The organism is Rhizobium sp. SAFR-030 (assembly GCF_059415005.1).
This window is the reverse complement of record NZ_JBPFDO010000005.1, coordinates 389,592-445,198: the sequence shown is the minus strand read 5'-3', so window position 1 is coordinate 445,198 and position 55,607 is coordinate 389,592. Positions and strand designations below refer to the sequence as shown.

General features: G+C 64.3%; 53 protein-coding genes, 2 tRNA genes and 1 riboswitch. Of the genes, 29 read left to right on the top strand and 26 right to left on the bottom strand.

All coding sequences use genetic code 11. The annotated features are described in order from the left end of the window. Positions 1 to 13: 13 nt before the first annotated feature. Positions 14 to 949, bottom strand: a complete 936-nt coding sequence (locus ACR65N_RS17950) for a class I SAM-dependent DNA methyltransferase (RefSeq protein ID WP_440458102.1) — start codon at positions 947 to 949, stop codon at positions 14 to 16. 152 nt (positions 950 to 1,101) lie between these two features. Here ACR65N_RS17950 and ACR65N_RS17945 point away from each other — a divergent pair, with 152 nt between their 5' ends. The 3 genes from ACR65N_RS17945 to ACR65N_RS17935 are packed head-to-tail and all read left to right on the top strand — an operon-like array spanning position 1,102 to position 3,249. Then, positions 1,102 to 1,356: a DUF6460 domain-containing protein gene (locus tag ACR65N_RS17945; protein ID WP_430306026.1), complete on the top strand. Its 255-nt coding sequence runs from the start codon at positions 1,102 to 1,104 to the stop codon at positions 1,354 to 1,356. Next, a complete protein-coding gene (locus tag ACR65N_RS17940; protein WP_440458101.1) occupies positions 1,356 to 1,850 on the top strand; it encodes a CAP domain-containing protein in 495 nt (164 codons plus the stop codon). The genes ACR65N_RS17945 and ACR65N_RS17940 overlap by 1 nt, the downstream gene beginning before the upstream one ends. A 49-nt stretch (positions 1,851 to 1,899) precedes the next feature. Further along, on the top strand, positions 1,900 to 3,249 hold the full coding sequence (locus ACR65N_RS17935) for an MATE family efflux transporter (protein WP_440458100.1): 1,350 nt from the start codon (positions 1,900 to 1,902) through the stop codon (positions 3,247 to 3,249). Between the two features lie 239 nt (positions 3,250 to 3,488). Here the strand turns inward: ACR65N_RS17935 and ACR65N_RS17930 are convergent, their stop codons facing one another. After that, complete coding sequence (locus ACR65N_RS17930) at positions 3,489 to 4,571, bottom strand: quinone-dependent dihydroorotate dehydrogenase (RefSeq protein ID WP_440458099.1); 1,083 nt, start codon at positions 4,569 to 4,571, stop codon at positions 3,489 to 3,491. After that, positions 4,571 to 4,915: a DUF952 domain-containing protein gene (locus ACR65N_RS17925; protein WP_440458098.1), complete on the bottom strand. Its 345-nt coding sequence runs from the start codon at positions 4,913 to 4,915 to the stop codon at positions 4,571 to 4,573. Before ACR65N_RS17925 ends, ACR65N_RS17930 begins: the two co-directional genes overlap by 1 nt. A 112-nt stretch (positions 4,916 to 5,027) precedes the next feature. Here ACR65N_RS17925 and ACR65N_RS17920 point away from each other — a divergent pair, with 112 nt between their 5' ends. The 3 genes from ACR65N_RS17920 (at position 5,028) to ACR65N_RS17910 (ending at position 7,122) form a co-directional block, all read left to right on the top strand. Continuing rightward, positions 5,028 to 5,450, top strand: a complete 423-nt coding sequence (locus ACR65N_RS17920; RefSeq protein ID WP_440458097.1) for a hypothetical protein — start codon at positions 5,028 to 5,030, stop codon at positions 5,448 to 5,450. Positions 5,451 to 5,554: 104 nt separating this feature from the next. After that, positions 5,555 to 6,202, top strand: coding sequence for a response regulator transcription factor (locus tag ACR65N_RS17915; protein ID WP_440458096.1), 648 nt, complete (start codon positions 5,555 to 5,557; stop codon positions 6,200 to 6,202). A gap of 218 nt (positions 6,203 to 6,420) precedes the next feature. Beyond that, positions 6,421 to 7,122, top strand: coding sequence for a S24 family peptidase (locus tag ACR65N_RS17910; protein ID WP_430306033.1), 702 nt, complete (start codon positions 6,421 to 6,423; stop codon positions 7,120 to 7,122). Between the two features lie 18 nt (positions 7,123 to 7,140). Here ACR65N_RS17910 and ACR65N_RS17905 read toward each other — a convergent pair whose 3' ends face one another. Continuing rightward, on the bottom strand, positions 7,141 to 8,022 hold the full coding sequence (locus ACR65N_RS17905) for a transporter substrate-binding domain-containing protein (protein ID WP_440458095.1): 882 nt from the start codon (positions 8,020 to 8,022) through the stop codon (positions 7,141 to 7,143). 132 nt (positions 8,023 to 8,154) lie between these two features. Here ACR65N_RS17905 and ACR65N_RS17900 point away from each other — a divergent pair, with 132 nt between their 5' ends. Continuing rightward, complete coding sequence (locus ACR65N_RS17900; RefSeq protein ID WP_440458094.1) at positions 8,155 to 10,074, top strand: glycosyltransferase family 2 protein; 1,920 nt, start codon at positions 8,155 to 8,157, stop codon at positions 10,072 to 10,074. Positions 10,075 to 10,099: 25 nt separating this feature from the next. On the opposite strand, the gene ACR65N_RS17895 is transcribed toward ACR65N_RS17900, so the two are convergent. Further along, positions 10,100 to 10,173, bottom strand: a tRNA-Gly gene (locus ACR65N_RS17895). 123 nt (positions 10,174 to 10,296) lie between these two features. Then, positions 10,297 to 11,391 carry a 2'-deoxycytidine 5'-triphosphate deaminase gene (locus ACR65N_RS17890; protein ID WP_440458093.1) on the bottom strand — a complete coding sequence of 365 codons (1,095 nt, stop codon included), beginning with the start codon at positions 11,389 to 11,391 and terminating at the stop codon, positions 10,297 to 10,299. Positions 11,392 to 11,460: 69 nt separating this feature from the next. Then, positions 11,461 to 11,539, top strand: a riboswitch (SAM riboswitch). A gap of 40 nt (positions 11,540 to 11,579) precedes the next feature. Between ACR65N_RS17890 and ACR65N_RS17885 the strand changes: the two genes are divergently transcribed. Both ACR65N_RS17885 and apaG read left to right on the top strand, forming a co-directional pair. Then, positions 11,580 to 12,764, top strand: coding sequence for an O-succinylhomoserine sulfhydrylase (locus ACR65N_RS17885; RefSeq protein WP_440458092.1), 1,185 nt, complete (start codon positions 11,580 to 11,582; stop codon positions 12,762 to 12,764). Positions 12,765 to 12,894: 130 nt separating this feature from the next. Further along, the gene (gene apaG, locus ACR65N_RS17880; protein ID WP_430306039.1) at positions 12,895 to 13,287 is read left to right on the top strand and encodes a Co2+/Mg2+ efflux facilitator ApaG/CorD; all 393 of its coding nucleotides are present in this window, start codon (positions 12,895 to 12,897) and stop codon (positions 13,285 to 13,287) included. 83 nt (positions 13,288 to 13,370) lie between these two features. On the opposite strand, the gene ACR65N_RS17875 is transcribed toward apaG, so the two are convergent. From ACR65N_RS17875 to ACR65N_RS17865, 3 genes are all read right to left on the bottom strand, one after another. Continuing rightward, positions 13,371 to 14,360 carry an Hsp33 family molecular chaperone gene (locus ACR65N_RS17875; RefSeq protein ID WP_440458091.1) on the bottom strand — a complete coding sequence of 330 codons (990 nt, stop codon included), beginning with the start codon at positions 14,358 to 14,360 and terminating at the stop codon, positions 13,371 to 13,373. Between the two features lie 201 nt (positions 14,361 to 14,561). Continuing rightward, positions 14,562 to 15,479, bottom strand: a complete 918-nt coding sequence (gene argF / locus ACR65N_RS17870; protein ID WP_430306042.1) for an ornithine carbamoyltransferase — start codon at positions 15,477 to 15,479, stop codon at positions 14,562 to 14,564. Positions 15,480 to 15,533: 54 nt separating this feature from the next. After that, the gene (locus ACR65N_RS17865) at positions 15,534 to 16,730 is read right to left on the bottom strand and encodes an aspartate aminotransferase family protein (RefSeq protein WP_440458090.1); all 1,197 of its coding nucleotides are present in this window, start codon (positions 16,728 to 16,730) and stop codon (positions 15,534 to 15,536) included. 416 nt (positions 16,731 to 17,146) lie between these two features. Between ACR65N_RS17865 and ACR65N_RS17860 the strand changes: the two genes are divergently transcribed. Next, the gene (locus tag ACR65N_RS17860) at positions 17,147 to 17,686 is read left to right on the top strand and encodes a GcrA family cell cycle regulator (protein WP_440458089.1); all 540 of its coding nucleotides are present in this window, start codon (positions 17,147 to 17,149) and stop codon (positions 17,684 to 17,686) included. Positions 17,687 to 17,837: 151 nt separating this feature from the next. On the opposite strand, the gene phoB is transcribed toward ACR65N_RS17860, so the two are convergent. From phoB to phoR, 7 genes are all read right to left on the bottom strand, one after another. Continuing rightward, positions 17,838 to 18,521, bottom strand: coding sequence for a phosphate regulon transcriptional regulator PhoB (phoB, locus tag ACR65N_RS17855; protein WP_430306045.1), 684 nt, complete (start codon positions 18,519 to 18,521; stop codon positions 17,838 to 17,840). Positions 18,522 to 18,549: 28 nt separating this feature from the next. Further along, a complete protein-coding gene (gene phoU / locus ACR65N_RS17850) occupies positions 18,550 to 19,260 on the bottom strand; it encodes a phosphate signaling complex protein PhoU (RefSeq protein WP_430306046.1) in 711 nt (236 codons plus the stop codon). 48 nt (positions 19,261 to 19,308) lie between these two features. After that, entirely contained in the window at positions 19,309 to 20,124 is an 816-nt protein-coding gene (gene pstB, locus ACR65N_RS17845; RefSeq protein WP_430306048.1) for a phosphate ABC transporter ATP-binding protein PstB, read from the bottom strand. A 13-nt stretch (positions 20,125 to 20,137) separates the two neighbouring features. Continuing rightward, positions 20,138 to 21,454: a phosphate ABC transporter permease PstA gene (gene pstA, locus ACR65N_RS17840; protein ID WP_430306049.1), complete on the bottom strand. Its 1,317-nt coding sequence runs from the start codon at positions 21,452 to 21,454 to the stop codon at positions 20,138 to 20,140. Beyond that, entirely contained in the window at positions 21,451 to 22,935 is a 1,485-nt protein-coding gene (gene pstC, locus ACR65N_RS17835) for a phosphate ABC transporter permease subunit PstC (protein WP_440458088.1), read from the bottom strand. The genes pstA and pstC overlap by 4 nt, the downstream gene beginning before the upstream one ends. Before the next feature lie 179 nt (positions 22,936 to 23,114). Beyond that, positions 23,115 to 24,149 carry a substrate-binding domain-containing protein gene (locus ACR65N_RS17830; protein ID WP_440458087.1) on the bottom strand — a complete coding sequence of 345 codons (1,035 nt, stop codon included), beginning with the start codon at positions 24,147 to 24,149 and terminating at the stop codon, positions 23,115 to 23,117. Positions 24,150 to 24,342: 193 nt separating this feature from the next. Further along, the gene (gene phoR / locus ACR65N_RS17825; protein WP_440458135.1) at positions 24,343 to 25,581 is read right to left on the bottom strand and encodes a phosphate regulon sensor histidine kinase PhoR; all 1,239 of its coding nucleotides are present in this window, start codon (positions 25,579 to 25,581) and stop codon (positions 24,343 to 24,345) included. Positions 25,582 to 25,812: 231 nt separating this feature from the next. On the opposite strand from phoR, the gene ppk2 reads away from it, so the two are divergent. After that, the gene (gene ppk2 / locus ACR65N_RS17820; protein ID WP_440458086.1) at positions 25,813 to 26,694 is read left to right on the top strand and encodes a polyphosphate kinase 2; all 882 of its coding nucleotides are present in this window, start codon (positions 25,813 to 25,815) and stop codon (positions 26,692 to 26,694) included. Between the two features lie 24 nt (positions 26,695 to 26,718). Here ppk2 and ACR65N_RS17815 read toward each other — a convergent pair whose 3' ends face one another. Beyond that, on the bottom strand, positions 26,719 to 28,065 hold the full coding sequence (locus ACR65N_RS17815) for a hypothetical protein (RefSeq protein ID WP_440458085.1): 1,347 nt from the start codon (positions 28,063 to 28,065) through the stop codon (positions 26,719 to 26,721). Between the two features lie 254 nt (positions 28,066 to 28,319). Between ACR65N_RS17815 and ACR65N_RS17810 the strand changes: the two genes are divergently transcribed. Next, positions 28,320 to 28,395: transfer RNA gene (locus tag ACR65N_RS17810), tRNA-Thr, on the top strand. Positions 28,396 to 28,512: 117 nt separating this feature from the next. Next, positions 28,513 to 28,827, top strand: a complete 315-nt coding sequence (locus ACR65N_RS17805; RefSeq protein WP_440458084.1) for a hypothetical protein — start codon at positions 28,513 to 28,515, stop codon at positions 28,825 to 28,827. A gap of 30 nt (positions 28,828 to 28,857) precedes the next feature. On the opposite strand, the gene ACR65N_RS17800 is transcribed toward ACR65N_RS17805, so the two are convergent. Further along, complete coding sequence (locus ACR65N_RS17800) at positions 28,858 to 29,856, bottom strand: SDR family oxidoreductase (protein ID WP_440458083.1); 999 nt, start codon at positions 29,854 to 29,856, stop codon at positions 28,858 to 28,860. A 184-nt stretch (positions 29,857 to 30,040) separates the two neighbouring features. Between ACR65N_RS17800 and ACR65N_RS17795 the strand changes: the two genes are divergently transcribed. From ACR65N_RS17795 to nadE, 5 genes are all read left to right on the top strand, one after another. Further along, the gene (locus ACR65N_RS17795) at positions 30,041 to 30,223 is read left to right on the top strand and encodes a hypothetical protein (RefSeq protein ID WP_430306057.1); all 183 of its coding nucleotides are present in this window, start codon (positions 30,041 to 30,043) and stop codon (positions 30,221 to 30,223) included. A gap of 104 nt (positions 30,224 to 30,327) precedes the next feature. Then, positions 30,328 to 32,568 carry a heavy metal translocating P-type ATPase gene (locus ACR65N_RS17790; RefSeq protein ID WP_440458081.1) on the top strand — a complete coding sequence of 747 codons (2,241 nt, stop codon included), beginning with the start codon at positions 30,328 to 30,330 and terminating at the stop codon, positions 32,566 to 32,568. A 190-nt stretch (positions 32,569 to 32,758) separates the two neighbouring features. Next, a complete protein-coding gene (locus ACR65N_RS17785) occupies positions 32,759 to 33,013 on the top strand; it encodes an acyl carrier protein (RefSeq protein ID WP_440458080.1) in 255 nt (84 codons plus the stop codon). 20 nt (positions 33,014 to 33,033) lie between these two features. Beyond that, a complete protein-coding gene (locus tag ACR65N_RS17780; RefSeq protein ID WP_440458079.1) occupies positions 33,034 to 34,584 on the top strand; it encodes a class I adenylate-forming enzyme family protein in 1,551 nt (516 codons plus the stop codon). Further along, positions 34,581 to 35,576, top strand: a complete 996-nt coding sequence (nadE, locus tag ACR65N_RS17775) for an NAD(+) synthase (protein WP_440458078.1) — start codon at positions 34,581 to 34,583, stop codon at positions 35,574 to 35,576. The genes ACR65N_RS17780 and nadE overlap by 4 nt, the downstream gene beginning before the upstream one ends. Positions 35,577 to 35,604: 28 nt before the next feature. Here nadE and ACR65N_RS17770 read toward each other — a convergent pair whose 3' ends face one another. Beyond that, positions 35,605 to 36,741, bottom strand: a complete 1,137-nt coding sequence (locus tag ACR65N_RS17770; protein ID WP_440458077.1) for a hypothetical protein — start codon at positions 36,739 to 36,741, stop codon at positions 35,605 to 35,607. 122 nt (positions 36,742 to 36,863) lie between these two features. Continuing rightward, the gene (locus tag ACR65N_RS17765; protein ID WP_430306062.1) at positions 36,864 to 37,256 is read right to left on the bottom strand and encodes a PRC-barrel domain-containing protein; all 393 of its coding nucleotides are present in this window, start codon (positions 37,254 to 37,256) and stop codon (positions 36,864 to 36,866) included. A 211-nt stretch (positions 37,257 to 37,467) separates the two neighbouring features. Between ACR65N_RS17765 and ACR65N_RS17760 the strand changes: the two genes are divergently transcribed. The 4 genes from ACR65N_RS17760 (at position 37,468) to ACR65N_RS17745 (ending at position 42,661) form a co-directional block, all read left to right on the top strand. Further along, on the top strand, positions 37,468 to 39,171 hold the full coding sequence (locus tag ACR65N_RS17760; protein ID WP_440458076.1) for a long-chain fatty acid--CoA ligase: 1,704 nt from the start codon (positions 37,468 to 37,470) through the stop codon (positions 39,169 to 39,171). Positions 39,172 to 39,339: 168 nt separating this feature from the next. Then, positions 39,340 to 40,536: an alpha/beta hydrolase gene (locus ACR65N_RS17755; RefSeq protein ID WP_440458134.1), complete on the top strand. Its 1,197-nt coding sequence runs from the start codon at positions 39,340 to 39,342 to the stop codon at positions 40,534 to 40,536. Positions 40,537 to 40,647: 111 nt separating this feature from the next. Then, positions 40,648 to 42,264, top strand: a complete 1,617-nt coding sequence (gene pgi, locus ACR65N_RS17750) for a glucose-6-phosphate isomerase (RefSeq protein ID WP_440458075.1) — start codon at positions 40,648 to 40,650, stop codon at positions 42,262 to 42,264. A 232-nt stretch (positions 42,265 to 42,496) separates the two neighbouring features. Then, positions 42,497 to 42,661, top strand: a complete 165-nt coding sequence (locus tag ACR65N_RS17745) for a DUF3096 domain-containing protein (protein WP_440458074.1) — start codon at positions 42,497 to 42,499, stop codon at positions 42,659 to 42,661. Positions 42,662 to 42,722: 61 nt separating this feature from the next. Here the strand turns inward: ACR65N_RS17745 and ACR65N_RS17740 are convergent, their stop codons facing one another. The 4 genes from ACR65N_RS17740 to pyrC all read right to left on the bottom strand — a co-directional run bounded on the left by ACR65N_RS17740 (position 42,723) and on the right by pyrC (position 46,884). Next, positions 42,723 to 43,649, bottom strand: coding sequence for a carbohydrate kinase family protein (locus tag ACR65N_RS17740; protein ID WP_440458073.1), 927 nt, complete (start codon positions 43,647 to 43,649; stop codon positions 42,723 to 42,725). Between the two features lie 68 nt (positions 43,650 to 43,717). Next, positions 43,718 to 44,416 carry an orotate phosphoribosyltransferase gene (locus ACR65N_RS17735; protein WP_440458072.1) on the bottom strand — a complete coding sequence of 233 codons (699 nt, stop codon included), beginning with the start codon at positions 44,414 to 44,416 and terminating at the stop codon, positions 43,718 to 43,720. A 148-nt stretch (positions 44,417 to 44,564) separates the two neighbouring features. Next, positions 44,565 to 45,740: a GGDEF domain-containing protein gene (locus ACR65N_RS17730; protein WP_440458071.1), complete on the bottom strand. Its 1,176-nt coding sequence runs from the start codon at positions 45,738 to 45,740 to the stop codon at positions 44,565 to 44,567. 106 nt (positions 45,741 to 45,846) lie between these two features. Continuing rightward, positions 45,847 to 46,884 (bottom strand): dihydroorotase, encoded by a 1,038-nt coding sequence (pyrC, locus tag ACR65N_RS17725; protein ID WP_440458070.1) that lies wholly within the window; start codon positions 46,882 to 46,884, stop codon positions 45,847 to 45,849. 213 nt (positions 46,885 to 47,097) lie between these two features. Here pyrC and ACR65N_RS17720 point away from each other — a divergent pair, with 213 nt between their 5' ends. Further along, complete coding sequence (locus ACR65N_RS17720; protein WP_430306070.1) at positions 47,098 to 48,024, top strand: tetratricopeptide repeat protein; 927 nt, start codon at positions 47,098 to 47,100, stop codon at positions 48,022 to 48,024. 46 nt (positions 48,025 to 48,070) lie between these two features. Here the strand turns inward: ACR65N_RS17720 and ACR65N_RS17715 are convergent, their stop codons facing one another. Then, positions 48,071 to 49,111, bottom strand: a complete 1,041-nt coding sequence (locus ACR65N_RS17715) for a proline racemase family protein (RefSeq protein ID WP_440458069.1) — start codon at positions 49,109 to 49,111, stop codon at positions 48,071 to 48,073. A gap of 169 nt (positions 49,112 to 49,280) precedes the next feature. On the opposite strand from ACR65N_RS17715, the gene cysQ reads away from it, so the two are divergent. Continuing rightward, positions 49,281 to 50,057, top strand: coding sequence for a 3'(2'),5'-bisphosphate nucleotidase CysQ (cysQ, locus tag ACR65N_RS17710; protein ID WP_440458068.1), 777 nt, complete (start codon positions 49,281 to 49,283; stop codon positions 50,055 to 50,057). Between the two features lie 27 nt (positions 50,058 to 50,084). Here the strand turns inward: cysQ and hemN are convergent, their stop codons facing one another. Beyond that, complete coding sequence (hemN, locus tag ACR65N_RS17705; protein WP_440458067.1) at positions 50,085 to 51,431, bottom strand: oxygen-independent coproporphyrinogen III oxidase; 1,347 nt, start codon at positions 51,429 to 51,431, stop codon at positions 50,085 to 50,087. Between the two features lie 275 nt (positions 51,432 to 51,706). Between hemN and rutA the strand changes: the two genes are divergently transcribed. The 5 genes from rutA to ACR65N_RS17680 all read left to right on the top strand — a co-directional run bounded on the left by rutA (position 51,707) and on the right by ACR65N_RS17680 (position 55,504). After that, a complete protein-coding gene (gene rutA / locus ACR65N_RS17700) occupies positions 51,707 to 52,798 on the top strand; it encodes a pyrimidine utilization protein A (RefSeq protein WP_440458133.1) in 1,092 nt (363 codons plus the stop codon). Further along, positions 52,795 to 53,553: a pyrimidine utilization protein B gene (gene rutB / locus ACR65N_RS17695; RefSeq protein WP_440458066.1), complete on the top strand. Its 759-nt coding sequence runs from the start codon at positions 52,795 to 52,797 to the stop codon at positions 53,551 to 53,553. Before rutA ends, rutB begins: the two co-directional genes overlap by 4 nt. Positions 53,554 to 53,578: 25 nt before the next feature. Further along, the gene (rutC, locus tag ACR65N_RS17690; RefSeq protein ID WP_430306075.1) at positions 53,579 to 53,968 is read left to right on the top strand and encodes a pyrimidine utilization protein C; all 390 of its coding nucleotides are present in this window, start codon (positions 53,579 to 53,581) and stop codon (positions 53,966 to 53,968) included. Between the two features lie 159 nt (positions 53,969 to 54,127). Then, positions 54,128 to 54,913, top strand: coding sequence for a pyrimidine utilization protein D (gene rutD, locus ACR65N_RS17685; protein ID WP_440458132.1), 786 nt, complete (start codon positions 54,128 to 54,130; stop codon positions 54,911 to 54,913). Positions 54,914 to 54,997: 84 nt separating this feature from the next. Further along, positions 54,998 to 55,504 carry a flavin reductase gene (locus tag ACR65N_RS17680; protein ID WP_440458065.1) on the top strand — a complete coding sequence of 169 codons (507 nt, stop codon included), beginning with the start codon at positions 54,998 to 55,000 and terminating at the stop codon, positions 55,502 to 55,504. Positions 55,505 to 55,607 lie beyond the last annotated feature (103 nt).

The following is a 55,607-nucleotide window of genomic DNA, read 5'->3' as shown; positions in this document are numbered from 1 at the left end:
AGAAAGCGTCGATTCAGCCCGTAAGGCGGGCAAGAAACAGAATGCCGAACACCGGCTTTCCGGCATCCATGCGAATGTCCGTCCGCCGCGTTTCCAGCGTCTCGAAGCCGAACGTCGCCAGACGCTCGCGCACATACCGCTCCGAATGCGCGTAACGCAGCGAACCCTGCAGGCGGAAACCGGTCTCGACCTCGCCGGCATCCTCGACGGAGAAGGCGAACAGGCCGCCCGGCGACAGCAGGTCGCGGGCGAGCGCGAAGGGCGCATCCAGGCTCCCGAGATACATCAGGACGTCAGCCGCCGAGACGAGATCCGCGCGGCCGCGCGGCAGATCCTCGCCGAACAGGCCTGATGCGTCTGCCGGCTCCGACAGGTCGGCCTGCGCCAGGTGATGGTAGATCCGCTTCTCTTCGGCCTTGGCAAGCATGTTCGTGGAAAGGTCGAATCCTTCCAGGCGCGCGGTGGCGGACGCCACCTCGGCACCGAAAAGACCGGTGCCGCAGCCGAGATCGACCGTCACGCGGAAAGGCGCCAGCGGCTGCACCAGCGCAAACAGCTTCTGCGGCACGGTGTAGTTGAGCTTTTCAACGAGGGCAGTCTCGAAGCGATCGGCATAGTCGTCGAACAGACCTTCGACATAGGCCGACGGCGGATGCGCCGGGGTCGGCGCGGCACCAAGCAATGCAAGCTTCAACGGCGCACCGAACAGGCCGGTCGTATCCAGCCGCGCCACCGTCTCGAAGGCTTCGATGGCGCCCTCCGCCTGCCCGGCCTTGTTACGCGCCTCGCCGAGCATGACCCAGCCGGCCGTCCATCCGGGCACCAGCTCCAGCGCCTGCTCGAAGAGTTCTACGGCAGCCGCATAATCGCCGGCCTCAGACAGCATGCGCGCATAATCGGCGCGGCGGTCGGCGATGGCGTCCCCGGAGGAGAACTGGGTGGTGATCATTGAAGTCTGGTTCCAGCGATGCGCGCTTCTGGCCGAAGCCACAAAAAAACTCAAGTTCTATCGGAGCAAGCGGCACGTTTGCTTGCGGGACTGTCGCCCAGGACCTATCTCAGGCGCGCAAGGCAAACGAACAAGGGGCACGCATGGCCGACATGAGCAGATTCCTGGGCGACAGCCCGGCACGCACGATCGTCAAGCTGATCGTCGTGTCGCTGATCGTCGGCTTCGTGATGGCGATGTTCGACGTGCGCCCCTTCGACATCTTCTACGGCATCCGCGATTTTGCCCAGGATCTCTGGCACCGGGGCTTCAACGCTCTGGGTGCCGTCGGAGATTACCTGTTGCTCGGCGCGACGATCGTCATCCCCGCCTTCATCCTCCTGCGCATTGTGAACTATCGACGCTGATGACACCAAGCTCCCGTATCGAAGCCCGGCGCGGCTTCCTCCTCCTGTCCGGTGGCGCCCTGCTGGCGCTTGCCGGATGTTCGACGATGCGTGCACCCGTCTCGCTTGCCGGGGCGACCGACGAGACCCGTGGCGCCCTGCCGCTGGTCAACGCGCTGCGCGCAAGACAAGGCCTTTCGGCGCTGTCTTCGAGCGGACCGACCGGACGCGCGGCTGCCGAACAGGCGGTCCGGATGGCCAAGGCCGGCGAGATGAAGCACCTGATCGGCCTCGGCGACAGTTTTGGCGATCGCATGAAGCGCAGCAGCGTGCCGCTGCCGGCGGCGGAAAACATCGCCAGCGGCCAGGCGGGTGTCGGCGCCGCCGTTCAGGCCTGGATCGATTCCCGCAAGCACCTGGAAAACATGCTTGGTGACTACCGGTCGGTTGGCGTCGCGGTGGCGCGCTCGCCCTCGACAGGCCGCTCCTATTGGGCAATGGTCCTGTCGGCCTGAGCCGGTTCGACATGACGACACCCCTCGGGCGAGTTCCGGGGAGACGTGCATGCAAGAGGCCAAGGGCGACAATCCGTACGCGTTCGAGGTAACGCATCGGCTGGTGCTGTCGATCGCCGTGCCGATGACGCTCGGCTATCTGACGACGCCGTTGCTGGGGCTCACCGACACCGCGGTCGTCGGACAGCTCGGCGATCCGGCGGCGCTGGCGGGGCTGGCGATCGGCGCCATCCTTTTCGACCTTCTCTATGGCAGCCTCAGTTTTCTGAGGACGTCGACCACCGGCCTCGTGGCGCAGGCGTTCGGCCGTCGGGATCGCTTCGAACAGCAGGCGGTGCTGCTCAGGGCGCTGCTGGGTGCGGTTGGACTCGGGGCGCTGATGCTGCTTCTGGCACCGGTGATCTGGCGCTACGCGCCGGGCCTGATGAGCGAGGACCCCGCTGTGATCGCGGCAACCCGCAGCTATTTTGCCATCCGCGTCCTCACCAGTCCGGCGACCTTCGCCAACTTCGTCATCCTCGGCTTCGTGCTTGGGCGGGGCGAAGGCATGCTCGGGCTGAAGCTGCAGATCCTGCTGAACGGCACCAACATCCTGTGCACCCTCCTCTTCGGCCTCTGGCTGGGCTGGGGCATCCCCGGCGTCGCCATCGGCACCGCGATCGCCGAGGTGGTGGCGATGCTCGCCGGACTGACGATCATCTTCCGCCGGCTGCGCGGCGTCACGCGACCGGGCCGCGCGGCGCTCTTCGACCGGCAGCAACTCTCACGACTGTTCCGGCTGAACGGCGACATCCTCATCCGCTCGCTGGTGCTCAACACCGCCTTTGCCCTGATGACGCGGCTTGGATCCAGTGCCGGCGCGGTGACGCTTGCCGCCAATGCCGTGCTGATGAACATCTTCCTGCTAGTGTCGTTCTTTCTCGATGGGCTTGCCGGCGCCGCGGAGCAACTGTCCGGCCGCGCCGTCGGCGCATCGCACCTGCCGAGCTTTCGGCGGGCACTGTGGCTGACCGGCGGCTGGTCGATCGCGCTCGGCCTCGTGCTCGCCGGCCTGTTCCTCGCCATCGGCACGCCGCTGATTGCGCTCCTGAGCACGTCCGAAGACGTCCGACGGATGGCTGGGATCTATCTGTCCTGGGCGGCTGCGACCGGGGTCACCGGCGCGCTCGCCTTCCATATGGACGGGATCTTCATCGGCGCGACCTGGTCGCGCGAGATGCGCAACATGATGCTGGCATCGCTTGCCTGCTACTGCGTCGCGCTCGCTCTCCTGGTGCCATCTTTCGGCAATCACGGTCTATGGGCCAGCCTCAACCTGTTTCTGCTGATGCGGGGCTTGTTTCTGGTGTGCAACCTGCCGCGCAAGAGACGCGACAGCTTTGCCAGCGCTGCCGACTAGATCCCCGGCGCGACTGCCCAGATCGCCAGACGCAGCGCCAGGGCGCCGGCCAGAAGGCCACCGATCGTCAGACCGGGCAGGCTCAGATGTTCTTTCAGCATGAGAGCAACCTCATCGAATGTTACCTGATGTAACATATGGTGAGGACTATGGCAAAATGAGATAAGAGCGACGCAACTTCTCGTGATCCGGGATGGCGATCCGCACCTCGTTTCCGCTAGACGCCCAGCAGCCGGAGTTCAAAGCGCTTCGGCGGCCCAACGCTCGGTCTCGATGCCGCGCAAGTCGCTGATCGACGCGACGCCCAGCCGATCGAGGCTGCGCGCCAGGCCTTTGACGATCTCGCCCGGCAGGCCCGGCCCGCCATAGACCATCGAGGAATACAGCTGCACCAGATCGGCGCCGGCTCGGATTTTTTCCAGTGCCGTTTCCGCCGATGAGATGCCGCCGACACCGATGATCGGCAGGGCGGTGCCGATGCGCTTGCGCATGCGTGCGAGAACGGCCGTCGAGCGGCGGAAGAGCGGCTTGCCGGAGAGGCCGCCCGCTTCGTTTGCCTGCTGCCGGTCGGTGAGCCCGTCGCGCGCCAGCGTGGTGTTGGAGACGATCAGTCCGTCCAGGCGATGCGAGAGGATCTCGGCGGCGATGTCGTCCATGCCTTCCTCAGTCAGGTCCGGAGCGATCTTCAGGAAGACCGGCACGCCGCGGCCGTGACGCAGAGCTTCTTCGTCGCGCGCGCCAAGCGTGGCAGACAGCAGTGCGGCCAGGCTGTCGCGGGCCTGCAGGTCGCGCAGGCCCGGCGTGTTGGGCGAGGAGATGTTGACGGTGAAGTAGCTCGCGAGCCCGGCAAAACGGCGGATTCCGGCGACATAGTCGCCGATGCGGTCGACAGTGTCCTTGTTGGCGCCGATGTTGACGCCGACGATACCCTCGCCCCGCGGCGCGCTCAGACGCCGTAGCGCCGCCTCATGCCCCTCATTGTTGAAGCCGAGCCGGTTGATGACGGCCTCATCCTCGACAAGCCGGAAGATGCGCGGGCGCGGATTGCCGGCCTGCGGCTTCGGCGTCAGGGTGCCGACTTCGGTAAAACCGAAGCCCAGCCTCAGGATCGCCTGGGGCACCTCGGCATTCTTGTCGTAACCGGCGGCCAGCCCCAGCGGATTGGGAAAGCGCAGACCGGCAACCGTGACAGCCAACCGCGGGTCATTATCCATCCGACAGGCAGGTACCAGACCCGATTTCAAGGCGGCAATCGAGGCCCCATGCGCAGTTTCCGGCTCAAGCATGAACAGCGCGCGGCGGGCGATATCGAACACGGGCATCAGAGTGTCTCCGGAAATTGGTGGACGCCTCCGGCGCCGAGCGGCAGGGGATTTTCCCAGATCACTGCATCAAGGTTCAGCGGTCCATAAAGATGCGGGAAGAGATCGCCGCCCCGCGACGGTTCGAAAACCAGGGCCTCGCCAAGCCGGTCGGCATCGATCGCGACCAGCAGCAGGTCGGCCTGGCCGCCAAAATGACGGGCGGCAGTCTCGCGCAGCTGGGATGCCGTGGAGAAATGCAGGAAGCCATCGGCGAGATCCACCGCTGCGCCGAGAAAAACACCGGCGTTTCGGGCCTGTTGCCACAGTTCTTCCGGCACGATCTTGTATATAGTTCCGCTCATCCTCAGGTTCCGGTCTCGTGGAGATGAGGAGGCTTTGCCGCAAAGTGGTCCGGTTGTCCATGCCGGAGCCGGCGGACGAGCGCAGTTCGCCGGTCGAACAGGAGGTATGGTCATGACGCATGCAGGCTTGGCAATGATTGCCGCTCTGATCCTTTCAGCGATCCCCGCAATGGCGCAGACGCCACCCGCGCCAACGGCCGACAACCGCTATCGTCTGGAGAAGACGGAGACGGGCTTCGTACGGCTGGACCAGCAGACGGGCGCGGTGAGCTTCTGCCGCGAGGAAGCCGGCGGCCTGACCTGCCGGATGGCAGCCGACGAGCGGATGGCCTTCGAGCAGGAGCTCGACATGCTCGCCAGGCGGGTCGAGGCGCTGGAGAAGAAGGCGGATGCTTCCGTAGGCCGGCCTGCCGGTCCGCCAAGCGAAGCCGAGATCGAACAGTCGCTTTCGATCATGGAGCGTTTCATGCGTCGCTTCATGGGCCTCATTGAAGAATTTCGAGAAGAAGGCCGCCCGTTACCCGACCGTACGTGACGCGCGGTTGCAGCCGCTAAACTTACGCTTGTCTCGAACAGTCGCGAGGATTAAGACTAACGGCGGGTAAGACGCGGACTATGCTCTTGGGAGGGGGTGTGGACATGCAAGCGATCACGATCATCATTGCCGACGATCATCCGCTGTTCCGCGGCGCATTGCGCCAGGCGGTCAACGACATCTCGACGCGGACGGAGATCATCGAGGCAGGCACATTCGAGGATGCCCGCCGGGCAGCCGGCGCCTGCTCGGAGGCCGATCTGATCCTGCTCGATCTGGCGATGCCCGGCGTCAGCGGCTTTTCCGGCCTGATGTCGCTGCGCGCCGAATTCGCAAACCTGCCGATCGTCATCGTCTCGGCGAGCGACGATACGTCCACCGTGCGCCGGGCGCTCGATCTTGGTGCGTCCGGCTTCATCTCCAAGTCCTCCGGCCTCAACGAGATCCGCAGCGCCATCGAGACGGTGCTGGAGGGTGGCCTCTGGGTGCCCGCGTGTGTCGAACGGGAAGGCCAGGAGGATCCGGTGGTTCTGGAGCTGATGGGACGGCTGAGAACGCTGACGCCGCAGCAGAGTCGCGTCCTGTCGATGCTGGCGGAAGGCCTGCTGAACAAGCAGATCGCCTATGAGCTCGGCGTTTCGGAGGCGACCATCAAGGCGCATGTTTCGGCCATCCTGCTGAAGCTGGACGTCGACAGCCGCACGCAGGCGGTCATCAAATTGGGCAAGGTCAATATGGCCATGGTCGCCTGATCACGGCCAAGAGGATTTTATTCCTTTTTTTCTTTACTCCAGCTGTGTGTTTCAGTACAGCTACACCACAATCCGCTACAATCGGATGCCACTTCTGAAGCCTTTGAAGGCCTTCCGCCTGCCTGCTTTCGAGGGGGCGCACGACGTTGGAAAGAGGATCGCCCCGACAAGCGTTGCCCTTCGATGGGCGGCGGCGGGACGCCGGAGCAAGTATCCTGATGTTGTCGCACGAGACGATCTGGAAGGCGATCGATACGCTGGCGGAACGCCACCAGCTGACCGCGTCCGGTCTCGCCCGCCGCGCCGGTCTCGATCCCACGTCGTTCAACAAATCCAAACGCCTCGGCCCCGACGGGCGGCTGCGCTGGCCATCGACGGAATCGATCGCCAAGGTGCTGGAGGCGACGGGCGCGACGATGGACCAGTTCGTCGGCTACTTGCCGCAGGCGGTTCGCGCCAATGGCGATGCCCGCACTAAGCGGGACGATACGACGACCGGCCTGCCCGACGGCATCTTCCCGCCACAGTCGAGCGCCATCCCGCTGCTCGGCTTTGCCCAGGCCGGCGCCGGCGGCTTTTTCGACGATGGCGGCTTTCCGGCCGGCCAGGGCTGGGACGTGGTGGATTTTCCGATTGCGGCATCCCGCAAGGCCGGTGTCTACGCGCTGGAAGTCCAGGGTGAATCGATGCTGCCGCTCTACCGCGACGGCGACCGGCTGATCGTCGAACCGGGGGCGCAGATCCGCCGCGGCGACAGGGTGGTGGTGAAGACCCGCGATGGCGAGGTGATGGCCAAGGTCCTGCTGCGCCAGAGTGCCCGCAGCATTGAGCTGACCTCGCTCAATCCCGACCACCCGAACCGTGTCTTTGACCGGACCGAGGTAGAGTGGATGGCGCGGATCATCTGGGCGAGCCAGTAGGCCGCACCTGCCGGGGTCTCAGTAGAAGCCGTTGGGGAAATAGCGCAGGTAGATCTCCTGCAGGCGGCCCTTCTGCGCCAGCTGCGCCAGTGCGTGATCGACTGCCGCGACCAGTTGCGGCGCATTCGGGCGCAGCATGATCGTCAGCCCCTCGCCGAGAAAGCGCTCCGACAGGTAAGGCCCGTCGAACAGCGCGCAACAGGCTTCCGACGCAGCGCTCGCCGTCCAGAAGGGCAGCCTCAGGCCGTCGGAAAAGACGGCATCCACCTCGTTCGCCTTCAACGCCTGCAGCAGGGCGTCCTGATTGTCGAAGCCGACCCGACGGAGGCTGGGGAAGAACGCCTGCAGCATGGCATCATGTGCCGTTCCGGCCACCACGCCAACCGGCCGGCCGGCGAGCGCTGTCGCCGCATTTCCCTTGGCATCCACCTTCAGGTTGCGGGCAAAGCGGCCAGGAATGGTGATGTATGGCCTCGAAAAGGCGAACCTTTCGCGCAGCGCCGGCGTCACCGCGATACCGGCTGCGACCGCCTCGCCATCGCCATCGGCCAGCGCCGACTGCAGCGTATCGAAGGGCATGGCCTGGATCTGGCACTTGGGGCCGATCGCCAGCTCGTCGCAGATTTCCCGCATCAGGTCGACATGGAAGCCGGACAGCCGACCGCTTTGATCGACAAAGCTAAATGGCGGAAAATCGACCGTCGTCAGCACACGGAAACGCACGAGCGTCGAAAGATCCGGCTTTGCCAGGCGCTCGTTCGGATCCGCCAGGATCGGCATCTCGGCGCCACCCTGAGCGCCACTGCTCGCCTCGGTAATCTCGGCTGCGGAAGCGCCGGCGACGCTGATCGGCAGCAGAACCGCCACAACTGCAAGGAAGTGTCGACAAGACCCGTACATTTTGAGGGATGAAACCATTGCGTGTATGTATATGATCCGGTGTGGAGCAGGCCGTGGGGCGCCAGCTCGACATGGTGTACCAGTTTGACGGATGTAGGGGAATATCCGCCGACAGCTGCCGTACGGGGTGGGATGGCGGCCGACGTCGGACCGGAGCAATCCGGCGACGGTACCGTGCAGCCTTCAGGTGCCGAGCCGGGTAGCGCACATGCCGAGGAAGCCGCCGTTCTGGCGGCGCTCGGTTTCTCCAAGCCGCTGGTGGCGCGCCTGACGAGGCTTGCCAGCCTCAACGGCACGACGCTGGAAGCCGAGCTCCTGCACTGCGGCGAAGTGGAGGAGGCAGCCTATTACGGCGCCGTCGCTCGCGCCTTCCGGCTGCCGCTGATCGAGGTGATCGATCCGGCGACGGTGCAGGACCTGGAAGGAATCGACGCGCAGCTGCTGCAGCCCAAGCAGATCCGCATCAACCACCGGCACAAGCCGCCGCAGGTGGCCATCGTTCCCGAAGCCGGCCGGCTTGCGGAATTCTCGGCGCTGCTGATCCGCCTGCCGGAGCTCGGCCGCGGGCTCGCCATCACCACGCCATCGGCGATGCGGCGGGCCGTCTGGGCAGCGGGCGCGGCGCGGCGCGTGCGACATGCAGTGACCGACCTGTTCGACCGCGAGCCGCATTATTCGGCACGGGTCGTCGCCACCGGTCGGCAGGGGCTGGCGGCCGGCTGTCTCGTCACCGCTATTGTCGGCCTCTGCCTGTCATCGCCCGGCCTGCTGCTGCCGCTGGCGCATGCCACGCTGTCGTTCCTCTATCTCGCCGGCCTGATGCTGAGAATCGCGGCCGTCCTCCAGCAGCGGCAGAGGCGCAACCTGCCGCTGCTGATGCCGGAAGGTCCCTTGCCCTGCTACACCGTCATGGTGGCGCTCTACCGGGAAGCGGGCATGGCCCAGCAGCTGGTAACAAGTCTGCGGCGGCTCGACTGGCCATCGTCGCTGCTCGACGTCAAGCTCGTCTGCGAGGCCGACGACCGGGAGACCATAGAGGCGCTCAAAGGGCTCGGCCTGCCGGCACATTTCGAGATCGTCGAGGTGCCGCCGTGTCATCCGCGGACCAAGCCCAAGGCGCTGACCTATGCGCTGGCGGGTGCCCGCGGCAGTTATCTCGCCGTCTACGACGCGGAAGACCGTCCGCATCCACAGCAGTTGCTCGAGGCCTGCAGCCGTTTCCGCTCGCGTCCGCCCGAAGTTGCTTGCCTGCAGGCGCCGCTGATCATCGCCAACCTCGCGGAAAACGGCGTCAGCACGATGTTCGCGGTCGAGTATGCGGCGCTGTTTCGCGGCCTGCTGCCGATGCTGTCGCGATACCGCATGCCGATGCCGCTCGGTGGAACCTCCAACCATTTCAGGACCGACGTGCTGCGCAAGGTCGGCGGCTGGGATCCGTTCAACGTCACGGAGGATGCCGATCTCGGTCTCCGGCTCTACCGCATGGGCTACCGCTCGGAGACGCTGCGCTGCCAGACGCTGGAGGATGCGCCAACCTCACTGCCGGTATGGACCGGCCAGCGGACGCGCTGGTTCAAGGGCTGGCTGCAGACGTGGCTGGTGATGACTCGAGATCCGCTCGGTACCACCCGCCAGATGGGGCTTGCGGCAACGCTCGTCTTCCACCTGCTGATCGGCGGCATGCTGATCTCGGCACTGCTGCACCCGCTGATCCTCGCCTTCCTCGGCTATGGCATCTTCGTCCTGATCTCCAACACGGTGGTGGAAATCCCGGCAGCGACGCTCTTCCTGATGCTGGTCGACACCGCCAACGTCTTCGGCAGCTATGCGACGTTCCTGGCGCTCGGCGTTGGATCGATGATCGAGACGGAGCGGCGCAAGGTCGGCTGGCGGTGGGTGGCCGTTCCGCTCCACTGGCTGATGAATTCCTATGCCGCCTGGCGCGCCGTCAACGAGCTGCGCACCAACCCGTTCTTCTGGAAGAAGACGCCGCACCGGCCGATCCGCCAAGCGGATAAGACCGGAAGCCGGCCGCTTGGACCGGATCGTTGATCGCAGAAGAAGACACTGGGGAGAATGGAGCGGGTGAAGGGAATCGAACCCTCGTATTCAGCTTGGGAAGCTGCTGCTCTACCATTGAGCTACACCCGCCTGCGGTGCGCAGGATTAGCATCAACAGCGCAGCGGCTTCAAGCAAAAAGGCGGCAGCCAGGGGAACCGGTGCGTTGCTTGCAAACCGTCTTCAGTACACGGCAAGGGCCGCCTGGCGCTGCCTCAGCCGCGAAAATGCTTGGAGAGTTTCAGCCCTTGCGCCTGGTAGTTTGAGCCGAGGCCGGAGCCGTAGAGGGCCTGCGGGCGCTCCTGCATATGCTCGAAGACAAGCCGGCCGACGATCTGGCCGTGTTCGAGAATGAACGGCACCTCGTGGCTGCGCACCTCGAGAACCGCACGGCTGCCCGACCCGCCGGACGGCGCGTGGCCGAAGCCCGGATCGAAGAAGCCGGCATAGTGGACGCGGAACTCGCCGACCAGCGGATCGTAGGGCGTCATTTCCGCGGCATAGAGCGGCGGCACATGCACAGCTTCTCGCGACACCAGGATGTAGAATTCGTCGGGATCGAGGATGAGGTCGTCGCGGCCGCGGCTGTAGAGCGGCTCCCAGAAATCCAGGACATCGAGCACTGCCTTGCGATCGACATCGACCACCGAGGTATGATGCTTGCCGCGGTAGCCGATCAGCCCGTCGGGGCCGGTGCCCTTCAGATCGATCGACAGTGCGATGCCGCCGCCCGAAACGTTGGGGTTTTCGCTCGCCACCAGGGTTTCAGCCTCGTGCAGTGCAACGACATCCGCCTCGCTCAGCAGCGCCTGGCCGGTGCGGAAGCGGATCTGCGACAGGCGCGAGCCGCGCCGGACGATGACCGGAAAGGTGCGCGGCGAGATCTCGAGGTATAGCTGCCCCTTGTAGCCGGCGGGGATCTTGTCGAATTCCTGCGCGTGGTCGACCATCACCCGGGTGAAGATATCGAGGCGACCGGTCGAACTTTTCGGGTTGCAGGAGGCCGACAGGTCGTCGGGCAGATCGAGACTTTCCATCAGCGGCACGATGTAGACGCAGCCGGTTTCGAGAACCGCGCCCGGCTCCAGGTCGATCTCGTGCAGCGTCAGCCGCGCCAGCTTGTCGGCCACCGTATGCTCGCGGCCGGGCATGAAGCTGGCGCGCACGCGCAGCGCCTTGGAGCCCAGCCGCAGGTCGAGGCTGGCCGGCTGGATCTGGTCGTGATCGAGCGGCGCCTCGCTTTTCAGCCTGCCGCCGTCGAAGAGTGCGCCTATGGCGCGGTCTGCCAGAATGCCCGCTGTGCGTATCATTGCCCTTATCCTTCCGGGGGACAAAAGCAAAAGCGGGGAATTGACGCAAGGATTGCTTGGGGCTATCCAAGCTTATCCCGTGGTGATTTGGCCGGTCGGCTTGCAGCCACGTTAAACAAGTGGCTAAAAAGACCGGGTGCGAAACCGGTCTGCTATGCGACCGGTTTTTTTGTTTGAAGTGGTGACACATGAGCAAGACTTGGCGCCCCGCAACCCAACTCGTCCACGAAGGCACGCTGCGCTCGCAATACGGCGAAACGTCTGAAGCGATCTACCTGACGCAAGGGTTCGTCTACGAAAACTCAGCCGCTGCCGAAGCCCGTTTCAAGGGCGAGACCGACGGCTTCATCTACGCCCGTTACGGCAGCCCCACCAACGACATGTTCGAAAAGCGAATGATCGCACTCGAAGGTGCCGAGGATGCGCGCGCCACGGCATCGGGCATGGCCGCCGTTTCCGCCGCCATCCTCTGCCAGGTGAAGGCCGGCGACCACATCGTCGCCGCACGCGCGCTGTTCGGCTCCTGCCGCTACGTGGTGGAAACGCTGGCACCGAAATACGGCGTCGAGTGCACGCTGGTCGACGGCCGGGATCTCGCCAACTGGGAAGCGGCGATCCGCCCCAACACCAAGGTGCTCTTCCTCGAAAGCCCGACCAACCCGACGCTTGAAGTGGTCGACATCGCCGGCGTCGCGAAGCTCGCCGACCAGGTCGGGGCAAAGCTGGTGGTGGACAACGTGTTCGCCACGCCACTCTTCCAGAAGCCGCTGGAGCTCGGCGCGCACGTCGTCGTTTATTCCGCCACCAAGCATATCGACGGCCAGGGCCGCTGCCTCGGCGGCGTGATCCTGTCGGACAAGGAATGGATCAACGAGAACCTGCACGACTATTTCCGCCACACGGGACCGGCCATGTCGCCGTTCAACGCCTGGACGCTTCTGAAGGGTCTGGAGACGCTGCCGCTGCGCGTCAGGCAGCAGACGGAGAGCGCTGCGAAGATCGCCGACTTCCTCGCCGATCAAAGCAAAGTGGGCAAGGTCATTTATCCGGGTCGCAAGGATCATCCGCAGGCCGATATCATCGCTCGGCAGATGTCAGGCGGCTCGACGCTCGTCTGCTTCGAGCTGAAGGGTGGCAAGGACGCAGCCTTTGCGCTCCAGGATGCGCTGGAAGTCATCAAGATCTCCAACAATCTCGGCGATGCCAAGAGCCTGATCACCCATCCGGCAACCACGACGCACAAGAACCTCACCGACGAGGCACGCGCCGAGCTGGGCATTTCGCCCGGCACGCTGAGGCTTTCCTGCGGCATCGAGGACGGCGACGACCTGGTCGAGGATTTGGCCCAGGCGATCGCCAAGGTCGCCGGCTGACGGACGCCGGCCGCTCGTCGCGAGCGGCATCAACTAGGCAAATACATGCGGCTCGCGCTCCGGCGCGGGCACGTTTCTTGACCTCAGCCACTTCCTGTACAATATCCCTAGCCACAGGATTGAGGTCTGCATGTATCGCGCACGGACGAGGGACATAGAGGTCGCCGTTGAACCCTATTATCTGGAGGAGCAATCCGACCCGGATGAGAGCCGCTATGTCTGGGCCTATCGCATCGTCATCGCCAACCATTCGGAGCTGACCGTCCGGCTCGTCCATCGCTACTGGAACATCACCGATCAGAACGGTCTGGTGGACGAAGTGGAGGGACCAGGGGTCGTCGGCGAACAGCCGCGGCTGAAACCCGGCGATACATACGAGTATTCGTCCGGCTGCCCGCTCGACACGCCGTCGGGTCTGATGTTCGGCCATTACCAGATGGAAACCGACGAAGGGGAAACCCTGATCGTCGCCATCCCCGCCTTCTCCCTCGACAGCCCCGGCCTGATGCGCGTCCTCAACTGAGCGTCAGTCGACGCCCCGCGCTGCCACAGCCGCCAAGATGCTGGCAGACACCCGGCATATCTGCCGGCTGCCTGCGTAGATGATCAGGCGGCGGTAAATTCCGACGGATCGTAGCGGTAGGTGGTCGAGCAGAATTCGCAGGTGACGGCGATCTGGCCGTCTTCCTGGCTCGCTTCGATCTCCTCCGCAGTAAAGCCGTCGAGCACGCCCTTGATCTTGTCGCGCGAGCAGCTGCAGCGGTCGAGGACCCCCTGCGGCTCGTAGATGCGCACGCCGCGCTCGTGGAAGAGCCGGAACAGCAGCCGCTCGATGGCGACCTGCGGATCCGTCAGCTCGTCGGTGTCGACCGTCTCCACCATCATCCGGGCCTCCGCCCAGCTGTCGTCATTGACATGCTCCTCGTCGCGCTCGTCGCCGTCGCCGCCATGCAGGTCCGGCTGGCGCATGCGCTCCGGCGCCGGCGGCAGGAACTGCGCGAGAACGCCGCCTGCCCGCCAGTTGTGACGCGGCTTGCCGTCCTCGTCTCGATCAAGCAGTTCTGCGACACCGAGGCGAACCTTGGTCGGGATCTGCTCGGACTGACGGAAGTAGACTCCGGCGATTTCCTCGAGCGACGAGCCGTCCAGCGGCACGATGCCCTGATAGGGCTGCATGCCCTGACCCTGGTCGATGGTGAAGGCGAGGTAACCGTCTCCGAGCAGCTCCGGCGGCGATGTCCGGCCTTCCGAAATGGCCACGTCCAGCGCCTCCTGATCGAAGCGCGCATAGGCGCGCATGCTTTCCGGGCTCGAAAAGTCGGCGACCAGCAGATCGACCGGACCATCGCCTTTGGTCTGCACGGTAAAGCGGCCGTCGAACTTGAGCGAGGTGCCGATCAGCGCCGTCAGCACGATCGCCTCGGCAAGCAGGCGGGCAACCGGGGCCGGATAGTCATGCCGACCGAGGATGGTGTTGAGCAGCGGACCGAGCTGCACGGCGCGGCCGCGGACGTCCATGCCCTCCACCTGGAAGGGCACCACATGGTCGTCGCCGGCCAGATTGATATCGGTCAGTTCAACTGTGGCTTCTGCCATGATCTGCTCCTTCACGCCGAAGCCATCCGTTTCGCACAAAAGACAGCCGAGCGGAACCGCTTGGCCGGGCGAGATGGGCCGACGATGTCATTGAAGCGCCGCCGCGACACTGATCGCCGGCGCGGGTTGGAAAACCGCCAGATGGGGGCGCGCCACCGGCAAATCAAGGCTTTCGGTCAGAGCCTGCGCGGACGCAGTCGTTCAGACCGCGCCGAAGCACCAGGCGAGAATGGACTTCTGCGCGTGCATGCGGTTTTCCGCCTCGTCGAAGACCACCGACTGCGGACCGTCAATGACGCCGTCGGTGACTTCCTCGCCGCGGTGGGCCGGCAGGCAGTGCATGAACAGCGCCTCCGGCCGGGCGCGCCGCATCAGCTGCTCGTTGACCTGGAAGGGCTGGAATATGTTGTGGCCGCGCGCCTTGTGCTCCTGGTTCATCGACACCCAAGTGTCGGTGACCACCATGTCGACACCCTCGACGGCACGTTCGGCATCATGGCACAGCATGACCTCGCCGCCATTGTTGCGGGCCCAGTTGAGGTACTTGTCGAGCGGCTCGGAGCCCATCGGCACGGCCATGTTCATCTGGTAGCCGAAGCGGGCGGCACCTTCGACGAAGGAATGCAGGACATTGTTCCCGTCGCCGGTCCAGGCGAAGGTCTTGCCGGAGACCGGACCGCGATGTTCCTCGAAGGTCAAGAGATCCGCCATGATCTGGCAAGGATGCGTCTCGTCGGTCAGGCCGTTGATCACCGGCACGGTCGCGTGCTCGGCCATTTCCATCAGCCGGCGATGATCGGTGGTGCGGATCATGATCGCATCGACGTAGCGCGACAGAACCTTGGCGGTATCGCCGATCGTCTCGGCACGACCGAGCTGCATCTCGGTACCGGACAGGAACAGCGTCTCGCCGCCCAGCTGGCGCATGCCGACATCGAAGGAAACACGGGTACGGGTGGACGGCTTCTCGAAGATCATCGCCAGCATCTTGCCGGCAAGCGGCTTGTCGGCTGTACCGGCCTTGGTTGCCTTCTTGCGGGTCAGCGCGTCATCCAGAATGGTGCGCAGTTCGCCCGAGGAAACGGCCGAGAGATCGAGAAAATGCTTGGGTGATGCCATGGTCCATTCCATCCGGGGCGCCATCCGGCGGCCCGCTCGCTACGACCGGCCGGGTCAGGCCGACTTCTTCAACTTTTCGCTCTGCAGCTTTTCGGCGGCGCGTTCGATACGAGCCAAGCCCTCGCGGGCCTCTTCGGCGGTCACCACCAGCGGCGGCAGGATGCGGATGACGTTGTCGCCAGCCGGCACGCCCAGCAGATGCTCCTCGCGCATGGCAACCGTCAGTTCGGCGGCCGGCACGCGCGCCTTGATGCCGAGCATCAGGCCTTCGCCGCGGATTTCCTCGATAACCTCGGGGAAGCGGTCCTGAATGCCCGCGAGCCCCTGGCGGAACACCAGCGCCACGTCGCGGACATTCTGCAGGAAGGAGTCTTCCAGCACGATGTCGAGCACGGCATTGCCGACAGCCATCGCCAGCGGATTTCCGCCATAGGTGGTTCCGTGCACGCCGGGCTTCATGCCGGAGGCAGCTTCGGCGGTCGCGAGGCACGCGCCGAAGGGAAAACCGCCGCCGATGCCCTTGGCCACAGCCATGATGTCAGGCGTAACGCCGGACCATTCATGGGCGAAGAACTTGCCGGTCCGGCCGACGCCCGTCTGAACCTCGTCGAAGATCAGCAGCATGCCGTGCTCGTCGCAGAGATTGCGCAGCTGCTGCAGGAATTCCTTGGATGCCGTGCGGATACCGCCCTCGCCCTGGATCGGCTCGATCAGCAGAGCGCCGGTGTTCTCGGTGATTGCCGCCTTGAGGGCCTCGATATCGGCGAACGGCACCTGATCGAAACCGGGCGCCTTCGGGCCAAAGCCTTCGAGATACTTTTCCTGGCCGCCGGCAGCGATCGTCGCAATGGTCCGACCGTGGAAGGCGCCCTCGAAGGTGATGATGTGGAACTTGTCGGGATGACCCTTGGAGTAATGGTAGCGGCGGGCGGTCTTGATGGCGCATTCCAGGGCTTCCGCGCCGGAATTGGTGAAGAACACCTTGTCGGCGAAGGTCGCCTCGACCAGCCGCTGTGCCAGCCGCTCCTGCTCGGGGATCTCGTAGAGATTGGAAAGGTGCCAGACCTTGTCGGCCTGCGCCTTCAGCGCCTCGACAAGATGCGGATTGGCGTGGCCGCAGGAGGTGACCGCGACGCCTGCGCCGAAATCGAGATAGCGCTCGCCCGTCTCCGTCACCAGCCAAACCCCTTCACCACGCTCGAAGCGCAGAGGGGCCCGTGCAAACGTGTCGAAAAGCGCGGCTTCAGCCATGGCGACAGCACTCCTTGGGCATCATCATCTGTGCGGCGGCAACGTCCGCCGAAATCAAAAATGCCGCCCCAGCGGGCGGCGGCTGCACTATCCGCATTCCGCCGACGGCTGTCAACAAATCGCTCCAATTCCGGCGCATTGCCGGGCCATGGCGGTTACGGCGCAGGTTTCGGCCGCTGTGGCAAAAAAGACTCTGTCTGGCAGCAAGTTGGGGAAAACCCGGAAATCGATTCGCAGCGATTCGTACGACTCTTGTCAGCGAGTCCACCGCCCTCTAGGTTAAAGATCAATTACTAGACTGCATGCGGCGGAACTAGTCACCAAAAGTATAGATGTAGTATGCGCGACGAAATTGGTTTCGTCGTAACGGTGAGAGATTCTGTCTTGCTGATGTGTGCTCAAGGCGGAGAGACAGCATGAATTGGACAGACGAACGCGTCGAGAGATTGAAGCGGTTATGGGCCGAAGGGCTCAGCGCCAGCCAGATCGCTGCCCAGCTTGGCGGCGTCAGCCGCAACGCGGTGATCGGCAAGGTGCATCGCCTCAACCTGCCGGGCCGCATCAAGGCCGGCGGGACTTCGGCTGCCGCCCGCACGCCCAAGCGCACTGCGCCGGTGCCACGCGCTCCGGCCTACACCGCTCGCCCGAACGTTGTACCGGCACGCACCATCGGCCGTCCGATGGGTGCAACCGCGGTCAAGGAAGACTTCCAGATCGAGGCGATCAACGCCACCCAGCTGGTGACGACCAATGTCGTGGTCCCGATGGCGCGCCGCCTCGTCCTCACCGAGCTGACCGAACGCACCTGCAAGTGGCCGGTCGGCGATCCGCTGAAGGACGACTTCCACTTCTGCGGCGCTGAATCCTGCGACAACTCGCCTTACTGCAAGTACCACGCACGGCTTGCCTACCAGCCGGTCACCGAGCGCCGCAAGTCCGCGGCCGCACGTGCCTGATACGAGCACAGTCGATGCACTGGTGAAAACGGGCCTTGTGCCCGTTTTTTTGTGGCCTGCGTCCGGCCGGACCGGACGTTCGCCCGCGGCCCACGAAAAAGCCCGACCTGTCGGCCGGGCTTCGTCAGGACAGGCGGATCGCCTCTAAGCGTCAGGCTTCCATGGAATAGCCGGCGCCGCGCACGGTGCGGATCACGTCCTGCATGTTGGAAAAGTTCAGGGCCTTGCGAAGACGACCGACATGCACGTCGACAGTGCGCTCATCGACATAGATGTCGTGCCCCCAGACGCCGTCGAGAAGCTGAGAGCGCGAGAAAACGCGGCCGGGCGACGCCATCAGGAATTCCAGCAGCCTGAACTCCGTCGGCCCCAGACGCACTTCGCGGGCCTTGCGGTGCACGCGGTGCGTATCGCGGTCGAGCTCGATATCGCCGCAGCGAAGCACGCTGGACAGGACTTCAGGACGCGCGCGGCGCAGCATCGCCTTGACGCGCGCCATCAGTTCCGGCGTCGAGAACGGCTTGACGACGTAATCGTCGGCACCGGTCGCCAGACCGCGGACACGTTCGCTTTCCTCGCCGCGGGCGGTGAGCATGAGGATCGGCAGACGCTCGGTCTCCGGACGCATGCGCAGCCGTCGGCAGAGCTCGATGCCGGACACCCCCGGCAGCATCCAGTCGAGGATAAGCAGATCCGGCACGCGCTCCTGAAGACGGATCTCCGCCTCGTCGCCGCGCAGGATCGTCTCCACCTCGTAACCTTCAGCTTCCAGGTTGTAGCGAAGGAGAACGCTGAGCGCCTCCTCGTCCTCGACGACAGAAATCTTCGGCAGCATAATCAGGAACTCCTACAGGTCCGCGCAGCTATTCGGCCACAGCGCCGAGCATGTTGGAGCTGTCGTCCTTGGCCCGCTCGCCGACAGGCTGGGCGCCGGTCGCCATGTAGTAGATGGTCTCGGCAATGTTTGTCGCGTGGTCACCGATGCGCTCGATGTTCTTGGCGCAGAACAACAAATGCGTGCAGGTGGTGATGTTGCGCGGATCCTCCATCATGTAGGTGAGGAGCTCGCGGAACAGCGAGGTGTACATCGCGTCGATCTCTTCATCGCGCTGGCGTATCGCCTCGGCCTTCTGGGCAGACCGGTGCGAATAGACGTCCAGCACTTCCTTCAGCTGCACCAGCGCCAGGTCGGACAGATGCTCCAGGCCGCGGGCCAGCTTGCGCGGTACGCCGGTGCCCTGCACTGCGATCACCCGCTTGGCGGTGTTCTTGCCGAGATCGCCGACCCGTTCGAGATCGGCGGCGATGCGCAGCGTGCCGATGATCTCGCGCAGGTCCGCCGCCATCGGCTGGCGCTTGGCGATGGTGACGATCACCTTCTCCTGGATCTCGCGCTCGGCATGATCGAGAATAACGTCGTCGGAGATGACCTTCTGCGCGAGAGCACTGTCGGAATTGACGAGCGCCCGCACGGCGTCCGAGCACATCTGCTCGGCCAGGCCGCCCATCTCGGAGATGCGGCGATTGAGGTACTTCAGCTCTTCATCATAAGCCGACATGATATGGGATGGCATGTGTCTCTCCTCGGACGAATGGAACCAGTGGCAGGCGGCGCTGTCTGATCAGCCGAAACGGCCCATGATGTAGTCCTGCGTGCGCTGGTCATCCGGATTGGTGAACATCTTGTCGGTATCGTCTTCCTCGACGAGCTGGCCGAGGTGGAACATGGCGGTGCGCTGTGAAACGCGGGCAGCCTGCTGCATTGAGTGGGTAACGATGACGATCGTGTAGTTGGCGCGCAGCTCGTGAATGAGCTCCTCGACCTTGGCCGTCGCGATCGGATCAAGCGCCGAGCACGGCTCATCCATCAGGATGACTTCCGGCGACACGGCGATGGCGCGGGCGATGCACAGACGCTGCTGCTGGCCGCCGGACAGGCCGGTGCCGGATTCCAGCAGGCGATCTTTTACCTCGTTCCAAAGGCCGGCGCGCTGCAGGCTTGCCTCAACGATCTGGTCCATGTCGGCGCGGTTCCTGGCGAGGCCATGAATGCGCGGACCGTAGGAGACGTTCTCGTAGATCGACTTGGGGAACGGGTTCGGCTTCTGGAACACCATGCCGACGCGGGCGCGCAGTTCAACGACGTCGATCGAAGGGTCGTAGACGTCCTCGCCATCGAGCACGATGCGGCCGGTGACGCGGCACTGCTCAATGGTGTCGTTCATGCGGTTGAGGCATCGCAGGAAGGTCGACTTTCCGCAACCCGACGGTCCGATCAGCGCGGTCACGGTGTTTTCGCGGACGTTCAGGTTCACATCGAACAGCGCGCGCTTCTCGCCGTAGTAAACCGATACGTCCTTGCCCACCATCTTGTAGGAAACGTCATTCATTTTCTGATCCAGCGCCTTCTCAACTGCAGCTTCAGACATCATGTTCATTGTCCGTCTCCTTCTACCAACGCCGTTCGAAGCGACGACGCAACAGGATTGCGCCGACATTCATTACGATCAGGAACAGGAGCAGGATGATGATTGCTCCGGACGTGCGTTCCACGAAAGCGCGTTCCGCCTCGTTGGCCCACATGTAGATCTGCACCGGCAGCGCCGTCGACGGATCCATCGGCGTGGTCGGATAGTTGGCAACGAAGGCCACCATGCCGATGAGCAGCAGCGGCGCGGTTTCACCGAGCGCGTGTGCCAGGCCAATGATCGTGCCGGTGAGGATGCCCGGCATGGCGAGCGGCAGCACGTGGTGGAAGATCGTCTGCATCTTCGACGCGCCGAGGCCGAGGGCCGCCGCACGGATCGAAGGCGGGACGGCCTTCAATGCGGCGCGGGTGGCGATGATGATCGTCGGCAGCGTCATCAGCGTCAGCACCAGGCCGCCGACCAGCGAGGCCGAGCGCGGCAGGCCCATGAAATTGATGAAGACGGCAAGACCGAGCAGGCCGTAGACGATCGACGGCACGGCCGCCAGATTGTTGATGTTGACTTCGATCAGGTCCGTCAGACGGTTCTTCGGCGCGAACTCCTCCAGGTAGATGGAGGCCGCAACACCGATCGGCAGCGCCAGCACCAGGACGATCAGCATCATGTAGAACGAGCCGATCAGCGCAACGCCAACGCCGGCCGCCTCCGGGCGGCTCGACGCGCCGTTGAAGAAGATGCCGGAGTTGAAGTGCTTTGCCAGTGCACCCGCTTCGGCGAGCTTGTTCATCCAGCCGACCTGCTGGTCGGAGATCTTGCGGTTCTGCTCGGTCACTTCCAGGTTGATCTGGCCCTTGAAGGCCGAGTCGATGTCACCGGCGGCGAGCAGCGAGACGGTCTGGGTCGTGCCGATGATCTGCGGATTGGCGACGACCATGTCGCGCAGCTGGTTACGCACGCTGTTCGAGATCATCTGGTTGACGGCGCGAAGCTGGGCGGTGTCGCCCTCGCTGACGCCAAGCGCCTTGGCCACGGCGTTGCGCGCGACGATCGGATAGTTCGCCGTCATCAGCTTCTGCGGATCGGTGGCGCGCTGGTTGTCCTTATCGATGATCTGCTCGGAGAACTCGACCGGCACAGTGATCATCGTCTGCTGGAAGGCGGTGTAGCCCTTGGAGACGACCGACCACAGAAGCAGCATCAGGAACAGGATACCGAAAGACAGTGCGGCGATTCCATAGGCGCGGAAGCGGCGTTCGGCGGCGTAGCGGCGCTTGATGCCGATATCCCGGCGAGCAGGCTTGGCTAAGACGCCGGCGGGGGTGGAAACCACGTCGGTCATTCGTACTGCTCCCGGTATTTGCGCACGATGAAGAGCGCGTAGATGTTGAGGCAAAGCGTGATGGCAAACAGCGTGATGCCAAGCGCGAAGGCGACCAGCGTCTGCGGCGAGGTGAATTCAAGGTCGCCCGTCAACTGGCTGACGATCTTGACCGTCACCGTTGTCATCGGCTCGAACGGGTTGAGCTGCATGCGGGCGGCAACGCCGGCTGCCAGCACGACGATCATGGTTTCACCGATGGCGCGCGAGGCGGTCATCAGGAGCGCGCCGACGACGCCCGGCAGTGCTGCTGGCATGACGACCTTCTTGATCGTCTCCGACTTGGTGGCGCCGAGCCCGAGCGAACCGTCGCGAAGGGCGCGTGGCACGGCGGTGATGATGTCGTCCGACAGCGACGAGACGTAGGGGATCAGCATGATGCCCATGACGAAGCCGGCGGTGAGAACGCTTTGTGCCTGAATGAAGTTTGTATAATCGCCGGTCGCCAGACCGTTCAGCTGCGAGGAGAGGTCGCGCAGGAACGGGCCGACCGAGGTCAGGGCGAAGAAGCCGTAGACGATGGTCGGGATGCCGGCCAGGACTTCGAGCAGCGGCTTGGCGACAGCGCGAACCTTCGGCGACGCATATTCCGACATGTAGATCGCCGAGAACAGGCCGACAGGCACGGCGACGAGCATCGCCACAAGGCCGATGTAGAGCGTGCCGGCAAGCAGCGGGATCAGGCCGAACTGACCTTCCGAGGCAGTGGCGCCGGCGGCTGCGAAGCGCGGATCCCAGACGGTGCCGAAGAAGAATTCCCACGCAGGGATGCGGCCGAAGAAGTGGCCGGCTTCCGTCAACATCGACATGACGATACCGATCGTCGTGACGATGGCGATCGACGAGGCGAAGATGAGCGCGGACAGAATGACGTTTTCGACGCGGTTGCGGGCCCGGAAGCGGGGCGCAATGCGGGTGTAGGAGAACGCCGCACCACCCAGCGCCACGAGCAGCACCACCGCTGTCATGACGCGACTGCTGATCTTGCTCATGGCGTTGAGGTCGCCGGCGGACGCGACCATGTAGGGCTCGGGATCGCCGGCGAGTGCGACACCCTTCGTGCCGAGCATCGCCCGCAATTCGACCGGATTGGCGCCGACGCGATCGATTTCCTCGAACGTCAGTACATCCATGCCGCGGGCGAGCGAACTGACCATGCCGAAGCTCAGGCCCTGCTGCGCCTCGGACTGCGCCTTCACCTCTTCGGGAAAGCCTTCACGGACAGTCGAGTTGATGTAGATGGGGCTGACGATCAGCCAGACGGCCAGGACGACCAGCGCCGGCAGTGCGGCACAGACGGCGACGAAGCTGCCGTAATAGCCGGGGCGTGAGTGGAGCCTTGAGGATACGCCATCGGCAATCGACAGGGCGCGCCGTGTGCCGGCGACATAACAGACGACCGCAATGATCGCCAAGACCAATAAAATCAACGATGTGTTCATTACAATCCCCCGGCCTACCGCTCTGGCGGCACGCGTTACCGCACAATTGCCTTCACCGGAACCGAATTATTCGCACGTACGAACCGCGATTTTCGATCCGCTGAGGCCGGTCCCTGTCGGGTCCCCTCAAAGGCCAAAGAAGACGGTCGGCGCCGCACGAGGCGGCGCCGGGTCGTTCGTTACATGGTCTTGCCGGAAGCGAAGTCCTTGCGGACCTGTTCGCGCTGGTCGTCCGGAGCAGCAACCAGGCCGTATTCGGCAAGCGGCGAGTCCGGGCCGACCATGTCGTCGGAGATGAAGAACTCGACGTATTCCTTGAGGCCCGGGATGACGCCCAGGTGTGCCTTCTTGACGTAGAAGAACAGCGGACGGGAAACCGGGTACTTGCCGCTGGCAATGGTTTCGGTCGACGGAACGACTTCCGCGACGGTCGCAACCTTCAGCTTGTCCTTGTTGTTTTCATAGAAGGCCAGGCCGAAAACGCCGAGGCCGGTCTTGTTGGCGGCGATGCGCGCCAGCGTTTCGGTGTAGTCGCCATCGATGTCGACAGCCACGCCGTCCTTGCGGACTGCAACGCACTTGGCGGCAGCCTGCTTGGCATCGGTGATGGCGGCCTTGATCACGTCCGTGGCGCCGGCTTCCTTGCAGCCTTCAGCCATGATCTTCTCTTCGAAGACTTCGCGGGTGCCGTGCTTGGAACCCGGGATGTAGGCGGCGATCGGGCCCTTCGGCAGGGTTGCGTTGACTTCCGACCAGTTCTTGTACGGGTTGGCGACGAGCTTGCCGTCGACGACAACTTCAGCGGCCAGAGCCTTGTAGAGATCCTTCGGCTCGATCTTCATCTCGCCGTTCGACGAGTCCGAGGCAAAGACGATGCCGTCGTAACCGATGCGAACTTCCTGCACGTCGTTGACGCCGGCAGCCTTGCAGGCTTCAGTTTCGCTCTTGTTGATCTTGCGCGAGGCATTGGCAACGTCGATCGTGCCTTCGCCGACGCCCGAGCAGAATGCCTTCAGACCGCCGCCGGTGCCGCCGGATTCTACAACCGGAGCCTTGAAGTTCGGGAAGGTCTCGGCGAAGGTTTCGGCAACGATCTTTGCGTAGGGCAGAACCGTGGACGAGCCGGCAACCTGGATCTGGTCGCGCGCAGCGGCAGCGCCGGCGAATGCGACAGATGCCACCAGGGCAGCTGCGGAAAGTTTCAGGATGTTCATAGTGATCTCCCGTCAGGGCTTGTGTGAATTCGGCCGTCCAGCCAGCTCTCGCTCTCGCCGGCGCTCGGCCTGCTTGTCATAGCGGCCGGAGCCCCACCCTTTTATGTCAGATCCACGAAACATTTGTGACAGTTCAAGACACTGAAATCATGGCGGAAAACGGCATTCATACATAGAACGCTGTTTCTGCATGTCAGAAGCGCACGGTGAAGTCGGTCCCCTTGCCCAGTTCCGACCTGACGACCAGCCGCGCTCGGTGGCGTGTCAGGATGTGCTTGACGATCGCAAGGCCGAGACCGGTGCCCTTCTTTGAACGGCTGTCGGCGACGCTGACGCGGTAGAAGCGTTCCGTCAGCCGCGGCACATGCTCGGGTGAAATCCCCGGGCCACGGTCGACGACGCTGAATTCCACCGCTTCGCCCGGCTGCTGGCGCAGGAAGACGTCGACGATCTTTCCCTCCTGGCCGTATTTGCAGGCATTCTCGATCAGGTTCTCGATCACCTGGATGAGTTCGTCGCGGTCGCCCGTCACCTCCGCCTTGCCCTCCGGCAGATGCATGCGGATCTCGACACCGAGATCATGGGCGAGCGGCATGAGCGCATCGCGCACATGACTGACCAATGGCACCAGGTCGACGACCTGGTTCGGGGCGATGTGGGATTTGAGCTCAAGACGCGACAGGGACAGCAGATCATCGACGAGGCGGCTCATGCGGGTTGCCTGGTCGAGCATGATGCCGAGGAACCGCTCCTGTACGCCGAGATCGCCGCGCGCCGGACCCTGCAGCGTCTCGATGAAACCGCGCAATGACGCAAGCGGCGTACGCAGCTCATGGCTGGCATTGGCGACGAAATCGGAACGCATGCGATCAAGGCTGCGCAGCTCGGAGATGTCCTTGAAGGACAGCGCGAAATAGCGAGCGGCCTCACCCTCCTTGCCGGACGTCGAGCCGGCCGGCAGCACTATCGGCTCGATCCGCACCAGATACACACGCTCCGACGGAATGCGTTCTGAAAACTCCATCTGGTTCGGCTTGCCGGTCACGATGGTCTCCCGCACCATGTCGAGGATGCCCGGCGACCGCAGCCGTGCCGAGAGGTGCAGGCCCGGTGCAAGTTCGGCAAAGCTTGCGGCAGCGGCCGGGTTCTGCAGCACCACGTCGGCCTCTTCCCCGAGGACCATGACAGGCAGGTCGAGCGCGGCATAGGCCCTTGCCAGGCCATCGAGAGGATCGATTTCCGCGGGTGCCGGCGCAACGACGGGCCGGATGGCGGGCGGCTCCGCCGTCATCACCGGCCCGAGCAGAAGCGCCAGCATCATCAGCAGCCAGGCCGCAGCGGCAAAGGCCGGATTGAGGCCGCCGGCAGCCGCCAGGATCGCCAGCAGACTTGCGGCGGCGACGACCAGCCAATTGTCCCTCAGGCGCCCGATCCGACTGCTGCCTACGTCCATCCAGCCCATCTCCATCCCCCGCATCATGCCTATCGCGACCACCGGCTTGACCGGCGGTGATAGCGGCTGCGTATGACAGATATACATCGGTGACTTCGCGTCGCAGTGAAATTTCAGCCTGTCCTTGGATTTCGCCATCAAAGACAGGACATTGTCACGGCGCGCCTTACATGATCACTTCCCGACACGGCCGCAGGCGGAGCAGGACATATGACGGAACTGATCGACACCCCGATCGTCGAACTGGATATCGGCGGCAAGACCCGCCGCTTCGACATCGACGACCCGAAACTTCCGGATTGGGTGGAGGACGAGGCGCTGGCATCCGGCGGCTATCCCTACGACAAGAAGCTCAAGCGGGAGCACTACAAGAAGGAACTCGAGGCGCTGCAGATCGAGCTCGTCAAGGCGCAGCTGTCGATCAATGCCAGCGGCAAGCGGGTGATGGCGGTATTCGAGGGCCGTGACGCCGCCGGCAAGGGTGGCACGATCTTCACCATCCGCTCGTTCCTCAACCCGCGCTCGGCGCATGTGGTGGCGCTGACCAAGCCGACCGAGACGGAAGCGGGCCAATGGTATTTTCAGCGTTACGTCTCGCACTTCCCGACCAAGGGCGAGATCGTGCTGTTCGACCGGTCCTGGTACAACCGCGCCGGCGTCGAGCCGATCATGGGGTTTGCCACGCCGGAGCAGCATCAGCATTTCCTGAAAGTCGTGCCGACGTTCGAGGACCTGCTGGTGGAGGACGGCATTCACTTCTTCAAATTCTGGCTGAACATCGGGAGGGAGATGCAGCTGAAGCGTTTCCACGATCGTCGCCATGACCCGCTGAAGATCTGGAAGCTGTCGCCGATGGACGTGGCCGCGCTCACCAAGTGGAAGGACTACAGCGAGAAGCGCGACCTGATGCTGGAAAAGACCCACAGCGAGAAGGCGCCGTGGACCGTGGTGCGCGCCAACGACAAGCGCCGCGCCCGGCTGAACATCATCCGCCACATCCTCACCTCGATCGATTACGAGGGCAAGGACAAGGACGCCATCGGCGAGATCGACGACAAGATCCTCGGCTTCGGCCCCGACGCATTCAAGTAGCAGGCAGATGCCGGCCTACCGGGCCTACTGGCCCGGCAGGACGCGCACGGAATAGATCAGGATCGGCTGGCTGCTGCCCAGGATGTCGCTGTTGACGAAGATGCGGCCGGGTTGGGTCGGCGCCAGCGTCCGATCAAAGGTGACCCGGAACAGCGTATCGGAACGCTCCTGCGTCGCCGTCACCCGATGCCGGCTGCAATCGCCCAGCGACGCGAAATCGCAGCGGACGGCAAGCTGTACCGCATTATCGCCGACTGCCTGCAGCGTGATGGCGATGGTCGAGGTCTTGCCGGCCATCTGCTGCAGGATCTCGACCGGCACGGGGATCGCCACGTCGCCGCTGGATCCGGTGGCCCGCGAGGTCAACTGCAGCGCCGAACCGTCGGCGACCGGGACCGTCTCGACGCTGGCTTCGGCACCCGCCACGGCATTGGCGGCACCGCCGGGGCGATAGACGTTCAGCCATTCGGAGGAGAAACCCTGCCGCGGATCGAGCACCGTGCTTGGCGCGCCGGGGAAATCCTCCTCCTGTACCTGGGCAGGCGGATTGGGAACGCTGGTGTCGCGCTCGGCAGGGCTCAGGAACAACCCGTTGGTATAGGCCCACCAGCCGCCCATCGCCAGGAAGGCGAAAAAGGTCAGGTAGATGAACAGCCGCGAGATCAGCCCGCGGCGGCGTCGACGGCGGTGTTCTCCGGGGATCCCCGGTGCCGTATCGGCGACCACCTGCTTCGGCGGCGGCACGGGCTTGCGCCGGCGAAACAGCGAGCGCTTTTCGGGCTTCGCCCGGGCGGCCGGTGCAGCCGGCGCCAGTCGATCGGTCGAAGGCTCCGCCCGCATCGCGCCGAGGTCGCCCAGACCACCGCCCGGCTGCGGCATCATTCCAGGCGCACGATCAGCGGGAGTGTCCACAGCCCCGCCGAGGAAGCCTGCGGAAGCCGCAGAGGCGGATCCGGCACCGGCGCTCTCGCGGCTCTGGCCGCCCAGCGCCGGCCCTGATGTTGCTGCTGCCCCGCGCTGCGCGGGGGCGTTGACGGATGATACAGCCGGATGCTGCGGTGCAACGGCTTGCGGCGGCTCGATCGGCGCCCGGACTGCCTGCGGATCAGGCGCTGGCGTGACGGGGGGCGTGGCCACAGGCGCCGCCGAAGCGATGGCCGCCTGGCGGCGCTCCTCGAACTCGATCTCGCGGATGTTTTCCTCAAGCCTTCGACGCTGCGCCTCGATCACCTCGGGATCGGTGATCTCCTGCTTGCGCAATCCCGCCTCGAGGGCCTGGCGCGCCGATTGGTAGATACGCGCGCGGACGTTCGCGTCACCGCGGTCGGAGCGCGCAAGCGCGTTCCTGATTGCCGTTTCCAAACCGCTCACGAAGCATCCTTCTTCACTGTCGCTGCGTCCACAGCCATTGCCTTGGGTAACCTCTGTCTCGATCAACTGCAAGCATCGGCCGATGCCGTCTTTCCAGCGAGAAGCGGCGCGATGATGGCGGCTCGATCCAAGCTTTGCCGCCAGAGCGGCAGCACGCATGTGAAAGAGATTGCATCAAGGCGAAAACCGCACTTGAAATCCTGTCTCATACGCTGTATCTGCCGCCTCACATCGCAAGCCACAGTGCTTCGCGGGCCGCTTTAGCTCAGTTGGTAGAGCACGTCATTCGTAATGACGGGGTCAGGTGTTCGAGTCACCTAAGCGGCACCATTTCCCTTCCTCCTCATCACTCTGATCCGAAGAGCGGCCACCGTCGCAGAACACGCGCGCACCTTGGCGGCGGCCAGTCGATTTCCCATTTTTTGTGCGACAGCCTGGCGGGGGACGATGATGACGGGAGAACACGGTGACTTCGGCGCAGGCTTCGAGCCGTCGCTCGACCGTATCCCGGCCGGCTATAGCGAGGGCGACTTCGACGGCCGCCGGTGGAAAGCCACGGTGAAGCGGTCCGCCGATGGCCGCCGCGTCTGGCTGTTTGCCGAGGAGATGGCCGGGGGCGACATCGTCAGCTTCAATTTCTACAGGCTCTCGCAGCAGAAGACGGCTCTGAAGCCGTGCGAAATGTCGACGTCGAAGGTCATGGCGTTCGTGCTCGGCTATCAGCCGGACGAGGCGTTCCTGTCGGTGCGGGCGGACGACTGAAGCCAGCCCCCCGCCAAAAGTGTTGTCGGATCAGGGCTGGCCGCTGCCGCCGGCTGCGCCGTAAACCTGGCCCGTCGCGTAACTGGCGTCCGATGCTGCGAGCTGAACATAGATAGACGCGAGTTCCGCCGGCTGCCCGGGTCGACCCATCGGCGTGTCGCTGCCGAAGCTCGTCAGCTTCTCCTGCGTCGCGCCCCCGCTCACCTGCAGCGGCGTCCAGATCGGGCCCGGCGCCACGCCGTTGACGCGGATGCCCTTTGGCGCCAGCTGCTTGGCCATCGACTTGGTGAAGCTCATCATGCCGGCCTTGGTCATCGCGTAGTCGACGAGGTTGGCGGACGGGTCATAAGCCTGTTCCGACGTCGTCTGGATGATCGCCGAGCCCGGCTGCAGGTGCGGCAGCGCCGCCTTGGTCAGCCAGAACATGCCGTAGAGATTGGTCTTCATCGTTGCGTCGAAATCCTCCGTCGAGATCTCGTCGAGCGACTGGCGCTGCTGCTGGCGGCTGGCATTGTTGACGAGAATGTCGAGGCCACCCAGCTTTTCCACGGCTTCCGAGACAATGCGCCTGCAGGTTTCCTCGCTGCGAATATCGCCCGGAATGGCGACCGCCTTGCGGCCGGCCTTCTGGATCAGGTCGACGACTTCGCGGGCGTCCGGCTCCTCGTCCGGCAGGTAATTGATGGCCACGTCGGCGCCTTCGCGGGCATAGGCAATGGCGGCTGCGCGGCCCATGCCCGAATCGCCGCCGGTGATCAGCGCCTTGCGGCCCATCAGCCGGCCGGATCCTTCGTAGCTGGTCTCGCCGTGATCGGGCCGCGGGTCCATCTTTGAGGCAAGGCCCGGGAACGGCTGGGTCTGCGACGGGAACGGCGGCTTCGGGTACTTGGTCAGGGGGTTGTCCATCTTGGTAGCCGATCCTTGCGTCTGTGCGGTTGCGGTGGCCGTCGTCGTGCCGGCAGCGAGGAGAATGCCGGTACCGCCCATCACAGCGCGGCGGGTGATTCCGTTGTCGTTCGACTTGTCCATTGGATACCTTGCGGGTGGTTCGATTGAACGGGTGGGTTGAAACCGGCCTAACCGGAGGCGGTGCCGATCGTTCCAGGCGCGCGCCGGGCGCCCACACCTCCGGCAAACCGGAACCGCCTTCGTAAGCAGGCGTTGCAGTCATGCAGGAGCGCATGAGCGACCCGCTGCAGTGAAGAGATGTCCGATGCACACCAACGACAACAATTCGAAGCCGGAACAGCGCCGGCCGGACGACGTGAATCCTGTCGCCGGCGACAACGGATGGTCCGACGCGGAATCGATGGCGCCACCTCTGGTTCAGCCGGCCGGCGAAAAGGACGAAAGCGAACGGCCGATCGTCGATCCGGTTACCGGCGCGCCTCTCTGATCACCCTCTTCCGGCGCCCTCCGCCCGGGTTCGACCGACGCCACAAATTCTTTCGTCGCGGCCCTTGAACCTCAAGTGGCTAGAGGTCCTAGGATCGTCTGCAGATGATCCGAGGTGAAATGATGAGCGACGAACTGGCCACGAAAACCCGCTACCGCGTCGGCGGCATGGACTGTGCGTCCTGCGCGATGAAGATCGAGACCGCAGTGACCCGGCTTCCCGGCGTCAGCCAGGCCGACGTGTCGGTGGCTGCCGGAACGCTGTCGGTCCATCATGAACCTTCGCTCAGTCTTCTGTCCGTCGAGCGGCAGGTCAAGGCGCTCGGCTTCACGATCCAGCCGCTAAGCGCCACGGGCAAGTCTGCACAGGTGCCGGAGGAACAGGCCGGAGCAGACGCGCATCACCACGACCATGATCATGGGCACGACCATGATCATGACCACGGACACGGGCACGACCATGGCGCGATCATCGACGGCCCCTGGTGGAAGACGAGCAAGGCGCAGCTGACCATCGCCTGCGCCGCAGCGCTTGCTCTCGCCTACCTGGTTGGCCGGATGATCCCGGAGGTCGAGCGCTTCGCCTATCTTGCGGCCCTTGCCATCGGTCTCGTACCGGTCGCCCGTCGCGCCATTTCCGCCGCCTTCGCCGGCACCCCGTTCTCGATCGAGATGCTGATGAGCATCGCCGCCGTCGGGGCGGTGTTCATCGGTGCGGTGGAGGAAGCGGCAACCGTGGTGCTGCTCTTCCTCGTCGGCGAAATGCTGGAGGGCGTCGCCGCAGGCCGGGCAAGGCAGAGCATCCGCGGCCTGACCGACCTGGTACCGAAGACGGCGCTGGTGGAGGAGAATGGCACGACCGTCGAGAGGGAGGCGACAACGCTTGCCGTCGGAACGGTGATCGTCGTTCGTCCCGGCGACCGGATCGCCGCCGATGGCACGATCGTCGACGGCGAGAGCGCCATCGACGAGGCACCGGTCACTGGCGAAAGCCTGCCGAAGCGCAAGGTTCCGGGCGACAGCGTGTTCGCCGGCACGATCAACACGGATGCCGTGCTGCGGATCCGCGTGACGGCGGCAGCGCAGGACAACACCATCGCCCGCGTCGTAAAGCTCGTCGAGGAGGCGCAGGAGAGCAAGGCGCCGACCGAACGCTTCATCGACCGCTTTTCCCGCTCGTATACGCCATTCGTGCTGGTGGTCGGCCTGCTGGTGGCGACACTTCCGCCGCTGCTGTTCAGCGAGCCCTGGCTCGAATGGATCTACAAGGGGCTGGCAGTGCTGCTCATCGGCTGCCCCTGCGCGCTGGTCATCTCGACGCCGGCCGCGATCGCCGCCGGCCTGTCGGCCGGAGCCCGCCGCGGGCTGCTGATCAAAGGCGGCGCCATTCTCGAAAGCCTGCGCCGGGTGACGACGGTTGCCTTCGACAAGACTGGCACGCTGACGCTCGGCCGGCCGGTGGTCACCGACATCGTCGCCCTCGCCCGCAACGAGCGGCAGATCCTGTCGCTGGCGGCGGCGCTGGAGAGCGGCTCTTCGCATCCGCTGGCGCTGGCAATCCTTGACTGGGCGAAGGCCGACAAGGCACCCGTTCCGCCGGCCTTCGAGGCAAAGGCACTCGCGGGCAAGGGCGTCTCCGGCAATGTCGGCGGTGAACATGTATCGCTCCTGTCGCCCCGTGCAGCCGCCGAGGTCGACGGACTGTCACCGGAGATCGAGGCCCGCATCGCGGCGCTGAACGACGAGGGAAAGACCGTTTCGGTGCTGGTGGTCGGCGGGCAGCTTGCCGGGCTGATCGCCATGCGCGATGAGCCGCGCCCGGATGCCGCGACCGCCCTCAAGAGACTTGCCGAGCGTGGTATCGCGACCGTGATGGTGACCGGCGACAACCAGCGCACCGCAGCCGCCATCGCCGGCCGGCTGGGCATCGAGGCGCGCGCCGACCTGCTGCCGCAGGACAAGCAGACGATCGTCCGCGAACTGCAGGCAGGGGGTGCCGTGGTCGCCAAGGTGGGCGACGGCATCAACGACGCGCCGGCGCTGGCGGCGGCCGATATCGGTATCGCCATGGGTGGCGGCACGGACGTGGCGCTGGAAACGGCGGATGCGGCAAGCCTGCACGGGCGGATGGCGGACATTCCCGACATGATCGACCTGTCGAAGAGCGTCATGGGCAACATCCGCCAGAACATCACCATCGCCCTCGGCCTGAAGGTGGTGCTGCTGGTGACGACGATCCTCGGCGTGACGGGCTTGTGGCCGGCGATCCTCGCCGATACCGGTGCGACGGTGCTGGTGACGGCGAATGCCATGCGGTTGCTGCGCTGGCAGGCCGGCACCGCCTGAGGCGGGTGCCGGTCGGGGCATGGGCCCAACCGGCAACGCCGACCGCTCCGGGACGCACCATTCCAGGGCGGTTGCCACGGATGCGGCGGACTTCCTTAGCGAAAGATTCAGGGATGTCCGCCACACTCGCGTCGATTGCAGTCGCCAGCCGCAGATCGTGGGGACAGACGGCCGACAGAGGGATCAGACCATGCCGACTACCTATCACGGCGCCATCCGTGAGTTCATCACCGAGAACTTTCTCTACCGCGCCGACATGAGCGTAGAAGACGGCCAGTCGCTGCTCGACAGCGGCGTGATGGATTCGACCGGCGTTCTGGAGCTCATCGCCTTCCTGGAAACGACCTACGGCATCTCGGTCGCGGACAACGAAATCATCCCCGACAATCTCGACAGCATCGACCGGGTCTCGGCCTATCTCGGCTCCAAGCTCAAGGCGGCCTGAAGCCGGAACGGGAGGTGGCGATGCGCATCGAGCCCTATCTCGCAAGGCAGACGGAACGGCACCCGGAGAAGACGGCGCTTGTCGTCGGTGCCGCCCGCATCAGCTATGGGGAACTCGACCGTATTTCCGGCTCCCTTGCCGCCGGCCTCATGCTGCACGGCGTCAAGCCCGGTGACCGGGTGCTCTTGCTGCTCGACAACGGTTGGGAAGCCGCCGCGTCATTCCTCGCGGTCTGGCGCATCGGTGCGGTTGCCTGTCCGCTTCATCCGTCGCTGAAGGCGGAAAAGCTCGGCCACATCATCGGCCATACCGGGGCCGCCGCGATCATCGCGCCTCTGCGCGCCGCTCACCTCATCGAGACGGCGAAGATCGCCGCCGGTTCGTCGCTGCTGCCGATCCTCGTGCATGGCGATACGCCGCCCACGGACGGTGCGCTGTCTTTCGAGACGCTCGTCTCGGGAAACTGGCAGGCGCCCCAGGCGCATCCCGGAAGCGACGAGGATCTTGCGCTCATCATCCACACCTCGGGTTCGACGGGCAGAGCGAAGGGCGTGATGCTCACCCATACCAACCTCGATGCCGCCTGCTCGGCTATTGTCGGCTATCTCGGCAATACCGAGGATGACGTGGTGCTGAGCGTGCTGCCGCTGTCCTTCGGCTACGGCATTACCCAGATGGTGACGATGCTGATGGTCGGCGGTACGCTGGTGCTGGAGCGCAGCTTCGCCTTCCCGCGCGCCATCCTCAACCGACTCGCTGAGGTCGAGGCGACCGGCCTGCCGGTGGTTCCGGCCATGGCGACGATGATTGCCGGCATGCAGGATCTCGCGCCCGGCTTCCTGCCGCGGCTGCGCTACCTGACCAATGCGGCGGCGGCGATGCCACCCTCGACGACGGCGGCGCTGCGCCGGCTACTGCCGGCGACCAACATCCACCTGATGTACGGGCAGACCGAATGCATCCGCACCGCCTGTCTGGCGCCCGGGGAGGTCGACCGCCGCCCGCTTTCGGTCGGCAAGGCGATCCCCTGCACACGGGTAGAGATCGTCGGCGATGACGGCCTTGCCGTCGCACCCGGCGAGGTCGGCGAGCTGATCGTCGAAGGCCCACACGTGATGGTCGGCTACTGGAACGACCCCGCGGCCACCGCGCTGGCGCTCGACGTGCGGGACAGACGGCGCCGGTTACGCACCGGCGACCTGTTCCGCAGCGATGCCGAGGGGTTCCTCTATTTCGTGGCCCGACGCGACGACATCATCAAGACACGCGGCGAGAAGGTCAGCCCGCAGGAGGTGGAGAATGTGCTCTACAGCCTGCCGGGCGTTCTGGAAGCTGCCGTCGAAGGCGTTGCCGATCCCCTGTTCGGACAGGTGGTGAAAGCGCATGTGGTAATGGCGCCGGACGTTCTCCTGACCGAGCGGGACGTGGTGCGCCACTGCGCCCAATACCTCGAGGACTTCATGATACCGAAGCTCGTGGAATTCCACGAAGCGCTGCCAAAGACGACGACCGGCAAGATCCGGCTGTCTCTCACACACCCATCCCTGGACGACAAAGGAAACGTGGCATGATGCAGACGCTGAACGCCGTGCAACAGCCGCGGCCGTTTTCCCCTGATGCCCTGAAGCTGGACGCCGAGGCCGAGATCGAGCGGATCTGCGCCTTTCTCCGCGAGGCGGCGCTGAAGGACCTGCGCAAGCGCGGTGCGACGCTCGGCCTATCCGGTGGCATCGATTCGAGCGTCACGGCGGCGCTCTGCGCACGGGCGCTGGGTGACCGGAAAGTGGTCGGCATCTTCATGCCTGAACACGACTCCGATCCCGAAAGCCTGCGTCTCGGGCAGGCGCTTGCCGCGGCGATCGGCGTCGAGACGGTGCTCGAAGACATTGGTCCGAGCCTTGCCGCCGCCGGCTGCTACACGCGGCGCGACGGGTTCATCCGCCAGGTGGTGCCGGAGTTCGGCGAAGGCTGGGGCTGCAAGGTAGTGCTGGAGGATGCACTAGCCGGTCGCGGCTACAACATCTCGTGGCTGGTGGTTGCCAATCCGGCCGGCGAACAGAGCCGGCACCACATGCCGCTCGACGTCTATCTCGGCATGATTGCCGCCGCCAACATGAAACAGCGGACCCGCAAGCAGATCGAGTACTATCACGCAGACCGGCTGAACTTTGCCGTCGCCGGCACGCCGAACCGGCTGGAATACGACCAGGGCTTCTTCGTCAAGAACGGTGACGGCGCAGCCGATTTCAAGCCGATCGCGCATCTCTACAAGAGCCAGGTCTATCAGCTTGCCGAGGCGCTGGGCGTGCCGGAGGACATCCGCCGCCGGCCGCCGACGACCGACACCTGGTCGCTGCCGCAGGGGCAGGACGAGTACTATTTCTCGCTGCCCTTCGCGTTGATGGACCTGTGCCTCTACGGTCTGGAAAACGGCATCGCACGCGAGGCGGTGGCCGAGGCCGCCGGTCTGACGGCCGATCAGGTGGATGCGGTCTGGCGCAACATCGCATCGAAACGCAAGGTGGCGGAGTATCTGCACGCACAGCCGCTGACGATGATCTGAGACGCTTGCTGCCGGCGCAGGCTGCAAATCAGTCGCGCAGACTGTCGCCGATCAGCGGCATCCAGCTTTCGCCGGCCAGCCCGCTGACGAGCGCGTCGCCGGAGCGGATCGCCGTGAGCAGCGTCTGGTCCCGGGCCTGAGCGAGGAAAAATGTTCGCGACAGGAACAACGTCCGGCGGCTCATCAGGGCGTTGGTGAGCCAGGGCTGAGCGGCACCCCGCATGCCGCAGCAACCGACCTCGTAGGCATCGGTCAGCAAATCGTCGACGAGGTCGCCGGCCTGTGCCGGCGCCGTGAGCGACTGCAGAAGCCAGCCGAAATCGTCGGGCCGGTGGAAATAGGCATAGGCTGCGCGCGGCCGGCCATCGCGGCCGAGCGCCACCCGGTAGCGCGGCTCGCCGAAGTTGCGCTTGACGGACGCCAGGCTTGAAAACCAGTCGAGCGACATCTGATCCCAATCAGGACGCAGGGAATAAAGCGGTGCCAGCGCCAGCACCGCCGCGTCGAAATCGGATCTCGACACCGTTGCGAAGGTCGCCCGCCTGGGCGAAGGATCGAGAACCGGTCGGAACGGATCGCCGCCGAAGCGCTTGGCTGCCGCGTCGCCGAGCCGCGCCAGCGGCATCAGCGCTTTCACGATGGGCAGCCGACGCTTGACCAGTGCCGTGCCACCGCTCACCGGACGCAGCAGGCGTAGCCAGTTGAGACTGTACTGCGTGTCGAACGGTATGCCGAGCTTCTGCCACATGCGCATCGCGGTCGCATTGGCGGTCTCGGTCAGTGAAAGGTCCTGCGGACCGGAGAGGAAGCTGCGGATCAGCCGCGCACCAGCGAGTGGATGACGGACCGGGTCCTCGACAGTCAGCGATCCGGCAAAGGCTGCCCGAAGGCGCCGCCCCTCATGCACAAGCGGCGCCATCGTGACGCCGATAAAGCCGCGCACGGCGCCGGTCTCGTCCGCGAAGACCTGCGAACGGATCTCGGGATCATACCAGGGATTGTCGAAATAGATCCGCCGCAGCACAGCTGTCAGGTGCGGGGTGGGTTCGTCCGAAGGTCTTGCACCCTTGCGGAAGGCGCGAAGGAACAGCCGCGCGACGTCCGGGATGTCCGCCGGCTCGAAGGCGCGCACCGTCGCCCCCGCGCCGCGGACCGTTTCCGTCATCGTCGTCTCGCCAAGAGCAGCCATGGTCGGCGAGAGTGCCAGCCGTCCCTGAAGATAGCCTTAATTCAACGCAGAGAGGCCCCCGAAGGGGCCTCGCCGGAAGTCTCAGGAATCGAGCCGGATTACATCCAATAGGGCGGAACGCCGTAATAGTCGTAGATCGTCCGGTCGTTGTTGCGATGCCAGCTGTCGTCTTCCAGATCGGCATAGCGCGGGGCGCCGGTGATCTGGTCCTTGGTCAGGTCGATACGATAGCCGTCAAGCTGTTCGTCATAGGTCAGCTTCGACCACGGCAGCGGATAGTAGTCGTCGCCGATGCCAAGGAAACCGCCGAAGCTCAGTACGGCGTAGGCGACCTTGCCGCCACGCTTTTCAAGCATAACGCGGGCGACCGAGCCGATGCGCTTGCCGTCTGCACCATAGACGCTGGTGCCTTCGACCTTATCGCTGGCGATCAGCGAATAGTTGTCCTTGACGTAAGGATCCTGGCCGGCTCTCGGTTCTTGATGCAACATGACGCACCTCCTTTGGTTGGTACTGGCTGAAAACGCAGCTGTCCGCGGATTGGTTCCCGAAACCTGCCGGTGGGCAGCCGCGCAGGCCCGATTGACGCTTACGTCAAAGTTATTTAGCCTTGCCAAAATTCCGTTGTATGCTGACGGAGATCGACGGCTGTGCCTGGGAGTGGAGGCCTGGACACTGCCGATGAACGGAGGAGCTGCCGCCATGAACCAAGTCCCCCATACGCCTCTCAACCCGACGGCAGGCAAAGTCTGGCTCGCTTCGTATCCGCCGATCGTGCCGGCCGAGCTGCCGCCGCTGGCGCATCGTTCGCTCGGCCACCTGTTCGACGAGAGCTGCCAGCGTTTCGCCGACCGCACGGCGTTCTCCAGCATGGGCAAGGCGATGACCTTCCGGCAGCTTGATGAGGAAAGCCGGCGGATCGGGGCCTGGCTGCAGGCCCAGGGCCTGTCGAAGGGCGACCGGGTCGCGGTGATGATGCCGAACATCCTGCAGAACCCGGTGGTGGTCTACGGCATTCTTCGGGCAGGCTTCGTGGTCGTCAACGTCAACCCGCTCTACACGCCACGCGAGCTCGAGCACCAGCTGAATGATTCCGGGGCAAAGGCGATCTTCGTGCTGGAGAATTTCGCCCATACCGTGGCCCAGGTGCTGCCGCGCACATCGCTGAAGCACGTCGTCGTCACCGCGATGGGAGACATGCTCGGGCTTAAGGGACATGTGGTGAACCTGGTGGTGCGGCGGGTGAAGAAGCTGGTTCCGGCCTGGTCGATCCCGTCTGCCATAAGCTTCAAGTCGGTGCTTGCCGCTGGCGCGCGCAGCGAGTTCAAGCCGGCCGACTGCGGCCTCGACGATGTGGCCTTCCTGCAATACACGGGCGGCACGACCGGTATCTCCAAGGGCGCCATGCTGACTCACCGCAATCTGCTGTCCAACAAGGACCAGATGGCCTACTGGCTGGAGAGCGCCTTCCTCAGGCGCGAGCGGCCGGAGGTGCTGACCTTCCTCTGCGCATTGCCGCTTTACCACATCTTCGCGCTGACCGTGAATTCGCTGATGGGCATGGCGATCGGTGCGCACAACGTGCTGATTGCCAATCCGCGCGACCTGCCGGCGCTGGTCAAGGAGATGGACCAGCACAAGATCCACATCTTCCCGGGTCTCAACACGCTGTTCAATGCGCTGATGAACACCGAGGAGTTCAAGAAGATCAACCATTCGTCGCTGTTGATGGTGTTTGGCGGCGGCATGGCCGTGCAGCGTCCGGTGGCCGAGCGGTGGTACAAGATGACCGGCTGCCCGATCACCGAGGGCTACGGCCTGTCGGAAACCTCGCCGGTGGCAACGGTCAACCGCATCGACATCCCGGAATTCACCGGCACCATCGGCCTGCCGGTTTCTTCCACCGACGTCACCATCCGCGATGAGGCAGACAACGTGCTTGTGTTCGGTGAAGTGGGCGAGATCTGTATCCGCGGACCGCAGGTGATGGCCGGCTACTGGAACCGTGCGGACGAAACCGCCAAGGCGATGACGCCGGATGGCTATTTCCGCTCCGGCGACATGGGCTTCATGGACGAGCGCGGCTACATCAAGATCGTCGACCGGAAGAAGGACATGATCCTCGTCTCCGGCTTCAACGTCTATCCGAACGAGGTCGAGGAAGTCGCCGCTTCGCATCCGGGCGTGCTGGAATGCGCCGCCGTCGGCATTCCCGACGAGCATTCCGGAGAGGCGGTCAAGCTGTTCGTGGTCAAGAAGGATCCGGCGCTGACGGAAGCCGACCTGCGCGCTCACTGCGCCGAGAACCTCACCAACTACAAGCGGCCGAGATTCATCGAATTCCGCACCGAGCTGCCGAAATCCAACGTCGGCAAGATCCTGCGGCGCGAGCTGCGGCCGAAGTGACGTTTCCGACATGTCATCATGAATGTGCCGCGCCAAGGATGGACGACCATCTGCGGGATCGCTAAAGCTTAGCCTGAAGCCGGAATGCTGCCGGCGTTCCATGGCCATGCGGAGCCCGTCTTGATCAGAGTTGAGCCCTTCCTGCGTCGTCCGGTTGCCGTGCTCGCCATGCTTGCCGTGCTGTCCGGCTGTGCCAGCCGGGCTGAAGGCGTGCTGATCCCGACGACGATCGAGGCCAAGGGCACGTCGAAGGTCGATGTGCTGGTGGCAACGACGCGCAAGTCGTCGAGCGTGCCGGGCGTGCTGTTTTCCGGCGAGCGCGGCAAGGAACCGGAGATGACCGAGATCGCCGTCTCCATTCCTCCGGAAAGCAAACGGAAGGTCGGCCAGGTTCAGTGGCCTTCGCGGCTGCCGGCTGATCCGTCAAAGGATTTTGCAACCGTTGCCATCAGCCAGCTGGACGCGAACGAAAGCCGGCAGCGGCTGAGGGCGCATCTGCCGAAGAGCCGGCGGGTGCTCGTCTTCGTTCACGGCTTCAACAATCGCTACGAGGATGCCGTCTACCGGTTCGCGCAGATCGTCCACGATTCGCGCGCCGATGTCGCGCCGGTGCTGTTCACATGGCCGTCGCGCGGCAGCATCTTCGCCTACAATTACGACAAGGAAAGCACGAACTATTCCCGCGACGCGCTGGAAACGATGCTGCGGCGGATCGCCGACGACAAGGGCGTCGGCGAAGTCACGGTGATGGCGCATTCCATGGGATCGTGGCTGACGGTGGAAGCCTTGCGGCAGATGGCGATCCGCGACGGGCGCGTTTCGCCGAAGATCCAGAACGTCATTCTCGCCTCGCCCGACCTCGACGTCGACGTGTTTGGCCGGCAGCTGGAGGAGCTCGGCGCCAAGCGGCCGAAGTTCACGCTGTTCGTGTCGCGCGACGACCGAGCGCTGCAGCTGTCAAAGCGCATCTCCGGCAATGTCGACAGGCTCGGGCAGATCGATCCGGCGCAGGAGCCCTACCGATCCGAGCTCGAACGTGCGGGTATCACCGTTCTCGACCTGACCGCGCTGCAGGGCGGCGACCCTCTCAATCACGGCAAGTTCGCCGAAAGCCCGGAGGTGGTGAAGCTGCTCGGCAACCGGCTGATCGCCGGCCAGACGGTGACGGATTCGCCGATCGGCCTCGGCGAAAGCATCGGCGCGCTGGCGGTCGGCACGGCGCAGACGGTGGGCAGCGCCGCAAGCGTTGCCGTGTCGGCGCCGATCGCGGTGTTCGATCCCAACACCCGGCGCAGCTACAACGACCAGGTCGACCGCTTTGGGCAAAGCCTCGGCGGGACGATCCAGACTGCCGTCGGCCAGTAAACGGTTAGCGGCACAGGTCCGGACGCGGGCTTTAAAAGCCGTCGACGCGCTTGATTTGGCACTGAAAGCGAATAGGTTCCCCTCAGCGAAGAATGAGCGTGAGGAGCCACCATGCAGGCGATCGTCGACAAGCTGAAGACCACCGCAGCCGAGACCCGGGCGACCGATATCCGGGCTGCCTTTTCCGCCGATGCCGCACGCTTCGACCGCTTCAGCGCCCGCTTCGACGACCTGCTGATGGACTATTCCAAATGCGCGGTGAACGACGACATCCTCGCGTTGCTGGAGACGCTGTTTGCCGAGGGCGGTGTCGCTGAGAAGCGCGATGAGATGTTCTCCGGCAAGGCGATCAACTTCACCGAAAACCGGGCTGTCCTGCACACGGCGCTGCGCAACCGCTCCAACACGCCGGTGATGGTCGACGGCCGCGACGTCATGCCGGACGTCAACGCCGTACTGTCGGCCATGGGCGCCTTCGCCGACGGTATCCGCTCGGGCACGCTGAAGGGCGCCACCGGCAAGGCGATTACCGACGTCGTGAACATCGGCATCGGCGGTTCGGACCTCGGGCCGGTGATGGCGACGCTTGCCCTTGCACCGTATCATGACGGCCCGCGCGCGCATTTCGTCTCGAACATCGATGGCGCCCACATCGCCGACACGCTGAAGCTGGTGAACGCCGAAACGACACTGTTCATCGTCGCCTCGAAGACCTTCACCACCATCGAAACGATGACCAATGCGGCGACGGCGCGTGCCTTCATCGCCGAAGCTCTGGGCGAGGCTGCCGTCGGCCACCACTTCGCTGCCGTTTCCACCGCACTCGACAAGGTCGCCGCCTTCGGCATTGCCAGCGAACGCGTCTTCGGCTTCTGGGACTGGGTCGGCGGGCGCTACTCCATCTGGTCGGCGATCGGCCTGCCGCTGATGATCGCCATCGGGCCGGACAACTTCGGCAAGTTTCTCGACGGCGCGCATGCCATGGACCGGCATTTCCGCGAGGCACCGGTGCGCGAAAACCTGCCGGCGCTGCTCGGCCTGATCGGCTACTATCACCGCAATGTGCTGGATTATCCGTCGCGTGCAATCCTGCCCTACGACCAGCGGCTGTCGCGCTTCCCGGCCTATCTGCAGCAGCTGGACATGGAATCGAACGGCAAGGGCGTCACCATCGACGGCTCGCCGGTCGAAGGAAACTCCGGTCCGGTGGTCTGGGGCGAGCCCGGCACCAATGGCCAGCACGCCTTCTACCAGCTGATCCACCAGGGCACGAGCATCATCCCGGCGGAATTCATGATCGCCAGGCAGGGGTTCGAGCCGGAACTGCGCCACCAGCACGAGCTGCTGATCGCCAATTGCCTGGCCCAGTCGGCGGCGCTGATGAAAGGCCGGACCCTCGATGAGGCCAAGGGTCAGTTGCTGAAGGGCGGCATGGACGAGGCCAAGGCCGATCACATCGCGCCGCATCGCGTGTTCACCGGCAACCGTCCGTCGATCACCTTCGTCTACGACAAGCTGACGCCGTTCGCGCTTGGCCGACTGATCGCGCTCTACGAGCACCGGGTGTTCGTCGAGGGCGTGCTGTTCCGCATCAATTCGTTCGACCAGTGGGGCGTCGAGCTTGGCAAGGAACTGGCGACCGGCCTGCTGCCCGTCGTGCAGGGCAAGGCCGGCACCGAAAGCCAGGACGGCTCGACCCAGGGCCTGGTGAAGGCGCTGATCGGCTGAGATATATCTGGATAGGCCACATGGGTTGAGCACAGCGCCGCTGACGGCGCTGTCGTGGACTCATTGCCGATCAAAGCCTCGGACAATTCGGCAGGCAGGACGTTACCGCGAAGCAGCACGTCGGATCGCATCGTGATCGGCTATCGAGCAACCAAGAAGCTAGGCGCCGCGTTTGATGCCCCGGCCACTTTTGCCATCACCGTCCAGCGCCCAGCCTGACCAGGAGCCCGCAATGCCATCGATCGTCTTCATCCAACCGCTGATCGCGCTTATCGCGGGGATCGTCATCCTGATCATGCCGCGAATTCTGAACTATGTCGTCGCGCTCTGTCTGATCTTCATCGGCATCACCGGCCTCTTGCCCAATGTGATGGATAACATTCCGCTCCCCAATTAAGCGTCGCGTCCTGCGGTGTCCTTGTCATCGACAAGGACACCCGGCAGGCAAACGGGCCTCGTCAGAGCCCGATCTCGTGCGCGAACGGCGGATTGGCGCCGGCGCGCGATACGGTCACGGCGGCTGCCTTGGCGCCCAGCGCAAGCGCGTCCCTGACAGCCTGCTCGGAAAGTGCTGCGACCTTGTCCTTGGTCAGTAGGCCCTGGCGCTTCAGCGAGGCCAGGATGCCGGCGTCGAAGGTATCACCGGCGCCGACCGTATCGACCACCTCGACGCGCTCGCTCGGTACGACCACCTTGAAGCTGCCGGTATAACCCACCGCGCCTTCGGCACCGCGGGTGATGACGACAAGCTTTGCCCCCTGCCCCAGCCAGTAGTTCGCCAGCGTCTCGTGATCGCCCTCCATACCGAACCACTCCAGGTCCTCGTCGGAGAACTTGATGATGTCGGACATGGCGGCCATCCGGGCGACCCGAGCATGATGCTTTTCGCGGTCCTGGATGAAGCCGGGACGGATATTGGGATCAAACGAGATCACCCGGTTCTTGTATTCCCTCGCCATCAGCGTTTCGTAGGTTTCGCCGCAGGGTTCCGGAATGAGGCTGATCGCGCCGAAATGCATCGCCTCGATCTCGCTGCCGAGTTCCGGCAGATCGTCACGCGACAGCATGCGCCCGGCCGTTCCCTCGTCATAGAAGGCGTAGGTCGCGTGGCCGTCGACGAGCTTGACGAAAGCGATCGTGGTCGGCCGCGACGAGGTGGCGCAGAACCGGTAGTCGACATGGCTCTGCTTCAGCGTGTCGCGCAGGATATCGCCCATCATGTCGTCGGAGAGGCCGGTGAAGAAGCCTGTCGGCTGGCCGAGCCGTCCGAGCGCAATCGCGGTGTTGAAGATGGCGCCGCCTGCATAGGGGGCAAAACCGTTTTCGCCACGGGTGGTTTCCCGCGGCAGCATGTCGATGAGCGCCTCACCGCAGCACAAGATCATTGGCATCCTCCACAATCCGAGACCAGCTTCTTAAATCGATTAGAACAGCCGCGCGAGAAACGCCAGCGTCACGCGGTCGGCAGTTCGCCGACGCCACCGTTCTTCGCCGACCAGGCGAGCGGCGCGTCGAGGAAGCTTTCAACTTCCGACAGGGTGCGCGCGTCGAACAGCGATTGTTCCCGGGCAACTGCCAGGACCTCGCGCCAGGTTGCGATGTGGTGCAGCTTCACGCCGCCATTGGTGAACCGGGCATGGGCTTCCGGGAAGATGCCGTAGAAGAACAGCGCCATGCCGTGATCGACACGGCCGCCGGCTGCCCGGATGGCGTCGATGAAGGTGAACATGCTGCCACCGGCGGTCGTCAGGTCCTCGATCACCAGCACCCGCGCGCCGTCCGGCAGACTGCCCTCGATCTGGGCGTTGCGGCCGTGACCCTTCGGCTTCTTGCGCACATAGATCATCGGCAGGCCGAGACGATCGGCTAGCAGGGCGGCGAAGGGAATGCCCGCGGTTTCACCGCCGGCGATGCAGTCGAAGGCCTCGAAGCCGGCATCGCGGGTTATCGCCGAGGCGGCAAAGTCCATGACTGCCGAGCGGACGCGCGGATAGGACAGCAGCTTGCGGCAGTCGATATAGACCGGGCTCACCATGCCGGACGCCAGCTTGTAGGGCTGTTCGGCGTTGAAGTGGACGGCGCCGATTTCCCAGAGCATCTTGGCCATCAGCTCCGCCATCAGGGGCCGGTCCGGGTAAATCATTTGGATCATGTCGCTGCCTCCATCGTATCTGCCTCACGGCGCAATAGCAGCATCGGCGGACGGAGGCCAGAAGCGGAAGCGGCAGGCAGGCCTCAAGCAGCAGGTTTTCTCGGCAGCACAGGCGGCGGTGGCCGCCACGGTTGCGCCTGGTCCCGCCTCAGCGGATGGTGCGGGCTTTCGGGGCGTTTGCCGCAACCGCGTCCGGGGCCAGCTCGACACGGTTTCGGCCGTTGCGCTTGGCCACGTAAAGTGCGCCATCGGCCGCACTCAGCATGCTCTCGAAATCCTGACGGCCCTGGGAGGCGTAGGCGATCCCGACGCTGACGGTGGCGCGGATGCTGTTGGTCTCCGACAGCGTCTCGCGCTCGGCGAAATTGCGGCGGATGCGCTCGGCCAGCCATTCGGCGTAGCCGGGGGCAGCGGTGCGCAGCACGGCGGCGAATTCCTCGCCCCCGAGACGGGCGGCCGTGGAGATGCCGACGGCATCCTTCAATTCGGCTGCAAGAACTCGGATCACTTCGTCGCCGGCGGCGTGGCCGTACTCGTCATTGATCGACTTGAACCGATCGATGTCGAGCACCATCACCGCCATCTCGCGGGTGAAGGTCTGCTTCTCGTGCAGTTCGAAGAGCGCCCGCCGGTTGAACAGGCCGGTCAGCGAATCGGTCTGCGCCTCGCGACGGTGAAATTCGGTCAGCCGCGCCTGATGGACCAGCAGCGACATTGCGCCGACACCGGTCATGCCGCCGATGCTGACGGCGATGTTGAGGTTTTCCGCCCAGTTGTCCGGCGCATGGCCGAGGACCCAGCTGCCATCGGCAACCAGCACGCCGCCGCACAGGACGAAGGACACGCCGGTCATGGCATAAAGGAGTGCCATCCCGACCAGCGGACCGACGGCCTCGGCGCGCGCATCCCAGTACTGCCAGGCGGTGCAAAACAGCAGGAACGCCGCCCATGCGTTGAGACTGATGAAGCCCAGCCCGTCATAACCGCCGAGCAAGGGAGCCGTGGTGAAGGCGATGGCGATGGCCGACCAGGCGACTGCGCGGCGGAGCGGCGGCTCGTTACGGCAGAACTGAACCGCCGCCGCGAAGATGGTGGCAAATCCGGTCAGCATCAGGCTGGTGCACACCGCGCCGATCACCGGGCGCGGGTACTCGGTGTAATAGGTATAGGAGAATATGCCGGGAACGATGAAGCCGAGACCGCAGGCCCAGGTGAGCAGGAACCCGTCGCGCCGCCGTGCCAGCCAGGTGCCGGTCAGGGTCACCAGCAGGCAAATCGCCGAGACCCCCAGCGAGATCAGCAGTGTTCGATAATCGAGTATCATGCCCGCCCCCGGACCGAATCCGCATGGCCCTGCCGTGGAATCTAGCTTGCAATCCTGTAGGATCGGTTACCTGTTCCAAAGATAATGGGCCGTTCGACGGACAGGATCAGCGCACCGCCCAGGTCAGCGGGAACATCGGATCGAAGACGGTGATCGCTCCCGCATCCGTGTCGATCTTCTCAGGGAAGGTGATCGGTTCGGCACGCTTCTCGAGGACGATGGTCTCTTCGTTCGCCGGAAGACCGTACCAGGCAGGACCGTTCAGCGAGGTGAAGGCTTCCAGGCGTTCGAGCGCGCCCTCCTCCTCGAACACATGCGCAAGGCAGCTCATGGTGTTGATCGAGGTGTAGATGCCAGCGCAGCCGCAGGCGCATTCCTTCAGCGGGTCCACATGCGGCGCCGAGTCGGTGCCGAGGAAGAAGCGCTTGTCGCCGGACGTCGCAGCCTTGCGCAATGCCTGGCGGTGATGCTCGCGCTTGGCGACCGGCAGGCAGTAGTAATGGGGACGGATGCCGCCGACCAGGATCGCATTGCGGTTGATGATCAGGTGGTGGGTGGTGATCGAGCCGGCGAGGTTTCTGTCCGCGCCAAGAATGTAATCGATACCATCCTTGGTCGTCACATGCTCCATGGTGATCTTCAGCTCCGGCAGCCGGCGGCGGATGACGTCGAGCTTCTCGTCGATGAACACGGCCTCGCGGTCGAAGATATCGACCTCCGGCGTCGTGACCTCGCCGTGGACGCAGAGAGGCAGGCCGATCTTCGCCATCCGCTCCAGAACCGGCATCGCCTTGTCGAGATCGCGCACGCCACCGTGCGAGTTGGTGGTGGCGCCGGCCGGATAGAGCTTGACGGCGGTGATCAGGCCGCTGGTCTTGCCCTCCTCCACGTCATCCGGATCCGTATGCTCGGTCAGATAAAGGGTCATCAGCGGCTCGAAGCTATCGCCGACCGGCACCGCCGCCATGATCCTTTCGCGGTAGGACCTCGCATCTGCGGTCGTGACGACCGGCGGAACGAGGTTCGGCATGATGATAGCGCGGGCAAAATGACGGGTCGTGTCGCCGATCACGCCGGAGAGAACAGCCCCGTCGCGCAGGTGCAGGTGCCAATCGTCGGGGCGGCGAATGCGAAGCGTGTTCATGTCAAGCTGTTCCGATGGCTGGATCTTTTCCCTCGCATAGCACCACCGAAGGAAATCCGACAACCGCAGTCGCGGCGATTTTTGGCGCGCCGAGGCCTATTGGCAAGCAGGGCCGCCCGGATCATCAAGTCGTGAAGATGAAGGCGCTGAGGAACCGTGTGCGGTTTCCTGCGTTCGTTAAACAAATCTAAAGATAAAACGCTGGAGAGAAGAATGAGACTGCGTTCTTCACAGATCAAGACTTTCGCCTTTGTGTGTGCAGGCACCGTTGTTTCGATGGGTGCCGTGCCGGTGTCCCCGAACGCCCGCGAGCCCGTGCAGATGGTGCTTGCTGCAGAAATGCAGGATCAGTGCGATCGGATGGCGGGCAGCCCCTACGATCAGAACCGTAACCCGGCCTATACCCCGGTGTCCATCGCCGAAATCGGCACGGAAGCCGTAACTGCCTGCCGCATTGCCTTCGAGGCGACCGGCAACCCACGTTACGCCTTCCAGCTCGGTCGCGCGCTGAACAAGACCGAGAAGGCCAACGAGGCTATGACGGCTTACGAATCCGCCGTCAAAGCCGATTATTCGGCCGCCAAGGTCAACCTCGGCATGCTTCTGGGTCGCCTTGGCGATACGGAAACCGAATTCAAGATGTACAGCGAAGCCGCCAACACCGGCAACACGCTGGCCGCCTACAATCTCGGCGTCGCCTATCGTGACGGTCTCGGCGTCGAGCCGGATCCGAAGCAGTCGCTGCACTGGTTCGAAGCAGCCGCTGCCGCTGGCGACGATACCGCCGCCTTCAACCTCGGCGCCATCTATGACGAAGGCGTCATGGTACCGGAAGACAACCAGATGGCCATCGCCTGGTACGACGTGGCTGCCAAGCGCGGCAACAAGGACGCGATGATCAATCTCGGCATCATGTACGAGGCCGGCGAAGGCATCAAGGCAAACCCCGAAGCCGCCGTCGAACTCTACGCCCAGGCTGCCAATCTCGGCGACAAGTTCGGCGCTGAGAAACTGAAGGAACTGGCTGACAAGGGCGTCACCCCTGCCCCGGCTCCGGAGGTATCGTCGGCCAGCGGCCTCGATATGCTGGTCCTCGGCCCGGGCGACGTCGAAGCACCTTCGACCTTGCGCGAGATCTGAGCCGCTTGACGATCCCGGCTGAGTGAACCTGCCGCAGCAGGCTCCCTCAGCCGGGAATGTCGCCAGCGGACGGGCCCCAGACGTCGGTCATGGCGAAACCGCCAGCCAGCGGATCGAATGGATCGAGCGCCACCGTCTGCTGCCCGAAGGTGAAGCCCCGGCCGCTGATGGTCGGGATGACCGCCGGCCGGCCGGCGATCTCCGTCACCGCCGCAAGACCCACCTGAAATTCCGAACCGATGATCGACCGGGACGTGAAGACGTCGCCGGTCTTTACGCGTCCGCGCGCATGAAGCGTGGCGAGATTGGCGGAGTTGCCGGTGCCGCAGGGTGAACGGTCGGCGCGGCCCGGCCACATGGTGGTGCAGGTGCGCACGGCGCCATCCGGATCGCGATCGCGGAACATCACATAGGCGACGCCCGATACCGCCGGGATCTCCGGATGGACAACAGGGAACGCCGCATTGACGGCCGCCTTCAGTTCCATGCCGGCCGCCACCAGTGCAGCAGCATTGTGCTTTTCGATCGTCAGGCCGATCTGGCCGACATCGACGAGCGCATAGAAGACACCGCCATAGGCGAGATCGAGCGTGATCCTGCCCCAGCGCGTGTCGAGCTGCACATCGAGTTCGTGAACGAAGGACGGCACCATGGTGAGTTCGACGCGCTCGCATCGTCCGTCGCGGCAGGTCGCCTTCGCCTTCACCAACCCGGCTGCTGTTTCCAGCGTAACGATGGTTTCCGGCTCGTGCATTTCGACCATGCCGGATTCGAGCAAAGCCGTCGTGACGCAGATCGAATTCGACCCCGAGCTTGCATGCGCCTGGTCCGGCTGCAGGATGATGAAGGCGGCATCCGCGTCAGGATGGCTTGGCGGCACTAGAAGATTGACCGAACCGATGGGATTTCCGCGCGGCTCGAGGCAGAGGAAACGGCGCAGTTCCTGGCCCTTCGGATCGCTGTTCAGCCAGGCGAGCTTGTCGGCAGTCGTAGCGCCCGGGATCTTCGGCACGCCACCGATTGCCACCTTGCCGATCTCGCCCTCGGCATGGACGTCCAGCAACTGCATCGTCCGTTTCCATCTCATGCCACTTGCACCTTTCGTCATTCCGCCGTGATTTGTGGACCTTATTGCGCAGCAGCATCGAAGGGAATCGGCCTTTTTCCTATTCGGAGCGAAATCTCGCCAGGAGAACCTTAAGCGTTTGCATTTTCCCGGCGCCTGCCGCATCACGAAAGCTTACGAGGAACGAGTGATGCTCGCGATTTTCGAAGAAGCGGCGCTCGCCGCCGGCCGGATCATCCTGGAAATCTATGCGCGCGGCTGTCCTGTCGAGACGAAGGCCGACCTGACGCCTGTCACAGAGGCCGACGTGGAGGCGGAGGCAGCGATACTGCGCATCGTCTCGACGAAGCTGCCGGGCATCCCGGTGATTGCCGAGGAGCAGGTTGCAGCCGGCATCGAGACCGACACCTCCGGCGGCCGGTTCCTGCTCATCGATCCGCTGGACGGCACCCGCGAATTCATCAGCCGAAACGGCGAGTTTACCGTCAACATCGCGCTCATCGAAAACGGGGTGCCAGTGGCCGGCATCGTCTACGCGCCGGTTCTGAAGGTGGCCTATTGCGGCGGACCGGATGGGGCCACGAAGCTCATCCTCGATGACCATCAGACCGTGCTGCAACGTCTGCCGATCACCGTGCGCACCGCGCTTCAGCCTCCGGTGGCGGTTGCCAGCCGATCCCATCAGGATCCCCATACGGCGGCCTTCCTTCAAAAGCTTGCGCCGGGCGGCTGCCGGCACATCGGTTCGTCGCTGAAATTCGGCCTGCTGGCCGAGGGCGTGGCCGACGCCTATCCCCGCTATAGCCGAACGATGGAGTGGGATACGGCAGCCGGCGATGCCGTGCTGCGGGCCGCCGGCGGCATGACGGAAACGGAAGACGGACATCCGCTCCTCTATGGAAAGCGGGGCCAGCCCGGCATGGCTGATTTCGCCAATCCCGCCTTCTTTGCCTGGGGCAGGCGGTAAGCTTTGCCTGGGGCAAGCGATAGGTCTTCAGACCGCGACCGAATGGCGTGCAGCGCCCTCACCGAAATAGCGGTCGAATCGTGAGGCGAAGGTCCGCACGAAGGGCTGGCCTTCAGGCAGGATCTCGAACCGGTCGCCGTCAAAGCGGATGAAGCCGTCCCGATCCTGTTGGTGGATCCGGGCAGAATCGACCCGCACGCCCTCCGCCGCCCGGCCGTATCGCTGCGTCAGCGTCTCGAGGGAAAAGCCGTAGCTGCACATCAGCGCCTCGATCGCATCGCCCACCGCCCGATCGACGTCGGTCAGCGCAAATCCCTTGGCAATCGGCAGACGACCCTCGCGGACGCAGCGAATGTAGGCTCCGGTCGCCTGGATGTTCTGCGCATAGCCGCCACCGATCCTGCCGATCGCCGAGGCGCCGAAGCCGATGAGGCTGGCAGCTCGATCGGCTGTGTAGCCCTGGAAGTTGCGGCGCACCGCGCGCTCTTCCAGGGCCTTCGCCAGGCTGTCCCCCGGCCTGGCGAAATGGTCGATGCCGACCGGCAGATAGCCCGCCTGCGTCAAATGCGCACCGATCTGCTGCAGCATGGCATACCGGGCCTCGACGCCGGCAAGCGCCCGCTCGTTGATCAGCGTCTGGTGCTTCTTCATCCACGGCACATGCGCATAGCCGAAGATGGCGAACCTGTCGGGCCGCATCGCCAGCGCCAGATCAAGCGTCCACCGCAGGCTGTCGGTCGTCTGGTGCGGCAGGCCATAGACGACATCCAAATTGATGCCGCCGACGTCGTATTTCCGTAGCAGTTCGACCACCTTCTGCGTCTGCTCGAAACTCTGCGGGCGGTTGATCGCCACCTGCACCGCCGGATCGAAATCCTGGACACCGACGCTTGCCCGCGTCATGCCGAAGTCGCGCCAGGCGGCGAGCTTGCCTTCATCCACGTAGCCGGGATCGATCTCGACGCTGATTTCCGCCGTCGGCTCGATACCGAAATGGCGATCGAGTGCCTGGCGCAGACGGAAGAGATCCGATGCCGAAAGGATCGTGGGGGAGCCGCCGCCGAAATGGATCGCACCGACGGACTTTCGCCCAGGAAGCTGCGCTGCGGTGAGCGCGATCTCATCCAGCAGTGCATCGACATAGGCTGCCACCGGTTCGTAGCGCAGCGTCTGCTTGGTGTGACAGCCGCAGTACCAGCAGAGCCGGTCGCAGAAAGGGATGTGGAGATAGAGAGAGAGTGGCTCCGGTTCCGTCTCTTGCGACAGCCACTGCGCGTATTCCCCCGAGCCGACACCGGCATGGAAGTGCGGCGCCGTCGGGTAGCTTGTGTAGCGCGGCACAGGCGCGGCGTAACGGCTGAGTAGGTCGGACATCGGGACTTCCTTTCGGAAAAAGCCCTAGGACCCCGAGATCCGAGCGTCCTTGATCGTGATCAATTCCGCCCTCCGCTGGCATCCGAGATCTGCCCAAACCCGAGGCACAAGGGCGATGCGCCCGTATCTCCGCAGCTGAAAAATTGACCATCCGATAAATTTTCTATCGCCGAAACGACTAACCCCTTGATTCCGCCCGCCCGCGCAGCTTGGCACGCCGATTGCGTTTCAACTGTCACAACAAGGGCAGGTGCCCGTACAGAGGGAGCATGAACATGGACATCGGCGTCTTCATCCCGATCGGCAACAATGGCTGGCTGCTTTCGGAAAACGCACCGCAGTACAAGCCGAGCTTCGCCCTGAACAAGGAAATCACCCTGAAGGCGGAGAGGTACGGCTTCGACTTCGCACTCTCGATGATCAAGCTGCGCGGCTTCGGCGGCAAGACCGAGTTCTGGGACTACAATCTTGAATCATTCACGCTGATGGCCGGGCTGGCCGCGGTGACCTCGAAGATCAAGCTGTTCGCCACGGCCGCGACGCTGATCATGCCGCCGGCAATCGTTGCGCGCATGGCGACGACGATCGATTCCATCTCCGATGGTCGCTTCGGCATCAACCTGATCACCGGCTGGCAGCGGCCGGAATACAGCCAGATGGGCCTGTGGCCCGGCGACGACTATTTTTCCGACCGCTACGAATACCTCAGCGAATACGCCACGGTGCTGAAGGACCTGCTGACGACGGGCCAGTCTGACCTCAAGGGCAAGCATTTCCAGATGGACGATTGCCGGATGAAGCCAATCCCGGAGGGCGACGTGAAGCTCATCTGCGCCGGCTCGTCGAATGCCGGCATGGATTTCTCCGCCACCTTCGCCGACTACAGCTTCTGCTTCGGCGTCGGCGTCAATACGCCCAAAGCCTTTGCGCCAACCAACGAGCGACTGATGGCGGCAACCGCCAAGACGGGCCGCGAGGTGCGCTCCTTCGTGCTGACCATGATAATCGCCGAGGAAACCACCGAAGAGGCCTTCGCAAAGTGGGAGCATTACAAGGCCGGTGCCGACCAGGATGCCATCAAATGGCTCGGCCTGCAGAGCGCCGTCGACACGAAGTCCGGCGCCGATACCAATGTGCGGCACATGGCCAACCCGGTATCGGCGGTCAACATCAACATGGGCACGCTGATCGGCTCCTATGGCGAGGTGGCCGCAATGCTGGATGAGATGAGCGAAGTTCCGGGCACCGGCGGCGTGATGCTGACCTTCGACGACTTTCTCGACGGCATCGAGAAGTTCGGCAAGCATGTGCAGCCGCGGATGAAGAGCCGCCAGCACATCACGTCGATGCTGGAGGCAGCCGAATGAGCGCGCCTGTGGTTGCCGGCTACCAGGCCCGGCCAGAACTTTCAGAGAGCGTGACGCTGCCGGCGCGTCCCGAGCCGATCAGCCTGAAGCCTTCCGAGACGGCGGTCGTCGTCGTCGATATGCAGAATGCCTATTCCACCGAAGGCGGCTATGTGGATCTCGCCGGCTTCGACATTTCCGGCGCCAAGGGCACCATCGCCAATATCGGCAAGACCCTCGACGCGGCGCGGGCGGCCGGTGTGCTTGTCGTCTACTTCCAGAACGGCTGGGACAAGGACTATGTGGAGGCCGGCGGCCCCGGCTCTCCCAACTGGCACAAGTCGAACGCGCTAAAGACCATGCGGGCGCGGCCGGAGCTTCAGGGACAGCTTCTGGCCAAGGGCACCTGGGATTATGCGATCGTCGATGCGCTGCAGCCGCAGCCGGGCGACATCCTGGTGCCGAAGACCCGTTACTCGGGCTTCTTCAACACCAACATGGACAGCGTGCTGCGCGCCCGCGGCATCCGCAATCTGGTGTTCGTCGGCATTGCCACCAATGTCTGCGTCGAAAGCTCGCTGCGCGATGCCTTCCACCTCGAATATTTCGGCGTGATGCTGGAGGATGCCACTCACCATCTAGGCCCTGACTTCATCCAGCAGGCGACCGTCTACAATGTCGAGAAATTCTTCGGCTGGGTCTCGACCGTCAATGATTTCCGCGGGGCGATCAGCCAGGCCGCACCTGCCGACATCGCGTCCGATGCCGCCGAATAAGCCATAGCCACAGGAGAGCTCACGCATGCCAAAAACCATCATCGTGCCTGAAGGCACGCAGAAGCCGATCGCTCCCTATTCGCCGGGGGCGCTCGCGGACGGCATTCTCTATGTGTCGGGAACCCTGCCCTTCGACAAAAACAACGACGTCGTGCATGTCGGCGATGCCGGAGCCCAGACGCGTCACGTGCTGGACGTCATCAAGTCGGTGATCGAGACCGCCGGCGGCACGATGGAAGATGTGACCATGAACCATATCTTCGTCACCGACTGGGCAAACTACCAGGCCGTGAACGCGGTCTATGCCGAATATTTCCCGGGCGACAAACCGGCGCGCTACTGCGTTCAGTGCGGCCTCGTCAAGCCGGACGCGCTGGTGGAGATCGCGACGGTCGCGCATATCGGCAAGAGGTAGGGGCGTCTGCCCCTCATCCGCCTGCCGGCACCTTCTCCCCGCTCGCGGGAGAAGGACTGAACGCGCAACCGCCCGCACCGATGGTTTCCCCGGCACCGGGGTAGCCATCCACTCTCCCCGTCTGCGGGGAGAGGGTTAGGGCAAACTGCAACCGGAAACATCATGCATTACGACATCCACGGCCTCACCTCATCTGACGCGCCGACCATCCTGCTCTCGTCGGGCCTCGGCGGCTCGGGCGCCTACTGGACGCCACAGATCGCATCCCTGGGTTCCCAATTCCGGGTCATCACCTATGACCATCGCGGCTGCGGCAGGACCGGCGGCGAGGTGCCGGAAGATAGTGGCATTGCCGCCATGGCCGACGACGTGCTGGAGATCGTCGAGACGCTGCAGCTCGGCCGTTTCCACTTCATCGGCCATGCATTGGGTGGGCTGATCGGCCTCGACATCGCGTTGCGCCGGCCGCAACTCATCGACAGGCTGGTTCTCGTCAATGCCTGGAGCAAGGCCGATCCGCATTCCGGCCGCTGCTTCGACACGCGCCTGGCGCTCCTCGACAATTCCGGCGTCGGGGCCTTCATCAAGGCACAGCCGCTATTCCTCTATCCGGCCTGGTGGATGAGCGACAATGCCGAGCGCATGGCGCAGGATGATCTTCACGGCGTGTCTCACTTCCAGGGCGCCACCAACGTCAAGCGGAGGATCGCGGCGCTGCGCGCCTTCGATGTCGACGACCGGCTCGCCGAAATCGACGCGCCGACGCTGGTGGTTGCGACACGGGACGACTTGCTCGTGCCCTATACGCGCTCGGTGCGGCTGGCGGACGGACTTCCCAATGCGGCCCTGTCGCTTTCGGAGAGTGGCGCGCATGCGGTCAACATCGTCCATCCCGAGGCCTTCAACCAGCGGGTGCTCGCCTTCCTGCAGGATGTCGGCGGCTAGGCCAGCGAAAATTTCGACCTTTTCCCTGATCCGTTCTCGGTGAATTGTGTAGACTGATCAGAATGATCGATCCGGAGACGATGCATGCCATCCAACACTGCCCCGCTGTCCGCCGACGAGGACCACCGCCAGGCGTTCCGCAATGCCATGTCGCGTCTTGGTGCGGCCGTGACCATCGTCACCACCGACGGACCCGGCGGCAGGGCCGGCTTTGCCGCCACCGCCGTCTGCAGCGTCTCCGACAGCCCGCCGACGCTGCTCGTCTGCCTCAACCGTGGTTCGTCAGCGCATCTGCCGGTTACCCGCAACGGCGTGGTCTGCGTCAACGTGTTGGCGGCCGAGCACGAACCGCTCAGCCGGCTGTTCGGCGGCAAGACGCCGGTCGAGGAGCGATTCGCGGGCGCTGCGTGGGAAGAAACGGCCACCGGCTGCTACAGGCTGGAAGGAGCGCTGACCTCGTTCGACTGCCGGATCAGCTCGATTGCCGACGGCAGCACCCATGAGGTGCTGTTTTGCGAAGTGGAGGCGATCCACACACGCGACGGCGGCCAGGGGCTGATCTATTTCGACCGCGGCTATCGGACCGTCTAAGGCGGTCGACTTAATAGAAAATACGTAAGCCAAGGCGCACCGTGGCCTAACCGTCGGCACATGTCGGTGTGCACGGCAGCGGCTGGCTTTGGCGTGAAATATC

Bases quoted from the DNA above. Each gene is read 5' to 3' on its own strand.
- ACR65N_RS17900 (WP_440458094.1), top strand. From the start codon at position 8,155: ATGGCGGCCGACGTCGGACCGGAGCAATCCGGCGACGGTACCGTGCAG.
- ACR65N_RS17865 (WP_440458090.1), bottom strand. From the start codon at position 16,730: ATGGCTGAAGCCGCGCTTTTCGACACGTTTGCACGGGCCCCTCTGCGC.
- pstB (WP_430306048.1), bottom strand. From the start codon at position 20,124: ATGAACATGATGTCTGAAGCTGCAGTTGAGAAGGCGCTGGATCAGAAA.
- phoB (WP_430306045.1), bottom strand. From the start codon at position 18,521: ATGCTGCCGAAGATTTCTGTCGTCGAGGACGAGGAGGCGCTCAGCGTT.
- argF (WP_430306042.1), bottom strand. From the start codon at position 15,479: ATGGCATCACCCAAGCATTTTCTCGATCTCTCGGCCGTTTCCTCGGGC.
- pstA (WP_430306049.1), bottom strand. From the start codon at position 21,454: ATGACCGACGTGGTTTCCACCCCCGCCGGCGTCTTAGCCAAGCCTGCT.
- ACR65N_RS17765 (WP_430306062.1), bottom strand. From the start codon at position 37,256: ATGTTGCATCAAGAACCGAGAGCCGGCCAGGATCCTTACGTCAAGGAC.
- ACR65N_RS17785 (WP_440458080.1), top strand. From the start codon at position 32,759: ATGCCGACTACCTATCACGGCGCCATCCGTGAGTTCATCACCGAGAAC.
- ACR65N_RS17830 (WP_440458087.1), bottom strand. From the start codon at position 24,149: ATGAACATCCTGAAACTTTCCGCAGCTGCCCTGGTGGCATCTGTCGCA.
- ACR65N_RS17755 (WP_440458134.1), top strand. From the start codon at position 39,340: ATGCTTGCCGTGCTGTCCGGCTGTGCCAGCCGGGCTGAAGGCGTGCTG.
- ACR65N_RS17885 (WP_440458092.1), top strand. From the start codon at position 11,580: ATGAGCAAGACTTGGCGCCCCGCAACCCAACTCGTCCACGAAGGCACG.
- ACR65N_RS17780 (WP_440458079.1), top strand. From the start codon at position 33,034: ATGCGCATCGAGCCCTATCTCGCAAGGCAGACGGAACGGCACCCGGAG.
- ACR65N_RS17805 (WP_440458084.1), top strand. From the start codon at position 28,513: ATGATGACGGGAGAACACGGTGACTTCGGCGCAGGCTTCGAGCCGTCG.
- ACR65N_RS17800 (WP_440458083.1), bottom strand. From the start codon at position 29,856: ATGGACAAGTCGAACGACAACGGAATCACCCGCCGCGCTGTGATGGGC.
- ACR65N_RS17920 (WP_440458097.1), top strand. From the start codon at position 5,028: ATGACGCATGCAGGCTTGGCAATGATTGCCGCTCTGATCCTTTCAGCG.
- ACR65N_RS17945 (WP_430306026.1), top strand. From the start codon at position 1,102: ATGAGCAGATTCCTGGGCGACAGCCCGGCACGCACGATCGTCAAGCTG.
- ACR65N_RS17875 (WP_440458091.1), bottom strand. From the start codon at position 14,360: ATGGCAGAAGCCACAGTTGAACTGACCGATATCAATCTGGCCGGCGAC.
- ppk2 (WP_440458086.1), top strand. From the start codon at position 25,813: ATGACGGAACTGATCGACACCCCGATCGTCGAACTGGATATCGGCGGC.
- apaG (WP_430306039.1), top strand. From the start codon at position 12,895: ATGTATCGCGCACGGACGAGGGACATAGAGGTCGCCGTTGAACCCTAT.
- ACR65N_RS17910 (WP_430306033.1), top strand. From the start codon at position 6,421: ATGTTGTCGCACGAGACGATCTGGAAGGCGATCGATACGCTGGCGGAA.
- cysQ (WP_440458068.1), top strand. From the start codon at position 49,281: ATGCTCGCGATTTTCGAAGAAGCGGCGCTCGCCGCCGGCCGGATCATC.
- ACR65N_RS17720 (WP_430306070.1), top strand. From the start codon at position 47,098: ATGAGACTGCGTTCTTCACAGATCAAGACTTTCGCCTTTGTGTGTGCA.
- ACR65N_RS17715 (WP_440458069.1), bottom strand. From the start codon at position 49,111: ATGAGATGGAAACGGACGATGCAGTTGCTGGACGTCCATGCCGAGGGC.
- pstC (WP_440458088.1), bottom strand. From the start codon at position 22,935: ATGAACACATCGTTGATTTTATTGGTCTTGGCGATCATTGCGGTCGTC.
- ACR65N_RS17860 (WP_440458089.1), top strand. From the start codon at position 17,147: ATGAATTGGACAGACGAACGCGTCGAGAGATTGAAGCGGTTATGGGCC.
- pgi (WP_440458075.1), top strand. From the start codon at position 40,648: ATGCAGGCGATCGTCGACAAGCTGAAGACCACCGCAGCCGAGACCCGG.
- ACR65N_RS17935 (WP_440458100.1), top strand. From the start codon at position 1,900: ATGCAAGAGGCCAAGGGCGACAATCCGTACGCGTTCGAGGTAACGCAT.
- ACR65N_RS17680 (WP_440458065.1), top strand. From the start codon at position 54,998: ATGCCATCCAACACTGCCCCGCTGTCCGCCGACGAGGACCACCGCCAG.
- ACR65N_RS17760 (WP_440458076.1), top strand. From the start codon at position 37,468: ATGAACCAAGTCCCCCATACGCCTCTCAACCCGACGGCAGGCAAAGTC.
- ACR65N_RS17890 (WP_440458093.1), bottom strand. From the start codon at position 11,391: ATGATACGCACAGCGGGCATTCTGGCAGACCGCGCCATAGGCGCACTC.
- hemN (WP_440458067.1), bottom strand. From the start codon at position 51,431: ATGTCCGACCTACTCAGCCGTTACGCCGCGCCTGTGCCGCGCTACACA.
- ACR65N_RS17795 (WP_430306057.1), top strand. From the start codon at position 30,041: ATGCACACCAACGACAACAATTCGAAGCCGGAACAGCGCCGGCCGGAC.
- rutB (WP_440458066.1), top strand. From the start codon at position 52,795: ATGAGCGCGCCTGTGGTTGCCGGCTACCAGGCCCGGCCAGAACTTTCA.
- ACR65N_RS17730 (WP_440458071.1), bottom strand. From the start codon at position 45,740: ATGATACTCGATTATCGAACACTGCTGATCTCGCTGGGGGTCTCGGCG.
- ACR65N_RS17905 (WP_440458095.1), bottom strand. From the start codon at position 8,022: ATGTACGGGTCTTGTCGACACTTCCTTGCAGTTGTGGCGGTTCTGCTG.
- phoU (WP_430306046.1), bottom strand. From the start codon at position 19,260: ATGCCATCCCATATCATGTCGGCTTATGATGAAGAGCTGAAGTACCTC.
- rutC (WP_430306075.1), top strand. From the start codon at position 53,579: ATGCCAAAAACCATCATCGTGCCTGAAGGCACGCAGAAGCCGATCGCT.
- ACR65N_RS17735 (WP_440458072.1), bottom strand. From the start codon at position 44,416: ATGATCCAAATGATTTACCCGGACCGGCCCCTGATGGCGGAGCTGATG.
- ACR65N_RS17940 (WP_440458101.1), top strand. From the start codon at position 1,356: ATGACACCAAGCTCCCGTATCGAAGCCCGGCGCGGCTTCCTCCTCCTG.
- ACR65N_RS17950 (WP_440458102.1), bottom strand. From the start codon at position 949: ATGATCACCACCCAGTTCTCCTCCGGGGACGCCATCGCCGACCGCCGC.
- ACR65N_RS17745 (WP_440458074.1), top strand. From the start codon at position 42,497: ATGCCATCGATCGTCTTCATCCAACCGCTGATCGCGCTTATCGCGGGG.
- ACR65N_RS17925 (WP_440458098.1), bottom strand. From the start codon at position 4,915: ATGAGCGGAACTATATACAAGATCGTGCCGGAAGAACTGTGGCAACAG.
- ACR65N_RS17930 (WP_440458099.1), bottom strand. From the start codon at position 4,571: ATGCCCGTGTTCGATATCGCCCGCCGCGCGCTGTTCATGCTTGAGCCG.
- ACR65N_RS17790 (WP_440458081.1), top strand. From the start codon at position 30,328: ATGATCCGAGGTGAAATGATGAGCGACGAACTGGCCACGAAAACCCGC.
- ACR65N_RS17915 (WP_440458096.1), top strand. From the start codon at position 5,555: ATGCAAGCGATCACGATCATCATTGCCGACGATCATCCGCTGTTCCGC.
- ACR65N_RS17770 (WP_440458077.1), bottom strand. From the start codon at position 36,741: ATGACGGAAACGGTCCGCGGCGCGGGGGCGACGGTGCGCGCCTTCGAG.
- ACR65N_RS17740 (WP_440458073.1), bottom strand. From the start codon at position 43,649: ATGATCTTGTGCTGCGGTGAGGCGCTCATCGACATGCTGCCGCGGGAA.
- rutA (WP_440458133.1), top strand. From the start codon at position 51,707: ATGGACATCGGCGTCTTCATCCCGATCGGCAACAATGGCTGGCTGCTT.
- nadE (WP_440458078.1), top strand. From the start codon at position 34,581: ATGATGCAGACGCTGAACGCCGTGCAACAGCCGCGGCCGTTTTCCCCT.
- pyrC (WP_440458070.1), bottom strand. From the start codon at position 46,884: ATGAACACGCTTCGCATTCGCCGCCCCGACGATTGGCACCTGCACCTG.